Below are 40,554 nucleotides of genomic sequence, written 5' to 3'. Positions count from 1 at the left end.
CGTACGGTTACCTCCCGTCCTTCGGACCCGGACAAACGAGTTGTCCGGGCCACCCATCCATCGTGGTCGATCCCTAATGTGACGACGAGCGAGACGGACTGGAAACGCCTTTCTGTTTCTGACGACCAACATGGTTCCCCCCACGAACAACGGCTTCTTCTGACCCTGCGAACAGGTGCAAAAAGGTGACCCCCATGGTGTGAAGGGAAGGGTAGTAAGAGGAGCGAAGAAGGCGTGGCCCTCTTCGCCGCCGATTCCATTATTCAGAACCTATTGTTTCACTTCCGTGGTTGTCTCTTTCCCTTTGTTCACCGCATTGTGATAGAAAAGCATGGGTTTGTAGGTGAACTCGACGAACATCTTGACCTGATCGTCCAGATGCTTGCTCTTTTCGCCGGAGACGCCGATGAATCCGCTGGTTCCTGGGGCCGTGACGTTTGTTCCCTGGATGGATCCGGGTTCCAGGTGGACGATATGGTTCTCCGTTCCCCGGTCCACTTTTGGAAAGGGCGGCAACTCGCCGGTCGAACTGGTAATGGGCTGACGGAGGAAGTATCCCAGCACGGTAACCGGGTGGAACGCGTCCATGGCCGTTTTCAGGCGATAACCGTCCATCTTTCGCCCCTTTTGCTCCGAGGCCAGGTCGGCAAGGGCTTCCAGCAGACTGTTCTCGAGGATCTCCGTCTTCTTGCCGTTAAAGAAATCGGTCTTGGTGTTCCCCTCGAGCGCCTTGAGAAAGAGGGTATAACCGTGGTAGCGGTCGGAGAGAATCTGAACCGCGCTTTGTCCGAAGACGTTCTTATAGCCTGCGAATTCATCCTCGAAGACGGCGGGGATGACCCTGGTCCACCAGCTGTTGAAAACGGCTGCCCCGGGGTGGTCGCAGAACCCGTCGCCGTCCCCGTCCGTCAGGAGATTGTTCCATTGGGACAGGAGTTCGAGGGCCTCGATCGTTTCAGGCTTTGTCGGGTTGCCGTCTCTCAAGATCTTGACCATCCGGTCTTTGATGTTCAGAGCCTTCTTGTCGTAAAAGGCGATGGTCTTGATCATGGCCTTCAGGTCCTCGCGGCCGACTTCCTTTTTGGCTTCGGCCAGGCGCTGAAGAGTGGTGACGCGATCGTCGCGGCCCCACCCCCCCCACACATCCGAGGTGGCCAGGTCCCCATGGCTCCATCCGGGGGCGGGTTGGTTGTTCCAATTGATCACGAAGCCGTTCGCTGGATTCGAGGCATGGGGGTTTTCGGTTTTGGGCAGGAACCCCTGCCATTCGTATTCCCCGGTGCCGGGGGCGGGCAGTCGAATATCGTAGCCCTCGGGCCGGATCGGATGAAGACCCAGGTGGTAATAGGCGATATCCCCATCCGTGGTAGCGAAGAAGTAATTGATGGACATGTCGCTTTGTTGGGCCGCTTTATTGAACTCCTGAACGGTCTCTGCATTCATCAGGTCGAAAAATGAAGCCAACCCTTGCAGGAATGTCTCCTTACAGCTGAGACGTTTGCTGAAGGCGACATGGTGGGCGGCATCCACAAAAAACACGGGTCCGTGGACCGTATAGAGTTCCTCCTTCGTGACCGGCTGAGGTTTTCCCTTTACGTAAAAGGTATGTGTTCTCACGTCCATGTCGCGCCATGCCCCCTGATACCAATATTGCCCGGGGTTGTCCGGATTGAGCTTTTCGGCGTAGATATCCTCGATGTTATCGATTCCCGCGGTGGACGAGAAGGCCGCACGGCGGTTGTGGCCGAACATGATAAAAGGATAACCCGTCAGGGTTGAGCCCACAACGTCGATTCCGGCCCCGTGAAGCCCCACTTCGTACAGGGCGGAAGGGAGTTGGAAACCAAACTGCGGGCCGCCCATGAGTTGGGAGCGTCCGGTGGACGAACGCGACGGAGCAACCGCCACGGCGTAGCTGGCCGGATGCCCGTATCCGGTCCATTCAGCGAAAAACCGGCCTTCGGCCCGTTCCCGGGCCAGCCCGCTTTCGGCCTGAAAGGCGACCTCGAGGGCGGCTGTCATGATGGGACTTTCCAATCCGGAACGGTCCGCCAACATCCTTCCCCGGGGCAGGGTGAACCTTCGGTCAATGGTCGTGGGGCTCTGGGGATCATATTCCCAGCACCAATCGTCAAAGATGGCCCGGCCCTTTTCGGGCCCATGCTTTCCAACAAGAAACTCGAGCACGGAGGCGTTTGCCAGTTCGGCGGACACATCCATGAAGAAACCCATGACCGACAGGAAGTCGGCGGCCACGTCCTCCGAAGACCAGGGAGTGGGCGTGAAATTGAGCTCTTTGAATTCCTTCGGGAGTTTGTTGGCCGGATCTGAAACGGTCTCGGCAATGAAGGCGTTGATTCCCGCGGCGTAGGAACGCAGGACCGTCCGCAGTTCCGGGCGAAGCTGTTCGACCTGTCCCTTGACCTGCGCCAGGGTCAGATTGTCCCTTCGATTGCCCTGGTCAAAGGCGAGAAGGTTCTCACCTAGGACCTCGGACAGACGACCCCAGAACGTCCGGCGAAATAGTTCGATCTGGAAAAGCCGGTCTTGCGCGGTGGCATAACCGAAGCCGAAAAAAAGGCCTTCGAGACTGTCCGAGTAGACATGAGCCACACCGTACTCGTCCCGGACGATCTCGGCTTTGGGCGCTTGAGCCAAGGCCGGGACGGCTGCAACGGTTAGAAGCACCGTTGCGGCGACAAAAAGACCGATGATGATTCTGCATCTTTTGAGCATTTTTCCCCTCCTACCGTCGTTGTTAAATTTCAATAGCTAGAGTGATAGAAAATATGGGGCCAAATTGCAATAGCATTGAACGGTCCTTTGAAGAAAAAACGAACATCCTACGATTTCGGTCAATGGTGTTAGGCGGCAAGCCTGAGATATCCTAAAGAAACATACAACAATCATGTAGTTTCAATCCGTCGGGGTCCCAGTTACGTGCGAAGCGAACTCGTTCGGTATGGTCCATGGAGCATCAACCGCATAACCTTGACTTTTGGGAGAACACCGCGGTTTCGTATCTCCGGGTTGATAAACCCGTAAAAAGTCGAAAGCGGCCGTTCCCCGTCATTCCGGCGAAAGAGGCTGGGTCACGATTCGTCATCCCGGCCAAGCCCCGCGAAACGGGGCGCGAGCCGGGATCCGGGATGGATTGGATTTATTGGGTTTTTCCGGATGACGGGTCTCACCGCGCTCGTCCGAAAGGACGCTTCTGAGATTATAGCACAGTCTCGAAAGCCTGAATCCATTCATGTGAGATACTTTTGGATGCCGGATCCAGTCCGGCATGACGACCCGGGGTTCTTACGAAAGCATCCAGGTTGAAGGAGAAAGGTTATCATCCGGTATCTTCCGGTTTCGCTGGGGCGGTTCCGCCATCCTTCCCGAGGCCCGGTTTCCTGCATGGGGGCCGGGGGTCGTATTCAGCGACGAACCGTAATATGGCCCACCCCGTCGTCGATTTCGATCCTTGCACCGAGCGGGGCCGACAGCTCGGCGAGACGCGCGAGCATCCACGAGGCTTCCCGCTCCGTTGGAATCGCCGGTTTTCCCTTTACATCGAGCATTAAGGGCAACAGGCGGACTTCGAGACGATCCGGCAGGATCGTGACTTTCGCCATCAGAGCGTCATGGGCCTGAGGGGGCATGGTATGAGGCGGCCGAAACAGGAAATTGCCCAGGCTGAGAAAAGCCACACCGCCTTTTCCGACCAGGATTCCCTGGGGCACGTGAGGACCGTGGCCGATGACGATATGGGCCCCGGCGTCCAGGGCGCGTTGCGCCAGAGCGATATGCTCGGATGGCGACCGTTCGGTCCAGCCTTGCCCCATGTGGAGATGCAACGCCACGATGACCAGGTCCGCTTCGGCCGCCATCCGGGTTATGGCGCTTTCGGCCGGACAGGTCTCCCAGGAAGCCGCGCCGGCTCGATCGGAACCGGCCGAGAATCGATCCGGATTCATGGAGAGGTAGGATAGGATGGCCAGCCGGATTCCGTTGGCTTGGAAGGTGAGGGGCCGGCAGGCCGAGTCGGCGTTTTCGCCCGCTCCCACGGTCAGGATGCCTCTGCCGACCAGTTCATGGAGCGTTTCCCGAATCCCGAGGGCCCCGCAATCCAGGATGTGGTTGTTTCCCATGGTGGCAACGGTCCTGCGCGTGGGATGCAGGAAATCGGCGACGGACGATGGACTCCATAACCGGGATTGGTTCGGAAACGTGCGGCAGGCTCCCGCCGGGGGATCTTTGGACAGGAGCACCCCTTCCATGTTGAAGATGAACACATCCTCCTCGTCCAGCAGGCTCCTGATTTCCTCGAGCGGATCTTGGCCGCTAAACCACTCGCCGTGGGCGTACGTATCTCCCACGGCGGCAATGGTGAGGGGGGGAGCCTCGTCGCGATGGGGTAGGGTGCGGCAGGCCTGAACAGCAGCGATGCAGACCGCGACCAATCCGACGGCGACGAGGACGCCTTGCCCGACCCTCCATTTCCAGCCGCTACGTTTGTTTTTCGGATCGATCCGCATGAGTCGCACTCTTTCGGCCGACAGGGAGTCATTTGAAGGTGGAAAGCTTGCCGCGTACTTTAGCACGTGGCCCAGATAAACCGTCAAGAAAAGACCCCGTTGTGCTTGTGATAACAAGCAGATAGAGTAGTTTTGGACAAAGAACCTATCATCAACGGGGTGCAAGTAGCATGACACAGGGTGTGTTACCATTCAAGTACGAAGAAGAGAAGAGAGGACTGGGAATAACAGCGCTGGGCGGGTTACCGGTCTACCTGGAGTGGATGCATGATTTGACAAAAATACCCATGGAAAAAGCTTCGTCGCTGTTTTCCATGGGTAGAGCGGGGCGTCGGGATCCATCTCAATGTAGGGTCCCAGGTCGGCGTGCTTCCGAGCCCACCGCTCAGCTGGGGTACGGAACCGGCCGCCACCATCCGGTCATGCCGAAACGCTTTTCCATCAGTACACCAACAGGTAGAAACCTCCTTTGGTGTAGCCGTCTTCCGGATCCCAGATGTACACGGATACAACGTTGGAGGAGGGGACATGCCAAGGCACGCCGGCGACGCAGTTCGCATTGCGGGTCACTACGGTGTTGGTTTCCACGGTACACGAGACGTATCGATCCGCTACATTGAACCCCATGTTGACTGAGTAATCCCCATTGCTGCCGGACAGGATAGGAGCGACTCCGTTGACGTTGTTGAACCACCGGTGGATGCTGACCACGCCGTCGCTCAACTTTACGAGGACTCCGGCCAGCAGACCCTGGCCCGGATCTCCTTTATCTCCTTTGGCGCCGGCGGCGCCTGCAGCGCCGGCAGGTCCGGCGGGTCCAGCGGGCCCGGCAGGTCCTTGCGCGCCCGTGTCGCCTTTATCGCCCTTGTCGCCTTTCTCCCCGGCCGGACCCTGGGGCCCCGGATCGCCCGGATCGCCCGGATCGCCTTTGGGTCCGGCAGGACCCTGGTTGCTTATAAACTGCCGCACCAGAACAAAATCTTCTTCGGCCGCTCCCGCCAGTTTCAGGGTGGCCGTGGCATTGTCATTGTCCACGAAGGTCATTTTAAGGTGGTGTCCCTGGTTTCCCAGGTCATCGGCGTCTACTCCGGCGGCAAGGTCGGCTGTCAGGAATGCCGCGAAGTTGACCCCTTCAGGCGAATAGATCACCACCGCCGACTTCGGGTTCACGTCGTACGCTTGAACATAGAAACTCACCGTGGGCGCTATAAGGTCGTCTTTCCAGACGCCGTCCTGGGCAAAGGAAGGCGCAGCCCACACCAGAACGATCACCAGCAGAACCGAAAACAGAATCCCCTTCTTCATTGCTTTCGCTCCTTTCCGCTAAACAGTTCTTTAACAGGGGTCTTGAAAAAACGTTCCCTCTTCATCGCCGCGTCCACTACAAAATACCTTATTATAGTATATAATGTATAAATATTCAAAATAATTCCAAGTTCCGGGGCGGCAACCGGCCGAGCAAGCCGTCCGCGGCAGGATGCAAACCGGATTATTCAGGGCTGCTCCAAGCCCCTCTTCGATGCAGCCATGGGGCACGGCCGGCCGGCTCCGGACCGGGGACCGAACGGCATGGGCTCCATGCGAAAGCCTTTTCCTGTTCTTTGAAGCGTCGAGGCCAGGATATCTCGTGTTCTTACTCGATGCGGGTGATCCAGCGGAGCAAAAAGTGTTTGTATGAGCGGGGGCAACGCGTGTATATCGGCCGCATACGACTGGAAGCGCTTGAGAATATACCGCGGGCGCCGGCCACACATCCCGAACCCGAAAGATGAAATTATGCAACATCGCCGTCAAACCTATCGACGTATCGTGTCTCTGACGCCGTCCATCACGGAAACGTTGTTCGCCCTGGGACTCGGAGATCGGGTGATCGGCGTGACCGATACGTGTGACTATCCCGTGGAAGCTTCCGCGAAGCCTCACGTGACTTCCTGGTTCGATCCGGATCCGGAGCGAATCCGCGCTCTGGGGCCCGACCTGATCCTGGGCCTTGAATCCGTTCACCAACGGCTGAAACCGGTGTTGGAGCAGACCGTTCCCGGTGTGGAAGTAATACTGACGATGCCTACTTCCGTGAATGAAGCGCTCGAAGCCATACGAACGTTCGGGAAACTATTCCATGCGACGGACGAGGCCGAACGGCTGTTGGCCGGCCTGAGGCAACGCCTCGAACGGGTGGATGCGGCGGTCGGCCGCTTGCCATGGACGGAACGCCTCACTGTTTCGCGCGTTCTGGAGTGGAAGGGGGAGGAGCTGCTCGTGGCGGGCCCGCACTCCTTTCAGTACGACGTGATCCTCCGGGCGGGCGGGCGCACTGTCACCAGCGGGATTTCGGAGGCTTACCCCCGGGTTTCCATGTCTCGGTTCCTCGAATGGGATCCGGATGTGGTATTCTTCTGCGGCTACGACCGCCGATTCATACCCAGGCTGAAGGAACACCCTCGATGGAAGCAATTCAAAGCCGTCGCCACGAATCGGGTATTCATGTTCGACTGCAACCTGACCTGCAGGACCGGTCCCCGTATCGTGGATATGGTCGAGTTGCTCTACCACACGTTATACGCCGACGGCTCCTGAGGCGCCGGGTTCCGAGGCCCCCCGTTCGAGGACGATCCCCGCGCGACTTTTTCGACGTCGCTAACGATAGGCGGCCGCTCGAAGGACGCAGGCCATGTTGCTGGGAGATTGGAATTCCCCCGACCCGGACGCTCAGTTTCGGCCTTGATTTAAAGCTCGAGGACAGGCTCACCTTGAGAGCGCTACGTATGAGAGCACTACTTAATTGATTTCATGTTATGCTATTTTTAAATGATTTGATTCGTTCAAGGTAAGATCACGACGAGAACCTATCAATTGGAGATTGGATCAACTGATGAATGGACCGTTGAAGAAGGTGAAAGAAAAGAAGCAGTACATCAAACCGGTGCTGATCAAGCATGGGAGTCTGAATAAGCTCACGGTAGGACTCCCAGCTCCGACCTAGGTCGTTTGATTCAGGAGGACCTTTGCATCGCGAATGATTCCGGAGGCGGCGCATTCAATTGACAAGCCACGGAACCCTGGATAAGCGGTCTAACCTGGGCCCGTATCTTTGGTGGCCGAAGGGACTTCTGATCGCGCGCCCTCGCGTCAAACGCCTCAATTGAGTCCTGCGCCGCGGCGCCGATGGTCAGGCCGGGGAACCTTTGCCCCTGCATTGGCGCCAGAACAGCAGGCCGTGCAGCAGGGTCTCGGGAAAGCCCACGCCCAAAGCTTTGCTTATTTCCGCATTGATCTCCAGCAGCTTGAAGTTGATCACGTCGACCGGTTCGATCACTTCGATTTTTCGCTCCGGGCCGTCATAGTCGGGATGACCCGGATCGCAGAGAAACGAAGGCGAAAGGCTGAAAACCGCTCTGCAGATCAACGGCCGTATGTCATAAATCCTGCAAAAACCGCCGTCGCGGTCGAGAAAAACGCACGGACGGCGCAGAGCGGCGTAGCGCCTCAAAACCCCGGCTTCCATGTGTCCGAAGCGCCGGACGATTTCATTGAAGCTTCGAACGGCGTCGACGGCGCCGGAAAAGATGCTCGGAAAATCGGGCCATTCACGAATCCTGTCGTATATCTCCATGATCTCGAGGGGTTCCACTCCTGTGGGCATTTCAATGCAGCACGTCGAGCATCCCTTTTTGCAGTATACGTTCAGCCCTTCGCGAGCGATGACGGTCTCCACAAAACGATCGTACGTCTCCCGAAACGCCTGCATCAGTTCGAAAACCGTGGTGGGGATCCGCCGGGATTCGACAAACCGATCCACTTGATACTCGACCTCTTCCCCCATTTCGGACGCCAGTTCCAACATGCGCTTGTTGAACGCCTTTACGTCCGGATCCAGGAAACAGGTAAAAAAGCCGGGTTCGCGGTGGGAAACCTCTCTTGATTGATCTGAATCCATGCCGGTTATGCTCACCGTAAGGCGGGATGCTGTCGGAACGTGGGGCCTTCCGCGGGTGGTGCTTCTTCCTGAGCTTTCCGCAGTTCTTGCAGATCCGTCACGGGCGCGGGCGTCATCAGAAATGCGCGTTTTTTGCCCTTGAACGTGCCAAGTCCCACAATCTGGCCGTGATCGTTGATGTCTACAGCCCTCTCGATGGACCAGCGGAGGCCTTCCGCCATCGCCAGGCCGAGAGAGTACGTGACGCCGTTGATGTACACAAATGCCGTTTCTCCCCGCTGGGTTTTGTGGCTCAGGTAACCCACGATTTCATTTCGATTATTGATGGCCATTGGGTAGCTGGACACGTCTTTTCGTATGTTGACGATGGGTTTCATTCCCTTCGATCGATTCCAGAGAAAGCCTTGTCTGAGTAGTTCGTCGCCTTGGAGGGTGGAACTTCCGACCACGTTTCCCAGATCGTTCAGATTGGCGGCCGCACTGTAATTTCCTCCGAGGGTTCCCAGGGGTTGCATTCCGTGGGCCGCGTCCCAGACGAACGCCTCGCTGAACTTTCCCACCAGTTTTGTTCCGATGACCATTCCGGAATTGCCTATTTTCACGTTGTCAATGGGCTCGCTTTGCAGTGGGAGAATCTCTTCGAGGACCGGCGGAGCAGTGCGAGCGTCGCAGAGAAAGATGCCGTACAGGAGGCTATTCCCTGCGGATTTCACGATCCCAACCACCTGTCCCAGGTCATTGATCCCTTGACAACTGGTTCTCGAGTCCGAGGTCTCGGCAAGCAGGTTTGTCCTTTCGTTCGGAGTCCGGATGAATCCACGCCCGCTCACGCTTCCCACGATCTGACCCTGGTTGTTGATGTCCTCCGGGTAGCCGTAGCCGGAAAGTTCCTTGCTGAAAGTGTAGAGCCCCGTATCCGGCTCCCAGAGGAAGGAACCGAATCCCGCGGTTGAACTCTTGGAATGTCCGATCACTTCGCCCGAGTTGTTTATGGCCGTGGCCGAACTGAACGTAGCGTCCGCGATTCCCAGAGCGTTGACATGGTAGTTCAAGACCTTGCCATTGAGAGACACGTCGATCCGGGGGCTAAAAGGCGCATTCGTATGGATGCCGAGTATGGCGGCGCTGAGGCCCGAGGTTTCAGGCTCGAAACTTACGGAAATCTCGATGGATTCATAGGCTCCAAGGTTTAACGGCATGGAGGGCGGTTGCGTCAGGCGGAAGCCGTTTTCCGGAAGGCCCGAAAGTCCGGTGACTTGATAGGCCTGAGGGGAAAGGTTGCTCAGCGTGAAACTCCACTCGGCCTTGGAACCCGGTCGTATCTGACCAAAATCGTGGGAAGTAGCGGACGGCCATATATCGGGAAAAACCTCCAGCACGGCGCCAAAGACGATGTTGAGAAATTCGGTTACCTGGACAAGCTTCTGCTTGATTTCGGTTTGGGTGCCTCCGGGACACGTGACCGTGTGACGGACCGTGTACGATCCCGTGCGCGTATAGGTATGCTCGGGGTTTGGCGCCGTGCCGCGCTTGCCATCGCCGAAGTCCCACTCGTGCAAGCAGTTGTCCTCGCTCGCCGAACCGGTGAAGCGGACGGTAAGAGGGCCCGGGCCCCCGACGGGATCGGCTGTGAAATCCGCCGTCTGCGGGGGGCCGAAAGCGGAAGCGGCCGATGTACATGCGAGTAGGAGAATGAGGATTAGGAAATACGGACCTAGTCCGGAGTCGTTACGCCACACGTGGTCTACCTCCCGATGTGATGCATGAGTCATGGGAAAACGTTCGCTGTCCGGGACAGCGTGAAACCTCGCCAAGCAACGCCGCTTGAGAACGGGCTCCATCCAATGCATTCGCCAGCCGGCCAGAGGCCTGAACGGCTGCCCGAACATGTCCCGCCATTATGCGACACTATTTTTCAATTGGCGAGCAGTTTCTGTCCGCCGCCTACAGCATGGGCAGGCCCCTCCGTCCGTGCAGGCGCCGCTCTTGATTTCCGGGTCCATGTGCTTTAGGATAGCGCAATGGTTCGAAAGGACGGTAAAAGTCGGGAGGTTTGAATGATGAAGCTCATCTTGACCGCACTGGTCCTCTGGTTGCTTCTTGCGGGCGGCGCCTGCATGGTCGTTCCGCTGCACGGTCAGGTTTTGGTCCACCCTTACGAGCAGCCGGCGGGATACCTTTCTTATGGCTATCCCGCCCACCCGATCGCATATAGCGGCTATTACGGTCACCCCATCTCGTACGGATATTATGCCCGTCCGGTTGTCATCCACCGTTCGTACATCAGTTACGGGGTTAGCCCGATCACCTGGAGCTACGGCTACCCACGCGGATATACGTATTGGCCTTGATTCGTGCAACCGTCGAGGCGCTACTTCCTCGGATCGGTCTTTCACGCTCGATCCGGGGCGAAATCAATGGAGAGCGAAATGGAAACGAAGATGAAAACGGCCCTGGTTACGGGAGCTAGCAGCGGCATCGGACGGGAGACCGCTCTGATGCTGGCGGACAAGGGTTTCCACGTCATCGCCGCCGCACGGCGGTTGGATCGCCTGACAGAGCTTTCAGAGCGCTTTGAACGGATTCACCCCATGCAAGTCGATCTGTCCGATCCCAAAGACACCCAGCGGTTTAGCGGGGAGATTTCCGCGTTCAGCGATCCGGTCTCGGTTCTCGTGAACGCGGCAGGATACAGCGTTCGGGGAGCCCTCGAAGACGTTTCCCAGGAAGCGGTCCGGCGGATCTTCGAGGTCAACCTGTTTTCTCTGATGCAGGTGACCCGAGCCTGCCTGCCCGGCATGCGAAAGCAGCGAGAGGGAACCATTGTCAATCTCAGCTCCATTTCCGGGAAATTCGCGTTCCCTTTGAGCAGCGTTTATTCTGCGACCAAATACGCGCTGGAAGCCGTCAGCGACGCGCTGCGGATGGAACTGCGGCCGTTCGGCATCCGTGTTATCGTCGTCCGACCGGGGGTGATAGCCACCGAATTCCATGGGGTGGCCAATGAGATGAGCGGAGATCCCGCGGGCCGGACGGACGAGGACTACAAGAAGGTCTACCAGGCCGTGGGCGCCGGCGTGGGGAAGATGTTTATTGACCTGAGGATTCCGGGACCGGCATTGATAGCGAAAACGATTGTGGATGCGGTGTTATCGAAGGCCCCGAAGGCCGCTTATGCGGCGGGACCTTTTACGGAGGACATTCTGGAAGAGCGATTTGCCTTGGACGACGACGCCTTCGACCGCTTTTGGACGGACAAGCTCGGACTCAAGGATATTAGTGTCTGACTCAGACGATTTCTACCGGAATCTCAACTTGTTTCGCAACGCCAGAAGCCCCAGCAGTCCCGAACCCAGAAGGGAAACAGCCCAGGGGAGGGGCGTGTGCTGTACCAGGACGTCGTCCACAAAAAGAGACGTGAGAAGGCCGCTCCCGTCACCGGGAACGAAGCTGATGTCGATGAACGCCTTTGATCCAACGGGCACGCCGGACAACTCGACAATGCCCTCCAATCGTATCCAGTTCGAGAGCCAAAAACCGTCGTCGTCCTGCTCGAAAACGAAACCGAGACCGTCCACCGGCCCCCCCATCAGGACATTATTGTCGCCGGGGAGCTTCAGCGTAACCTGGGCCACACCGGTGTTGCCCACATAACTGTTCGTATACAGTCTGATCCAGGCGCTGAGGTAGAGGGACGCCGCGTCGGGAACGGAGAAGTCCTGTTCGATACTGCCGCCGAAGAAGATAATGGTCACTCCGCCGGAACCGGTGTGGACGGACATCGCATCGCCGGTTCCCACGAACCCGGCGGATGTCCAATTGGTCAAACCGGCTTCAAATCCTGGGTTCAGCAGCAGGTTCGCATAGGACAACGCAGGCATACACATCAGCGTTCCGAGCACCATGCCGCATATCCATAGTCTTGCCTTGATCATGTCAAATCCCTATTATTATACTACCCGCCACGAAGTCCGCGATCATGAATGATCTCATCCTCTCGCTAGGATCATGAACTTCTTGCCGCTTTGAGTGTGCACTTTTTCTAAAAAAACGGTCTTCAAGAAATACTCCAGGGTAACTATGGCATATCAATGACACTTAGTCAACTAAAATGTCTTGTAACGCCGTTCACACAGATCGCCCGCTAGACCCTGGTACATATCCTTACCTCACATTCCGGCGCTTCCATTGCTCGAGTCGATGGTACGTTTTAGACTTCCGATCGGCATCCGGATGAACATCGTAGGCTCCCGCTCTTCACGAAACTCACACCATTGTTCGTAGGCGCTCCTGACACAATCCGATACGCTTTCAGCCTACCTTCGGTTCGCCTTTAGTAAATGACGTCAAACTCGGGAATATGATAGAGTTCGCGAATCTCGTAGATTAACGTATCGGGCAGATACCTTCCCCAGAGCTTTATGGGCAGGCGCTCGATTCGGGTTTGCGGACTGAAACCAACGGCAAACAGATACTCCACAAGAAACTCCACGTTGATGGGAATATAGCCTTTGTAGGTATTGTTGTGCCGTTGTCGAATGATGCGTTCCTCATGAATGCTTTTTCCGAATTCGGACTCAACCACATCCGGAAACGCGGCGAGGATCACCTCGATGAAAACAGTGTCCGCCGCGCCTGCTAAAAAGGGCTCCAGCCCCTTTTTCAACTCGCTGTCCGGAATCCCGCGATTCAGGTATCTCGCCCATCCTTCGGATTCCATGTACCGCCGGCAAACATGTTCCCGGTCCCATTGGAATTCGAGGATCAGGCTGACGGCGCGGTAATCTCCTTCAAAGTACTCCTTTTCCACGATTCTGAAGCTCGGGACATCGGCGAGCCGTGATTCCAACCGCTCGAGACATTCCGGTCCTCCTACAATCTTGATGCCTCCAACGTCCCGAATGCTCATGGCCGCCTTCTCCAGCTTCATGGTCCCGTCCCTGAAGGCGTGCGCGACGGTCTTCTCCGCGGAAATGAATTCCTCTTCCATCTGATCATGCGGCGTGATGAGCTGTTCGAGTCGAAGGCCGTGAGATTTCGCTCTCTGGTCGGCCATGCCTGCGGCCAGTTCGAGGACTCTTCCCAAGATCCAGTTGGCGATGTATCGGTTCGCTTTCTCCGCAATCCTCCTTGGACGTTTAATCCGATAAATGCCCAGCAGCCGGTTCTCTGCATCGAAGCAGATGGTTCCGTTGATGGGGGTCTCGCGGTAGAAGAAGTCGGGGTCGCTTTTGTACCATCTTGTGAGTTCTTCAACTCGTGCGTCCGCATTGTTGCTGCAACCGCAGATGACGTCCCGCAGTTCCCCCTTGGTGTAGATCCGCTTTTCAATGAACGATGCGCCGTGCGTCATCCCGATCAGAAGTTCGCCCGCGCTCTTCAAGCTTTCGCCCAGGACAAATCCGTCACAGATGAGGATCTGAGTAAATTTCAAGAAATCGTCCACCTCAAGCCGGTCGCAGAGGCACCTCTCGACGATGTCAAACAACTCATCCCGATGCACAAAAGACGCCAGATACATCGTAATCCTTTCAAAGTACATCAGTATATATCGGAATGGTTCGTTATCAGCATTTGCGGTGAGGTGTCAAACAAATAGCAAAGGCTTCGCTTTCATTGACAATGTTGCAGGAAGGTACAGAGGCGCCCTTTCAGGAATGGGCGAGAAACAATCGTGGATTACTTCAATAAAAGTGGCAAGTCTGTTCCACTGCGGGAAATGTTAGAGCGGTATCTCGTCCGCCGATAATCCTTCGGGATCGACGGCATATTTGTTCAGGAAGGACTCCAGTTGGAAAGCCTTTTCCGGCGGCATTCGGTTGAATTTTACTCCGCAGCACCTCTGTTCGAAAGGGTTGACGAACAGGGTGTTTTCTCTGGCGACATCGAGATCGTAGATGACCGTACAAGAGATGTCTTTTATATAGAATTCACCGTCTTTCATAAACAGTGCGATTTCGGCTTCGTGCTCGCGCCGGTCTTCGCGACCGTGCGAGACATACTCGAATGCCAGGCCGACCTGGCTGATGTTCTTGAGTTTTCCCAATTTCTCGACACTCGGCGCCATGGCGGCGAACGCAAGGACTTTGGGCACAAGTCGCTTCTGGCGACGACGGTCGCTGCTGTTATCGGACGAATCCACTGCCGTTTTCCCTCCAGTGTTTGTGTAGCGGTTCGTTCAGGATGGGCGCCGGTTGTTTCAGCTCGATGACGGGGAACAGGTATCGGTTTCAGTGAATAAGCACCTGGCGCAGGCGCGCACGGAATGATCGCACGTTGAGAAAAGAAAACACCGTGCCTCCCCCCGCGCGGTTTTGCTCGGATGGAGCGGAGATTCTCCTTCATCGTGCTGCGGGAATCATTTTTCCACAAATACCATGCATTCATCATACAGGGGCCGGCATACTACGTCAATGAGGTACAGGAAGAAATCCGGCGATCCATGGACTGGGTGGGCGGGGGGACTTCCGCTGAAGTCCCGCCGGATATCCATGCCCGCGAGGTTTCTTCCTCTTCGGTCCAATCGGATGGTGATTCGCGGGTTCGAAGCGAGCCGGCTCCCGATTCCCGGTGGGGTCAGCCGCGGCCCAGGACAGAGGAGATCAGGCTCTTCCAGTGACGACCCAGCCGCCTCGCTGTCCCTTGCCCCCCCGGCAAACCGCTCACAATCCCATAAACTTGGCGGCAATCCCTTTCATGATTTCGTTTGTTCCGGCAAAGATGGACATGACGCGCATATCCCGCCAGGCCCGAGCAATGGGGTATTCTTCGCAATAACCGTATCCCCCGAACAACTGGAGACATCCGTCCGCCACGCGCATGGCCATCTCCGTTGTCCAGTATTTGGCCATGGAAACCTCAACGATCAGGCTCTTTCCTTCCATGTGATCCGCAATGAGTTTATCTATAAATACCCGGCCTAATTTGGTCTCTGTGGCCATTTCAACCAGCTTGAACTGGGTATTCTGAAATTTGGAGATCGGCTTTCCGAAAGCCGTCCTCTCTTTGGTGTAGCGCATACCCATTTCAAGGACGCTCTCGGCAGCGTTCACGGCCATCAAGGCGCAGATCAGCCGCTCCGGCTGGAGTTTTTCCATGAGCATCGTGAATCCGCCGCCCTTCCGTCCCAGGCGGTTGGCTTTGGGAATCCGGCAGTCGGTGAAAAACAACTCGGCCGTGTCCTGGGATCGCCAGCCGATCTTGTCGATTTTCTTGCCTTTCTCAAACCCGGGCGTTCCCGCCTCGACCAGCACCAGATCGATGGCCTGATAAGGGGTTTCAACGGCGGGGTCCTTGACCGCCAGAACGACTAGGTCACAGTTGATGCCATTGCTGATAAAGGTCTTCTGACCGTTGATAATCAAATCATCCCCGTCTTCCACCGCCGTTGTGCGTATGGCGGCCAGATCGCTGCCCGTGTTGGGCTCGGTCATGGCTACCGCAGTGATCATATCGCCGGAAATACAAAGAGGAAGGTACTTGTGCTTTACTTCTTCCGAGGCGTAGGCGCTGATGTAGGGCACCACGATATCGGAATGAAGGTTGGCGGCGAGACCGGTAAAATTGGTCTTGACCAGTTCTTCGCAGACAATGACGGAATACAGGAAATCGGCCCCAAGGCCTCCATACTCCTCCGGAATGTCCATGCACAGAAAACCTTGCTCTCCCATCAATTTCCAGACGGACTTCGGTACGATGCCGGCCGTTTCCCACTCGTCCGCGTGTGGAGTGATTTCGCGCTCCACGAATTTTCTAAAGGTGCTCCTGAATATCCTGTGTTCTTCCGTGTGGTTCAGAATCTCCATCCATTTCCCCCTTATTTCTCCGATCCGGCAACGTCGATCAAACCAAGGCGGGCGGCGGACTATCCCCCCCGCTTGTGAGATGGAAGCCGGTCGTGCGTATCGTATTCGGCTGATCGAATTCTTAAACCTTATTCTATATTTTGGATATATTACACTTTAGATAATGTCGATTTTTATCGATTCAGTTCAACTCCAGACCGCACCGGCGCGCGAAGTCGAACAGCCCTGGATGATCATGCATGCAGGCCGAGGACGGCGATACTGCAGACACTCATGAACGGAAAACCGCCCAGATTGTGTGTCAATCCAAAGCGTGGATTCTCTACCTGCCTGTCACCCGCCCGGCCCAATAACTGCAAATACATCTCATAGATCATGCGCAGCCCCGAGGCTCCTATGGGATGTCCGAAGCATTTCAGTCCTCCGTCCACTTGGCTGGGAATCCGGCCGTCTCGGTTGTAGAATCCATCCAGGACGTCCCTCCAGCCGCGGCCCCGCTCGGAAATGTGCAAATCCTCGTAGGTCACCAGTTCGGTGATGGAGAAGCAGTCATGGAGCTCCATCATACTGATCTCTTCTCGCGGATGTTGGATGCCCGCTTCTTCATAGGCCTTGCCGCTGCAGCGATCCGTGGTGGGGAAGTAGGAGCCGTCCCAATCGTTGTACCCCATCTCCTCTCCATTGCTGAGGGCCAACTCGAGCGCTTTTACGGTGACCGGGTTTTGGATGCCCATGTCTCTAGCCTTTTCCGGAGTGGTCACCAAGGCGCACGCGGCGCCGTCGCTCACTCCGCAACAGTCGAAGAGCCCGAGGGGATGGGCGATAATGGGGGCGGCCATGACCTGGTCGATGGTCACTTTCTTCCGGAGATGGGCCTTGGGGTTCCTCGCTCCGTTTTCATGGCTTTTTACGGACACCTGGCCCATGGCCCGTTTGAGATCCGATTCGGAAATCGCATACTTGGCTCCGTAGGCCGTGGCCAGCTGGGCGAAAGCGCCGGGCGCGGTGACATTCGGCCACCACAGCCAGCTCAGAGAGCCGAAACCCGATCCCGGGTTGGGAAGTCCTCCATAACCCGTGTCCTTGAGCTTTTCCACACCCATGGCCAGGCAGATATCATAGGCTCCGGAGGCCACTGCATAGACCGCTCCCCGAAACGATTCCGTCCCGCTGGCGCAATAGTTTTCCACCCGGGTGACCGGAATATAAGGTAAACGTAACGCGCGCGCCATGGGAAGCGCGCTTTTTCCTATGTTGATTTCCTCTATGCACGTCGCCAGCCAGGCGGCCTGGATGTCTCCCGGATCGACGCCCGCGTCCTCGATACATTCGGTATAGGCCTCGACCATGAGTTCTTCACCGCCAACGTCCCAGCGCTCGCCAAAACGGGTGCAGCCCATACCGATGATCGCAACTTTATCTCTAATGCCCGTAGCCATGTTTTCTCCTCCTCAACCCAGGGGCTCTTCCTTTTGTTCAGGGGTCCCGGTCGTTCGAAGTTAGAACTTGAAGAGTTTTTCGATGAGCTGGGATTTCATAATATCGCCTTCGATCTTGAGCTTTCCTGAAGTGAACGCGCTCATGGCGTTCAGACGCCCGGAGATCAACAGCAGAAAATCCTTATCCGCCATCTTTATCGTAGTGGTGGGACGTTCGTGCAGTCCCTCCGTAACAACGCAATGACCGTCTTTCACTCCGACGCGCCAGTTTCCTCCCTCCGGTCCTCCGATACGGTATTGAAACACCACGTCCACGCCGCCGGCCATTTCGGCACGGAAAGCGGCGGGCATTCGTTGAAAAACATCCTTCACGGTAATTTCCTGTTGGGCCGGCGATGGTTCCTTCTTGTCCTGCGGACCCGATAACGCTTCCAGCATGGGAGCAAATGCGGCCGTGAGATTCGGATACTCGGCGGCTCCGGAAAGATCGTTGATTTGGTCCCAGTGCTGATGGATCTCCTCGATCGTGGGAACACGGACGCCGTCGCCCAGCGCCACACCGCGGCCGGTAACGAATGCCGCACGATTGGCGTAACCCATTCCCGCATTGAAGATCATCCCGGTATCTTTACAGCGATCGGAGCACAGATACAGCACAAGAGGGGCCAAAAACTCGGGTTTGGCTTTTCGGAAGATATCCGGCGGAAACACGTCTTCCGACAGCCGGGTGGCGGCGACCGGAGCCACGGTATTCACTTTGACGTTGTATTTATCGCCTTCGAGTTTGAGCGTGTTCATGAAGCCGATCAGACCCATCTTGGCGGCGGAGTAGTTGCTTTGACCGAAATTCCCGTACAAACCCGCAGCCGACGAGGTAAAGATGATGCGTCCATACCCGTTTTCCCTCATGTTGATGAAGGCGGGTCGCGTCACGTTGTAAGCGCCCTGCAGGTGCACATCCACAACCGCTTTCCAGTTTTCGGGCTCGGTGTTGACGAGGGTTTTGTCCCTCAGGATGCCGGCATTGTTGATGACTACATCGACTCGCCCAAAGGTTTTCAGGGCCGCGTCCACAATGGCTTGCCCGCCCTCGGGCGTGGCCACGGAGTCGTAAATGGCTACGGCTTCTCCTCCCAGGGCCTCGATTTCCTCGACGACCTTGTCCGCAGCCGCCGAACCTGCGCCGGTGCCGTCCCGGGCCCCTCCGAGATCGTTGACCACCACTTTCGCGCCCCGCCCGGCCATTTCCAGGGCATACACCCGGCCGAGGCCCGAGCCCGCGCCGGTGACGACGGCTACGCGTCCATCAAAGCGAATGCCTTTCCTTTCTCCGGGCGCCGGCTTCTCCCCGGGAACGGGAACGGCTTTCCAGAAATAGCCCGTAAAGCCGCGTTCCCGATCGGAATAGCGTTTTCTGAAGGACATGGAAACCTTTTGTCCCACGTGTATGTCCGAGTGTTCGCAGTCCGTGAAATCGGCCATAAACCGACCGCCTCCCTCGAACTCGATCATTCCGTAAATGGCCGGAGGATTGATGGAAACGGCCAGAAGATCGCCGGTGAAACTCTTGACGCGAGCGATTACGTCGGCGAACCCGTAGGGTTCTTGAGTGTGAGGCCTCCGGCAATGAGGATTGACGCAGAGATCCATTTTCGGGAACTGGGGAGTGCCACACTCTTTGCACTTGCCTCCCACGAGGCCCAGGAGCATGTCGCGATTTCGCCAGGTGACGGTCATGGCGGTCTGAGTGGGGGCTTCAGCCCGGATTCCCATCTCGGTCTGAATCAGTCCCCGGAATTTGAGAAAACGCGTGTAGTTGTCCGTGGTTTGCTTGCGGGCTAGAGATCCCTTGATGCCGGAGCGTTTGGGAAGAGCCTCGATGGCGCCGGTTGTTTCGAACAGCAGCGCGTCGCAACCTTGCCCGAACCCTGCCACCAAAATGCGTTCACCCGGCCGGGCCTCTTCCAGGGCCCGGATCAGCATGATCAGAGGGTGGGCCGCGCCGGTGTCTCCGCAGACTTCGTGGAGGTTGTCCACGACCTTTTCAGGCGGAACGCCCAGCGAGCGGGCGATCTTTGCGTGCTCGGCCTTGAAAAAACAAGGGAATACGAGTCGGTCCACGTCGCTCATGGACAGGGACAATTTCTTGCACAACCCCTCGACGGTTCTGGGAATGATCTTGGAATAGCCTTCATCCCGAACCCAGCGCTCCTCCCACACGTAATCGAACGCATGGGTTGCGCCCCGGTAATGGTCCACAAAATCGACTGTCTCCGTGTGACCGCCGACAAATTCCGCGATGACATCATCCCCTTCGCCCACTAGAAGAGATGCAGCTCCGTCCCCGAACCACATTTCATAAAAATAGGCTGTTTTGGTCTGGCGCATGTCCGAAGCGCTCACCAGAACGTGGCTTTTATCTCCGCTCCGGACGGCCGACATGGCCTCCAGCAGCGCCGTTGTGCCGGCCCTGAGTGTGGAGGTGAAATCAGCGGCTGAAACCTCGTCCTTAAGGTTCAAGGCCGTTTTCAGGATGCCTGCGTTGAGACGATCCGCGAAGGGCAGGGTGGTCGAAGCCAGAAAAACACCGTCTACCGAGGTCCTGTCTTTTCCGGAGAGGCAATCCCTCGAGGCGGCGACCGCCATGCTCAGACCGTCTTCATCCCAATTACAGAAGGATCGTTCGCCCTGCGCCACCATAATGATGGCGGGAGCAAACCACCCCATGTTTTGTACGATACTCATTCGGTCGAGCCTGAATCGTGGAATATACCCGCCGTAGGATGTGATGCCGATCATGGTTTCTCCTCCCGTTGCGGATCAGAATTTAAAGATCTTTTCGATCAGTTGAGATTTCATGAGGTCACCGCTGATTTTGAGCTTTCCCGTGGTGTACGCATTCATTGCGTTCAGCTGACCCGCAATCAGTTTGACAAAGTCCGCATCCGCCATCTTTAAGGTGGTCGTGGGGCTCTGGTGCACGCCCTCGATGACCTTGCAGGCCTGATCTTTGACAACGGCGTGCCATTCTCCACCCTCGGGACCCGAAATGGAAAACTGAAATACCACGTCCACTCCCGCGGCCCGATCCGGGCGAAAAGCGCCCGCCATGCTTTCGAACACCTTCTTCACGGTGAGCTTCCCTGCGGATTCCGCCGTGTCTGTTTTCCCTTTTTCGCTAAAAGCAGTAATCATGGGCTCGAATGCGGCCATGGCATTAGGAAACTCGCGGGCGTCCTTGAGCGAAACGATGCGATCCCACTCGCCTTCAACCATCTCCGGAGTCGGGACTTTTTCACCGTCTCCCATGGCGGCTCCCGGACCGGTAGACAACGCCACACGGTTAAAATATCCCAAACCGGCATTGTAAATGGCCCCGGAAACCGTGCATCGATTCGAACACAGGTACAGGACCAGAGGAGCCACATATTCCGGTTTGGCCTTTTCAAAAAGGTCCGGGGGCATCACGTCTTGTGTGAGCCTGGTGGCCGCTACGGGGGCCACGGAATTCACTTTGACGTTGTATTTATCCCCTTCGAGCCTGAGGGTGTACATGAAGCCGACCAGCGCCATCTTTGCCGCGGAGTAGTTGGTCTGCCCGAAGTTCCCGTACAGGCCCGCCGCCGAGGTGGTAAAAACGATGCGCCCGTATCCGTTTTCCCGCATGCGGACGAAGGCCGGACGGGTCACGTTGTAAGCCCCATTGAGATGCACGTCCATCACCGCGCCCCAGTTTTCCGGCTCCATCTTGACCAGTGTCTTGTCGCGCAGGATACCCGCGTTATTGATCAGCACATCGATCCGTCCAAACGCGTTTACAGCCGTTTCAACCACGGCCCGGCCGCCCTCGGGAGTAGCGACCGAGTGGTGGCTGGCCACCGCCTCGCCGCCCATGGCCCGGATTTCCTCCACTACTTTGTCCGCGGGGGCGGCATCCGAACCGGATCCGTCTCTGGCCCCTCCGATATCGTTGACCACGACCTTAGCGCCGCGTTTGGCCAATTCCAACGCGTATATTCTTCCCAGGCCTGCGCCGGCCCCGGTGACAACGGCCACCTGACCTTCGAAGTTGATGCCTCCCAGCTTCTTCCGCCGCTCGATCTCCGCCGCTTCGGCCCACTCCACAATGCCCCGATCGATGACGGTTTCACCGTTCTCTGCATTCACGACTCTGAACAGCGCCTTTTGGTCGCTGATTTTCCAGATCCGGGTTCTTATGGGTACGTCCGGGTACAACGTGCGACTGAAACGGACACGGAAACGGGTCATCCGTTCGGGTTGTCCGGAAAAAAGGTGTTTGATCACAGCCCTGCAGGCAAAACCGTGGGTACACAATCCGTGCATGATGGGTTTCTCGAATCCGCTGGCTCGGGCGAAGTCGGGGTCTACATGGAGCTGGAAAATATCACCGGACAGGCGGTAGAGGAGCGGTTGGTTCGGGGAGGGCTCCGCCGGCTCCTCGAAATCGGGCGGGCGGTCCGGAAAGTCCGTGGGTTCCTCTGAACCCGGTTCACCCCCGAATCCGCCGTCTTTTCTGCAGAAGAGGGTGAAGATGTTGGTGAACAGTTTCCGACCGTCCGAGTGGAACGTGTCCGCTTCCGCTACCACCAGGGCGCCTTTCTCCTTCCCTTTGTCATACATGTGCGTTATGGCGCCTTCGGTGGTCAGGGTTCCTTCCACCGGAATGGGGTTGTGAAAGAGGATATCCTGTTCGCCATGCAGAATTCCGGTGAGGTCGGCGCCGGATTTCATACCCACTTCAGCTAGAAAGTCATAAATACCGGCAATCGAAAAACTTGGAATGACTTTCAGGCGATCCTCGTAAACGTATTCCAACTCATCAAAACCGGCCCCCACTCCAAGAGCATACAGGACGACGTCCTTCCAGTTGTATTGTTTGCTCATCGGGCCGATCTTTTCACCGATGGCGTCCAGATTCAGGGCCATCCCGGTTCCTCCCTTACGGTTAGAAGTGTTGGTTGAACTACGCTCAACTATTAGGGCGGACAGGAACCGTGCCATGTTCATGTCCGCTCACGGGGTGCTCTTGAAAACCCGCTCGAGGCGGGTTAACCTCCCATGACGTTCGAGCTGAACCCGTCCCGCTTGGTACGCTCCCCGGCGGCCGGTCACGGAGCCGAACCAGGTTTCCGGGGAACGTCGACGTATGTGGGGTTACGCTCGCTAACCCAATCTAATTTAAGCCTTTAACACACTTCTTCACTCTTCGTTGACGTTTGGGCGCCCGACTCGGGTGGAGTGTCGTCAGCGTGACCCGTCCTTGCCTCTGCCCGGTTCATTGCCCCGCGAACGCGGGAATCAGAACGAACTTTAGCGTCTCCTTCACCAGGGGGATGTATTCCTCCCGATTCAGATCGAGCATGGATCGGAAGAAGTCTTCACCGGATACGAAATTACAGTTGGCCATGGCCATGGCCAGCACCCGCATTTTGGTTGAAACGGAAACAACCCCGTGGGCGTCTGCAAGGCCCATGGATCGTGCAATGTCTACGAATAGTTCGGGGACGCGAGCGTCCAACTCCATTTCCAAACGGGTCTGACTGAAGTATCGGAAGAGAATTAGATTGGGGATCTCGGGGTGCTCGAAAAGGTAGTCCGTCATCAGTTCGATGGCTTTGGCCATGCGTTGGCGGAGAGGCCGGCCGTGAATGGCTTTTTCGACGGTCCTGAGCTGTTGGCGCAGGTCCTCGGTGACATCGGCGATCACTGCTTCGTAGAGGTCGCTTTTTTCACCCCAGTGGTAATAGAGAGTGGACACGTCTATGCCGACTGCCCGGGCGATGATCCGAGTGGTGGCGCCATGATAGCCGTAGCGGCCAAAGACGCGCCGCGCCTCCGAGAGTATCTTGGCCTTCATGGACTCGGGGTCCTTTCGGGCTTTTTCCATGGGTGTGGCCGTGACGGTGTCTCCCGATTTTGGTGTCCATCAATTGTTGGAAACTATATATCAGATGGTGCGCTGGATCTGTCAACCAAAAATGTCGCCTGCGTCATTCCGATCATTCGGGGTTGCTTCCCGGAGGATTCTTGGGACTATCGCTCGCGTTTCCCGGCGATAAACGCCTCCGTCCTTCGATAGGCTTCGTCGTCAGGAACCTGTTTGGGGGGATGCTTCATGAAGTAAGCTGAAGGAGAGATCAGCGCTCCGCCCGTGCCTCGGTCCAGGGCCAGTTTGCAGCAGCGAACGGCGTCAATGGCGACACCGGCGGAATTGGGAGAATCTTCAACCGAAAGCCTGAGTTCCAAGTTCATCGGTACGTCGCCGAACAGCTTTCCCTCCATCCGTAGAAAGCACACTTTGTTGTCCTTCTGCCAGGCAACCCAATCACTCGGACCGATGTGTATGTTTTCGAGATCCAGGGGTTGATTGAGGACGGACTGTACGGCTTCAGTTTTCGATGTCTTCTTGGATACGAGACGAACATGGTTGAGCATGTTCAGGAAATCCGTGTTTCCGCCGGTGTTGAGCTGATAGGTGCGTTCGAGCTTTACGCCCCTCTTCTCGAACAGGTTCGCCAGAGCACGATGGGTAATCGTGGCTCCGAGCTGGGCTTTGATATCGTCCCCGATGATGGGAATATTCTTTTCCCTGAAGCGTCGGGCCCAGCCCGGATCGCTGGCAATGAACACGGGCATGTTGTTCACCATGGCTACGCTGGAGTTCAGGGCGCAGCCGGCGTAAAACCTCGTCGCTTCCTCTGAACCGACGGGGAGATAATTCGCCAGAATCTCGGCTCCCGAATCTTTTAAAATCCGGACGACTTCCGTTTCCGTTGGCTCCCGTTCGTCCGCCAGGACAAAGGTATATTTGGGATCGTACTCTTTCATGTGCTCTGAAAAGCCGTCTAGAATCCGACCCATGTGTACGATGGCGCCGGTTTTCGGCACATCGGAACAAAACACCGTAGTACAGTTGGGCGGCTCAAAAATAGCTTCGGAAACATCTTTGCCGACCTTACGGCGGTCCACATCGAACGCCGCGACCACTTCAATGTCCGATGGCCTGTAGCCGCCGATCTCCCAGTGCATGAGGCCTACGGCATCTTCGCCCCGCTTTTTTGAGTAATAAGCGATACCTTGAATCAATGAGCTAGCGCAGTTTCCGACACCGACAATTGCGATCCTGATTTTGGACACGAGCACCTCCGCCGCTTCAAATCGAAATCTGCTTTCAAACTGTCGCAGCCGTCTACCCAATTCATGGAGGAATCTCAGTACAGTCCCGTCCAGCGACGTTCTATTCGAGTTAAAAGTGTTAAATCGATGTTTCAAAATAGCGTCCAACCCCGTCAATGTCAACGCTCGGAAGCGGAACGGAGCACGAGATCGGGGATGGTTTCAAGAAGGATGCCGAACCTATTTCCTGCCGGCAGGGCGGAGATACGCTGCCCGAGAAGACCCCCCGGATCTCGACACTCATGGAGAGAGCGCTCCTCAAACACCAGTTAGGAAATGAGGATGTGAGGCATTTTTCTGACCGCGTATTCACCAGGAAATGAAATAGCTGCAAGATAGGGGGGGCGCATGGGTTGAACGGCGGGGCATGCGTGGATATTATAATAACGTAAAGCGGATCTACCTGAGTTGTTGAAGCATTCGCAGGGGCTTATGCCGTTATTATAGAGGGTTGATATTCTGAGAATGCCGGGTCCGGCGATGAGCACGAAGTGTCGGACGGACCAACCGTAGCGCTGGAAGCGAGGGCGGAATCATGCAAGATAAAGCAAAGGCTATGGTGATAGCTTCGTTCGCAGGCGACTCGCTGGCCCTGGGTGCGCATTGGATTTATGACACCCAGATGATTGAAGCCGAATTCGGTCGTATCGAAGGATTGCTTGATGCGGTTCCGAATTCCTACCATGCCACGAAACGGCGGGGCGCCTTTACTCATTACGGCGATCAAACGATGGTGCTTCTCGAGTCCTTGGCTGCACGGAAGCGATTTGATCTTTCCGATTTTTCCGAACGTTGGCGTGCGCTTTTCAGAGAGTACAATGGGTATTTGGACAAGGCTACAAAAGCAACCATGATGAATTTCGATTCCGGGGCAGGCCCCGCGACGTCGGGCTCTTCTTCCACCGATCTTGCAGGAGCGGGACGCATAGCTCCACTGGTATATGCTTTGAGAAGCGATCCGGAGGGACTCGTCGAGTCCGCCCGAGCTCAGACCAGAATGACGCACAATAATCCCCTTGTAATCGACAGCGCGGAGTTCTTTGCCAGGGTGGTCCGGAAGGTGCTCGATGGCGGTTCCCCGGTGTCGGTCATTCGGGAGGTCGCCGGCGAGCCTTTCAAGGATGCCCCGATCGCGGAATGGGTTTCAGATGGACTTGGCTCCGTCAACCGGGAAAGCGCGCCGGCAATCGGCCGTTTCGGACAGAGCTGCCACACGGCTCAAGCTTTCCCGAGCGTTATCCACCTGATCGCTAAGTATGAAAGTAATCTCAAGGATGCTCTGATCGAAAACGTGATGGCTGGAGGCGATTCCGCCGCCCGCGGCATGATCGAGGGTATGGTATTGGGCGCCTGGCTCGGAGCGGAAGGCATACCCGAAGAATGGATCAGCGGTCTTGTAGAGGGTGCGAAAATCGAATCCCTCCTGGATGAGGTTTAGGAATTGTGGAAAGCCCGGTTCGTTTGAGGTGCTTATGAATATTTCGCTCGCTTTCCCTCCCTTTTATCTCGAGTCCTTGTACAATCTACCGCCGCTGGGGCTGATAAACCTCGCTACCTCGGTGAACGAGACTCGACACAAGGTGCATGTGACGGACTTTGTCCTACAGCTACGCGTGGGCGAACTTCGTATGGGAAAAGAGATCTATGACCGATGCGCATCCATGATCCTGAATGACGATCCCGACGTCGTAGGATTCTCGGCGCAAAGCACCACCTATCCTGCCGTGATTCAAATTGCCCGGCGTATCAAGTCGAGGAATAAGCGGATTCATATTGTCGTGGGCGGACATACGGCCTCCTTCATCGATGTTCAGACGCTCGAACGTTACCCTTGGATCGATTCGGTCATACGCGGGGAGGGAGAAGTCACCTTTCCGGAATGGATATCCGCCATCGAGGAGCAAAAAGGAAGAAAGGACGTGGCCGGGGTTACGTTCCGGGACGGCAGCGAGATTCTACGCACCGAAGATCGGCCGTTAATCGCCGATCTGAACGAGCTGCCTCTTCCTCGATATGATCGTCTCCCGTCCTTTTCCGTATACAGAGATGCCTGCGAACTCCCGAGGAGTATTGCCATCCTCGAGGTCGGGCGGGGATGCCCCCACCGTTGTGTCTATTGCTCCGAGTCCGTCATGTGGCGCAGGCAGACGCGACGCTTTTCCGTGGAACGCCTCATTCAGGAGATGGGATACCTCCATAGGGAATTCGGCGCCGAGTGTTTCTTGCTGGCGTATGACCAGTTTACCGCTTCAAGGGCGTTCGTAACGGACTTTTGCCGGGCGATGATTCGGGAAAAGTTGAATAATCTGCCCTGGTACTGCATCTCCAGGCTCGACAGTGTGGACGCGGAATTGCTCGAGTTGATGCGTGAAGCGGGATGCGAATCCATGTGTTACGGCATCGATTCCGGATCCAAACGCACCCTCGCCTTTATTCGAAAGAACATTGATGAGGGCATCTTGTATCAACGCGTCCTCGAGACCACGGACCGGGGAATCGTTCCCACCCTCAGCTATGTGATCGGATTTCCCGAAGAGCGCGAGGAAGATGTCGACGACACCTTGAATCTGGCTCTGAGGACCGGCATCCTGGGAAATGTGAACACGCTTCTTCAGATGCCTACCGTACTTCCGGGAACGGATCTTCACCGTACATACCTCGACCGTTTGGTGCGGGAAGTGGACACCTATTTTGCTCTAGGCCTGGAATTTGACGATGGCCGACGACTGGAATCCGATGACGATCTGATCAATTCCGACCGGGAGATCTACAGCGCATTCTACAATGTTCCGAACATGGGGCGAAGTCTGAGCGAATTGGCTTTGATTACGGAGTACTTCCCATTAATGGTGAATCTGTATCCGAAGACTTTTTTTCTACTGACCCTTGACATCGGCAAATCCCCGTCTGATGTTTTCCTCGAATGGTTGGCCTGGCTCGGAGCGAAATCGCCGCAGGGAAAACTCACGTGCAGTGCTCGAGACTGTTACGAGCGGTTTTCCTCGTTTGTCGGACATCTTCGGATATCGGGCCCACATGCTTTTCGGAACCATCTCTCGGACGTACTCAGGTACGAAACCTGCGGGCTGGAAGTGGGGAAACTCAAATCCGTAGAAACGAACTTTCACATAGACCAGCACCGGATACGGGAATTTAAACCGTTGCGCTCAAAGGCATTCCTGCTGGAAACCTTTGACTACCCGGTTCCTGAAATCGTCCGGGACATGAGGTCCTCAAAGTTTTTTGAACAATACCCTTTGGAACGCACGCTTCTGGTCTTTCAGCAGAAAGACGAGCGGCTCGAAGTGACGGAAATCAACGATTTCGGCAGAGACTTTCTGAATCTGTGCAGTGGAGAAGAAAGTCTTACTCACATCGCGGAGCAGTTGTATCCGCGCTATGGGAATGCGATGAGTCCGAAGGAGTTCTTCGGTGAATGCGTTGATGCTGTTCAGGCCTTGGGGAGCATGAGTTTGCTCCGGCCTGAACCGTCGGAATACTAGCTGCGAAAGGAGGTGAACCTATGCTGAAGATGAAGAAAGTGGAAAGCAAGGCTTCCTATGCGGCCGGCTGCCACGCTCCGTCGTGTCACGCCCCGTCGTGTCATGCTCCGGCGTGCCACGCTCCGGCTTGTCATGCTCCCGCGTGTCATGCTCCTGCCTGCCACGGCCCGGCCTGATTGGGAGCGTTTTGAGTAACAGAAACAGCCGGGTGATCTTTCTAGATCTCCCGGTATTTTCTTATGCCGGAGGACACGTATACCCCGTTCCGTACAAGGTGCTCGCACGAGTGTTTCCGATTTCTTGAGGGACCGCAGCCTTCAAATGCATTCGGCTTTGGTATTCAACTGTGCGTTTTCATTGCGCGGTACATTCGTGCGACTAAAGCCAAGTCCATCTTACCGGGAATGTCTCCGTTCTAACGGGAGACTGTCCTGGAAAGGAGCCTCCACTTGCCGAAGCGACTGACGTCGCTGCTGCCGGCGGCTGTTCTCGGCATCCTTCTTTCGAGCGGCAGCCTCTATGGGGAACCGCCTTCCGGGGCCTATTCCTCCGGCCGGATCGACAATCCCTCTACTCCATCCGTCACCCGTTCCGATGAGAAGGGTACGATACCTCTGTACGGATATCGAATCGTGAACAGGTATCCTCATGATCCCGAAGCGTTCACCCAAGGGCTTATGATTGCGGACGGTTACCTCTATGAGAGTACGGGTCTGTGGGGCGCCTCGACCGTGCGCAAAGTGCGGCTGCAAACGGGCGAGGTGGTTGCTTCGGTCCGGCTCGACCCTACGTTGTTCGGGGAAGGGCTCACGGAGTGGAGCAACGTTCTGATCCAACTCACCTGGAGGGCAGGGAGGGCCCTGATGTATGACAGAAATGATCTGAACGTGCTGGGTGAGTTCAAATATGAAGGTGAAGGATGGGGCATCACTAAGTGGGGATCGTTCCTTATCATGAGCAATGGGTCTTCAGAGCTTCGATTTCTCGATCCATCCACGTTCACCGTCGTGCGTCGAGTGCGGGTGCGGGACGGTAATGCGCCGGTCGATCTCCTGAACGAATTGGAAACCGTTGAGAGCGAGTTGTTCGCCAACGTTTGGGGAAGCGATTGGATTGCAATAATCTCACCCGAAGGTGGGCTTGTTGTCGGCTGGGTGGACCTGTCCGGTCTCAGACGGGAGATTCGCGGCGAACGCCGCGCGGACGTTCTCAACGGTATTGCCTATGACCCTGACGGAGGCAGAATCTACGTCACGGGAAAGCTCTGGCCGGAGCTATTCGAGATCGAACTGGTCCCCCGCGCCGCCCATTCCGGCCCATCTCCAACATCCGTCAAGAGCGTCAACAGTAAAAAACAATGAGAACAGCTCCGTACGCCCGCGGTAAATCTAAAAGAGGCGAGCAACCATTCGGTGTCCCACATCCTTTCAACCCTGGTTTGGAATCGAAAAACCTGGACAAATCGTTCGGGGGCATCGCTTCGATGAGGGAATCCCTATCCGCTCTCTTTTGAGGGACAAAAAAGCGTTTTTCGGGGCGAGATCTTTGGGAAAGAATGCATCCGTAAAAGATCAGTCTTCGAGGTAACCCCGGATAGCGATTTGGGCTGTTTCATCCAGCTCGATAAAACGGACGCCGAATTCGTGCAGCGACGTATGCAGCGTCTCGATCCAGACGACTTTGCCGACAAACTGGAGTAGCTCATCGTTGGGTGCGAGTCTGAACTCGACATTGAGGCCTTCCCCCAATTTCGGAGGAGCATCTTTGGTTCTCACACGGATACCGCCGGAGGAGATGTTCAGCAGTTCGCCCTGAAAGGGGCGAGTTCCCTGACGAGAAGAAACCGCTGCGAATCGGACACCGGGGAAAGATCTCTTCCGTTCGCAAAACCTTCGGTCTATAGAAAACGAAAACCTTGCCCCGCATTCCTCGCATTTGACTGCAATGGTGCCGCTTTTCGCGTGACGTTCGCGGATGACGACCTCGGACCCGCACGTAGGGCATTTCGAACGGTATTCTGGGTAAGGAATCGTATCGTCCATGTCTTCGAAGGAACTCCTGTGGCTGAAGTTCGTCCCTTTGTACTCTTCTCCCGTGGATGGCGTAAAACCAGCGATAGAAGAACTCTAACGATGCTCTCGCCCGACCAGGCATCGATTTTTCAGGAAAACGGCTTCCCTTCCGAATCGTTGCGCCCGAATCTCAGACTGCTGTCAGGGCAAGACACCCATCTTTATATATTAGAGGAACAGGAGCGAAAGCAAGCCCTAAATCTTCAAAAGGGCATATGCGAATCTATTCAAACCCACCTAAATCCCATCCCGAACAACCCGACAGCGATCGGCTGTTCCTCGGACTTTGTACTCAATCGAAAAGGCGGGAGTAGAAACGAACCCAGTTGACGCCCATGATGTCCCGCACCGCGTCCGGAGAGTAGCCTAATCCGAAGAGCCGCTCTGCAACAACCGGAATCTTCGATATGTCCTCGAGACCCAGGTTGATTACGTCAAAGCCTCCGAAATCCGTTCCGATTCCCAGATGACTCGCGCCGTGGCGCTGGACGAACCAGTCCACTTGGCGGATAACGTCCTCGATTCCGGCCCGGGCGTCCCTGGATAGCATTTCCGGATTTATGCTCATGCCGATCATTCCATCGCGTTCGAGGAGGATCTTTGTCTGTTGCGCCGTCAGGTTCCGGGGCGAGTCACAGAAAAAACGGAACCCCGTGTGGGAGGATAACAGCGGTCCTTCGAAAAGGTCCACGGCCTCGAGGAAGCACGGCTCGGACAAATGAGCCACATCCAGGGCAAACCCTTTGCGTCCCAGTTCCTCCAGCAATCTCTTACCCGCGGGCTTCAGACCCCGGGGTGCGGCAACCGCGTTGCCGTCTCCGAGCCGGTTTGATCCCGCATGTGTCAGACCCACCGCCTTGACGCCGTTCCCCGCCAATGTCTCGATGCTGAAATCCACCAGAGCGTCGGCGTTTTCCAAAAGAAAGAACGTCCCCGGTGGACCGTCGCCCGAGTAGGAGTTCTCTAAATCCTTCCGGGTGCGGATCCGTTGCACTCCATTGAGATAGGTACGCGCATAATGGAACAGATCCTCGAGATACGCCTTCGCGATCCCGGGCCCGTTGTGGATGTCCGGACAGTAAAGGGCGGTCACAAACGCGACCACCCGAGCCGCCTGCAACTTGTCCAGGGTGACGTGTCCGTCCCCGCAATCCGGGAACGGAGTCCTCGGGTATCGTCGCATAAGATCATACACGAGGTCAACGTGGCCGTCTACGCACGGTATGGATCGGTTCAATTCGTTCAATTCAGCGGGTTGCCTTGAGAAAGCAACTTCGAATCAGTTCAAAGTGGTTTCGGTGATTACGGATTTTCCACCAAACGGTCCCTCGTCCTTCGACATTCCAAGCAGGCAACAGCATCTTCCGCCCACCTTCCACCAGGTTGGAGATGTTGTCTATGCCGAATCCGGCGAAGGGGCCCTCGGTGAGTCCTCCGAGCCACTCTTTCGTTTCAGCGATATCCTGCGACCAGGAAAAGGGGTCTGAAAACAGAAACTGAGATTGCGTAATTCCTGCAACGCGATTGATTTCTTTCAGATGGGCCAGGGGCCTCGAGAGTTTGTCCACCAGATTCAGGGAGGTAACGATGGAAAAGCGATTTGATTTGAAGGGAAGGGCTTGAGCGTCGGCTACCAAGAACTCGACTTTGTTGGAATCCCATGTTTCCGGGAGAAGGAATCCGCGTTGACGTCGGATGAGCCCCTCTTCGATCAGATCGAACTCGCCCGCCCTGTTCTTCATCAGGGCTCTTGCCGAGCGGACAAAGGTCGTCGAGTAGTCCACTCCCACCGCGAACTCGCATTTTCGGCTGAGTTCGAAGGTGAATCGGCCGGTTGCGCAACCCGTATCAAGGGCTGTCCCCGAATCGGGCGCAACGAGAGATGACCAATCCCCGTAAGCGGTGTGCGCATCGGCGTCACCCAGGAGGTCCGAAAAGTGACTCCACAGGTAAGAGGAGAGCACCTCCGGATTCTCGTATTTCGAGGAATTCGATCTTACCGTGGGCGACTTCGAGGACACCAGATGGGCTACCCCTTGGATGATGGGATATGACGCGCCACAGGCCGGGCACGTCAATGCGCCCGTTTCTATGTCTCCATCGGTTTCATCCACCGCACCGCAATCGAGACGAATCTCGTTTGGGAGGCAGGCCGGGCAAACGATGAAATCAATGACCTTACGCTTCATACGATCTTTTCGTTCCTTTTGGGTGCGGCGCGTGCCCGCCGGCTCGAATTTTCCGCCACTCTCTACGACCATACCTCCGATTGTCGGCGCATTCAACAGGGAAAGCGTTCAGGTTGAAGCTCCGGGAAAACATACGGCGTTCAGGACTTGACGGAGCGTGGATTCACGCGTATAGAATAGTGCAGATTCGATCCATGAATCGGAACACGGTGCAACTCCGTGGCGGTCCCGCCGCTGTAACCGGTGACGATTCCCACAGAGCCACTGCCCTGTATGCAAGCGGGGTGGGAAGGGTGGGAGGAGGCTGAACCGGAAGCCAGAAGACGCATGGATCGACGACATGGGGTCACTTGAGGCAAGAGTATCCCCTATTCCTCGCACTGGGAATAGGGGATTTTTGTTTGTTTGTCGGGAGTGCGTTCCCGCGGAATGCGATTCCCGTTCTCCAACCAACTTTCAGGGGGATCTGATGCGTGCCGCAGTGCTTGAAAAACCGGGGCGAATTCAGATGAAGGAACTTCCCGATCCGGAGTGCCCGCCTGGAGGTCTATTGGTTCGGGTCACGCACGCCGGCTTCTGCGCCTCTGATTTGAAAATGTGGCGGGTGGGACATAAGGATCTTCGTCCGCCAAGAGTGTTGGGGCACGAATTGTCAGGATTTGTGGTCGAATCCGGGACGGACCTTTGGCCCAAGGAGCCGGCTGAGCGAGTGGCCCTTTGGCCCGGCATCCCTTGCTGCAGCTGTCCGGCCTGCTTGCGTCGGCAGCCGCATTTATGCTCGAACATTCAGGTCATGGGCTTTCACAGAGACGGCGGATTTGGAGAGTTGGTGGCCGTGCCGGAAAACACGCTTTCCGTTGGCGGCGTGCGGCGGCTGCCCGAAAGGCTAACAAGCGCGGTCGCCACGTTGGGCGAGCCGCTGGCTTGTTGCCTGAACGCCCAGTCCAAAATTGGCGTGGGACCGGGAGACCGGGTGCTCGTTTTTGGCGCAGGCGTTTTGGGAAGATTACATGAAAGGCTGGCCAGGGCAAAAGGGGCCACCAGGGTCGTCCTTGTCGATACGGATCCGAAGCGGGCCGATGACCCGAAGAGCGCCATCGTCGCCGACCCGAATTCCGAGGGTTGGATGGACGAGGTACGAAACAGATTAGGCGGCGGAGCCGATGCGGTGATTCCGGCATGCTCGGATCCTGTGGCGTTAGAATGGGGTTTTTCTCTACTCGATCGGGGAGGACGCATTGCGTTCTTTTCCGGCTTAGGATCCAGGGGCTCTTTCCACCTTCCCGAGCATGATCGGATCCACTACCAAGAGTGGCTTGTGGCCGGAGTCTACGGCTGCTCGCCGATGCACTTCCACGAAGCACTGACCCTGCTCGCCGAAGGAAGCATAGACGTAAGCGATCTGCTTACCCACAGCGTATCGCTGAAAGAGATGGAACTCGGTTTCCAACTCATGGAAGAGAAAAGATCCTTGAAGGTGATCCTGACACACGGGGGATCGCATGACACGGATCTAGGTGACTGAATCATTCCCGGGCTATCCCGGAGGATTGGAGGGTTCATATGAACGAGCAATCATTGAGAGAATTCGGCAAAATCATTGGGGACCTAGTTCAAGGAAAACACCTGTCGCGATCGTTGAGCCGTGAATGCTACCGGCAGATCTTGCTCAATCTGCAGCCTGAACTTCAGCAGGGAGCTTTCCTGGCGGCCCACATGGCCAAGGGCGCGACGGTGGAAGAAATCGCCGGCGCGTGGGAAGCGGTGAATCTGTACGACACGCAAGTCATTCAACCGAATATTCCGGAACCGGCCTGTGACATTGTGGGCACCGGTTCGGATGCGCTCAAAACGGTTAACGTATCCAGCCCGGTGGCCCCGGTTGTCTCGGCCTGCGGCATATACGTCGCCAAAAAAGGCGCTCAGCGAGTCACCGGTGTCTCGGGTGCTTCGGACATTTACCAGGAGTTGGGAGTAGACCTCGGTAGTCCCCTCGAGTTGGCCCGGTCCTCCCTCGAGAAGAACCGCGTATGCTATCTGCCGGGCGAGGCTTTCCTCAAATCCGGCTGGGCTCGGCTGATCCAGAGCATGCGGTTCACTTCCCCCTTCAATGTGATCGGTCCTCTGACCATGCCGTGCAAGGCCACGGACACGCTATTATTGGGCGTATATTCCAAAGCGCTGGCCTCCGAGATGATCGCTATATGCAAAGAAATCGGAATGGAACGGGCCCTGGCCTATTACGGCCAAAGTGATGAACATCCCGAAGAGCTCGGTATCGATGAAATTTCCGTGTGCGGAAAAACGCACTGTGTCGAACTCAAGGGGGGAACTGTGAACGAATACACGCTGCGCCCGGAAGATTTCGGTGTGAAACCAAGCCGGTACGAGACTATAGCGACTCGGGAAAGCGCACGGGATAATGCGGTGGCGGCGCTTGGCGTGCTGAGCGGAAAAGCGGACACTCCTTTGGCGGATTTTTACGCCGTCAACGCGGCTGTTGCGCTCTGGCTTATGGATCGGTCCCCGGATTTGAAATCAGCCACCGACCGCGCCCGCGAGGCCATGGCGGACGGCAGCGCCCTGGAAGCCCTGAGAGGACTTGTTTCGACTCAGAACCGCTTCCCCGAAAAAGGGCTGGAGCGCTTGGAAATGATGGTACGGGAGGCGAATTAGGGTCCAAACTCGGCGTCATCGCAGGGTGACAATGGGACCATTTTCCGCTGTGCGGGGTCTGAGTGCGCTTCCTATCTCGATTTCGGTGTCAGGGCGCATTGCAGAGTCTGGAACCGCCCTGCCGTCAGGTATGCAAATCCAGGTTAAAGCGGACCCATTTGAACTTCCGTTGAACTTCCGGGGAAACGCGCGCTCCAATACGGGCCATGAAGAGGTTTTCAGGTCGGAGGCATACATTGGGTTCGTTGGTGGGATAAGGTTTGAACTGAAACCGGGCGAACAGGTTCATGAGTATGTTGCGGTATTCCATGGCGGTTTTGCCAACGCCATCCAGATCCCAGGTCCAGGAATAACCCACCATGTAAACAATGCGATCTTCGATGTTGGGATGATCCATCAGGAGAGAAAGAAGTTTCCTTGCAACGCCGCCGGATCGCCATTCCCGACTCACCTCGATGACCGACACTTCCAGCATCACATCGTCTCCGACGCGATGCCAGCGTTCCCCGGACGGAGGGGGCTCCATGACGCCCACGCCAACGATATCGTTTCCGGGCTCGTGCACGATGACCACGTTGGCGCCGGGTTTGGCGGCGGCTCCGACGAGCCTTTTCAGGCTCGAGATGATGGGTTGGTAGCTTGCGAATTTCTTGAAACTATCGGGAAAGCGCAGGGCCGCTATTTCTTCGGATCCGCAAAAGGACCGAACGATCAGCTGTCCCTGCGGAACGTTCCAAACGGCGCTCTTCGAGGGGAACTCCGGCATAAGAAAAGGTTCTAAAAGTCACTCCATTCGGTGTGGAGATGCTTCACCATGATCTGGTAGTCGTGATAACGGCCGTCCTGATCCTGAACAAAATTTCTCAAGACGCACTCCTTCGTGAAATCCAGTTTGTAGGCCGCGTCAATGGCAGAGTCCTCCAAGCCCACGACAAAATCGGATCGAAGCCGTTCGATGCCTGCATCCATGGCCCTTCGGATCAAATCCAACAACATCCAGGTGCCGAGCCGTTTTCTCCGCACTTCGGGAGCCACCATAATTCGTAAATGGCCAACGTGCTTCAGACCTCCGAAGACGTGGCGCACCAAAGTCGCGTGGGCTACGACCCGGCTGTTCACCCAGGCCAGAATGGAGAATACCCGTTCGATATCCAGGTCCATGACCCATTTCCGAATCACAACGGGATCCGCACCGTCTTCTTTCATGAACCACCGGTCCTCGAGTGGAATCTGTGAGTAGAAGCGGAGCAATGCATCCCCGTCCCCTGCCTCGAGGGGTTTCAGGATCGCGTCCGTACCATCCTTCAGCACAAGCTCTTTTGGATATCGAAGTTGCATAAGGCGTTGTTCCTCCAAATGGTTGAATGCTATCCCAGGCGGGATAGGATGTCAACGGTATGAAGGTCGAACCGGAATGAAACGGCCAATGGGGAAACTTTCCCCATTGGCCGTTGCGCGCACGGACGCCGATCAAGGGATTGCCGAAAATCGGACATGAGATATCCCCGTGTCCGAATCGGCGGACGAAAAGAGGTGTTTCGCCTTCTCCGATGCGGCGGATAAACGCCGGGAGCCGTGGAGGGAAACAAGACATCGGATACGAGTTCTCGGGTTGATCGAAAAGAACGGGATGGAGTTCAGGAATAGAAATGACGTCCCCTACCGGATCGATGAAGTGACCGGAATAGGTATCCACTACGGTTCCGTCATCAGGGGCTGAAGCCTGAAACCGGCGGCCTCAAGCCGAAATCCGCCGGCGCAGACGGTTCTGTCCGGTGGAGGTCCGGCGTCTATCAACTGGAACTGATATTCCTGTCCGGGGTGCGTTCGCTGTTTTCCCAGTACGCTCTGAAAAGATCCTCACCGTCTGTGAGCCGTTCCATATCGTGGCCACAGGAAGTACATTTGACGGTGTGGTCGTCCAGACCGGCTATTCTGCTTTCACTGAGACTGCAATTCATACATGCGTATTCGTAGATCGGCATCGAAACTCCTTTCCTCAACAGAGTTCAGTTAGGCGTTGGCAAAGTTATAAGCAACTGGCGTGCCATAGACTGGGTTTGCATGCGAAATCGTTGATGGAATCGCGGCGCCTTTTGTTTCGACGCCTCTGTCCTCGGCTTAACTACCTGATGAAATGTATAAAAAGAGAAACTTCAACAGATCTTTCCAAGAAAATGCTCGACAACAAAACCGAAATGAAGTCCCGGCCTTCGAATCCATTACGGCATGCATTCACACATCTGCGGAGGGGCTTTCTTAGCTACATGACCTATAGGTAGGTCCTGAGGCGACGGTACGTTCTTCTGCGCGGCGAAGCAGCAGGGGGAAAAGATTCGGAGGTAAAGGTAAAATAGTAATAACAGCAGTATGTTAACTTAGTCACATATCCTCTTGTTGCTCCTTGGCCAAATCCGTCCGCCCGGCGTGGAGTCGCCGGTTCCAGCATCAGTTCATTTTCGGGACCGCACGAGGAGAGGGTGATCTCGGGGTGCGGTCTTTGGACCATGGGTTCAATATTCCTCGATCATGGGGAATAATTTCACATTGTTCCCACGTGAATTTTCCACCGCTTCAATTCCTCCAGAACCGGATAGTTCGTGAGATCATATTGTATGGGCGTGATCGAGATTTTCCCCTGGTCCAACGCCTCACGGTCCGATCCACCGTTCTCGTCAAGGACAGGCGAGCCGCCTGCTTGCCAGTAGTACACATTACCGCGAGGATCCACTCTCCGGTCGAACCGCTCGCTGCACCTGGAACTCCCGTGCCGGGTTGCGGTGACGCCTCCAATCCGGGAAAGCGGGATAGCCGGGACGTTGATGTTGAGAGCCGTCGAGGGAGGGAATGGTCTTTCGGATATCTGGTGAACAAACCCTTTGATAAAGGCAACCGCCGGCTCAAAGTCGGGATCTGAAAACGTATCCAATGAAACGGCCATGGAAGGAACGCCCAGGATGGCGCCTTCGGTGGCTGCGGAAACCGTGCCTGAGTATAAAGCGTCGATGCCCACGTTCGCGCCTAGGTTTATTCCGCTGATGATCAGGTCGGGTGGTGCGGACAGCACTTCCGCCACGCCTATTTTGACGCAGTCCGCCGGTGTTCCCGTTACCGCCAGCCCTCGGATCCCGCTGCAGAGCGATATTGATTTGACCCGGATGGGCTGAAGCAGTGTGATGGCGTGGCCAACGGCGCTCTGTTCCTGCTCCGGAGCAATGACCGAGAGCTCGTGCTCTCCCCTCAGACCCTCCACCAGAGCCAATAGGCCGGGCGCATGGATCCCGTCATCGTTGGTAAGAAGAATGTGCATGGTGGCCTCTCGTTGGAAATGCCGAACTTTCGGCGCGTGGTCTGTCCGCCTCGTCGGTGCGATCAGCTGCGATCCTTGAACAGCGTCGCGCCCAGGTTAAGCTAAGAAAGGGGGGAGGATTTGTCAAATGCTTCAGGTGTGATCCGGCGGAGTCTGCCTATGTTCCTCCGAAAGACCGGAGGCGTTGAGGCAGGGACAATATCATTGACAAACGAATCCCGATTCTCCTACAAACAGATCATTTCTTATGAGAGGGTACTATCATGCGAGAGATTTTTTGTGACGAGATCATTTCCACTGTAAAGCGCCTGTTCATGGAAGCCAACACCCGACTCGGCGACGACATGATGGCCGTGTTCCAGCGTTCCACGGAAACGGAAGAGTCCCCTGTTGGGAAGGAGATCCTCGGACAGCTTATCGAAAATGCCAATCTTTCCAGGGAAACCGGTGTTCCCATCTGCCAGGATACCGGACTGGCTGTTGTTTTTCTCGAGATGGGACAGGACGTTCGGATCGTCGGGGGCAACCTGATCGAAGCGGTGAACGAAGGAGTCCGGCAAGGGTACAAGGAAGGGTATCTCAGGAAATCCGTGTGCCATCCTTTTACGCGAGCCAACACCGGAGACAATACGCCCGCGGTGGTGTACGTGGATCCGGTTCCGGGGGACCGGCTCAAGATCATCGCGGTACCTAAAGGCGGCGGAAGCGAGAATATGAGTCGGTTATTCATGCTGCCTCCTTCTTCGGGAAAAGCGGGGGTATTGGACAAGATACTCGAAACCGTGAGAGATGCGGGACCCAATCCATGTCCACCGACGATTATCGGCGTGGGAATAGGGGGAACGTTCGAGCAGTCGGCGCTCCAGGCGAAAAAAGCGCTTCTGCGGCCTGTTGGTTCCACCAACCCGGACCCGGAATTGGACACGCTCGAAAGGGAATGGCTTGTTGAAATCAACAAGCTGGGCATCGGTCCGCAGGGACTGGGAGGACGAACGACGAGTCTGGCGTTACATATCCGAATGCTGCCCTGTCATATCGCGAGCCTACCTGTGGCGATCAATGTGCAATGCCACGCCGCCAGGCACAAGGAGTCCATCCTGTAGGAAGACTCGGGCAGCCGCGATCCACAATCACACGGAAGACAACATCCTTTTAGGAGAAGGATACGATCATGACGCAGATGATTCGAATGACTCCCCCTTTGGCCAAGGAAGACGTGATTCGCCTGAACATCGGCGACAAAGTACTGCTGAGCGGGGTTATCTATACGGCGCGGGACGCCGCGCACAAACGCCTGTATGACTTGATCCAAAAAGGAGAGGAGTTGCCGATCATGCTGGAAGGCCAGGTGATCTACTATGTGGGTCCTTCTCCGGCGCTTCCCGGAAGGGCCATTGGCGCAGCGGGTCCGACCACCAGCTATCGAATGGACCCTTACGCTCCCACGCTCATAGCCAACGGGCTCAGGGCCATGATCGGCAAGGGAAAGCGTTCTAAGGAAGTGATCGAGGCCATGAAGAAACACAGCGCCGTTTACCTTGCAGCGGTTGGGGGGGCGGGAGCCCTCATGTCTCAGAGTATTCTCGAGGCGAAAATCGTGGCCTACCCGGAGCTGGGACCCGAAGCCGTGTGGAGATTTGTGGTCAAGGATTTCCCGGCCATTGTGGTTAACGATGTGAAGGGAAACGATCTCTATATGGAAGGTGTGAAACAATATCAAAGGACATAAAGGGAGGCCCTCTTGGTACTCGATAAGAGATTGGGAAGGTCGAATCGCGCCGATGTATATGTGGATTTGCTGGCGTCGGCGAGCGGCCTTTTTTTGGCGTCGTTTGTGTGGATACACATGTTGTTCGTATCCACGATATTGCTGGGCGGCACGATATTCAATTATGTGCCG

Annotated in this window: 33 protein-coding genes and 1 riboswitch; of the genes, 12 read left to right on the top strand and 21 right to left on the bottom strand. The window is 56.1% G+C overall.

Annotated features, from left to right (window positions below; genetic code table 11):
- Positions 1 to 270: 270 nt before the first annotated feature.
- From HY788_16920 to HY788_16910, 3 genes are all read right to left on the bottom strand, one after another.
- Entirely contained in the window at positions 271 to 2,736 is a 2,466-nt protein-coding gene (locus HY788_16920) for a penicillin acylase family protein (protein MBI4775827.1), read from the bottom strand.
- 689 nt (positions 2,737 to 3,425) lie between these two features.
- Positions 3,426 to 4,526, bottom strand: a complete 1,101-nt coding sequence (locus HY788_16915; GenBank protein MBI4775826.1) for a CapA family protein — start codon at positions 4,524 to 4,526, stop codon at positions 3,426 to 3,428.
- 441 nt (positions 4,527 to 4,967) lie between these two features.
- On the bottom strand, positions 4,968 to 5,831 hold the full coding sequence (locus tag HY788_16910; protein ID MBI4775825.1) for a hypothetical protein: 864 nt from the start codon (positions 5,829 to 5,831) through the stop codon (positions 4,968 to 4,970).
- A 471-nt stretch (positions 5,832 to 6,302) separates the two neighbouring features.
- On the opposite strand from HY788_16910, the gene HY788_16905 reads away from it, so the two are divergent.
- The gene (locus tag HY788_16905; GenBank protein ID MBI4775824.1) at positions 6,303 to 7,103 is read left to right on the top strand and encodes an ABC transporter substrate-binding protein; all 801 of its coding nucleotides are present in this window, start codon (positions 6,303 to 6,305) and stop codon (positions 7,101 to 7,103) included.
- Between the two features lie 592 nt (positions 7,104 to 7,695).
- Here the strand turns inward: HY788_16905 and HY788_16900 are convergent.
- Complete coding sequence (locus tag HY788_16900) at positions 7,696 to 8,463, bottom strand: YkgJ family cysteine cluster protein (protein MBI4775823.1); 768 nt, start codon at positions 8,461 to 8,463, stop codon at positions 7,696 to 7,698.
- 11 nt (positions 8,464 to 8,474) lie between these two features.
- Positions 8,475 to 10,202 (bottom strand): PKD domain-containing protein, encoded by a 1,728-nt coding sequence (locus tag HY788_16895; protein ID MBI4775822.1) that lies wholly within the window; start codon positions 10,200 to 10,202, stop codon positions 8,475 to 8,477.
- Positions 10,203 to 10,520: 318 nt separating this feature from the next.
- On the opposite strand from HY788_16895, the gene HY788_16890 reads away from it, so the two are divergent.
- Together HY788_16890 and HY788_16885 are read left to right on the top strand one after the other, a co-directional pair.
- A complete protein-coding gene (locus tag HY788_16890) occupies positions 10,521 to 10,814 on the top strand; it encodes a hypothetical protein (protein MBI4775821.1) in 294 nt (97 codons plus the stop codon).
- Positions 10,815 to 10,892: 78 nt separating this feature from the next.
- Positions 10,893 to 11,750 (top strand): SDR family NAD(P)-dependent oxidoreductase, encoded by an 858-nt coding sequence (locus HY788_16885; GenBank protein ID MBI4775820.1) that lies wholly within the window; start codon positions 10,893 to 10,895, stop codon positions 11,748 to 11,750.
- A gap of 12 nt (positions 11,751 to 11,762) precedes the next feature.
- Here HY788_16885 and HY788_16880 read toward each other — a convergent pair whose 3' ends face one another.
- From HY788_16880 to HY788_16840, 9 genes are all read right to left on the bottom strand, one after another.
- Positions 11,763 to 12,398 (bottom strand): hypothetical protein, encoded by a 636-nt coding sequence (locus HY788_16880; GenBank protein ID MBI4775819.1) that lies wholly within the window; start codon positions 12,396 to 12,398, stop codon positions 11,763 to 11,765.
- A 398-nt stretch (positions 12,399 to 12,796) separates the two neighbouring features.
- Positions 12,797 to 14,005, bottom strand: a complete 1,209-nt coding sequence (locus tag HY788_16875; GenBank protein ID MBI4775818.1) for a hypothetical protein — start codon at positions 14,003 to 14,005, stop codon at positions 12,797 to 12,799.
- Between the two features lie 180 nt (positions 14,006 to 14,185).
- On the bottom strand, positions 14,186 to 14,605 hold the full coding sequence (locus HY788_16870) for a hypothetical protein (protein ID MBI4775817.1): 420 nt from the start codon (positions 14,603 to 14,605) through the stop codon (positions 14,186 to 14,188).
- Between the two features lie 520 nt (positions 14,606 to 15,125).
- Entirely contained in the window at positions 15,126 to 16,268 is a 1,143-nt protein-coding gene (locus tag HY788_16865) for an acyl-CoA dehydrogenase family protein (GenBank protein MBI4775816.1), read from the bottom strand.
- 233 nt (positions 16,269 to 16,501) lie between these two features.
- Positions 16,502 to 17,707, bottom strand: coding sequence for an acetyl-CoA acetyltransferase (locus tag HY788_16860; protein ID MBI4775815.1), 1,206 nt, complete (start codon positions 17,705 to 17,707; stop codon positions 16,502 to 16,504).
- Positions 17,708 to 17,767: 60 nt separating this feature from the next.
- Positions 17,768 to 20,506, bottom strand: a complete 2,739-nt coding sequence (locus HY788_16855; GenBank protein MBI4775814.1) for an SDR family NAD(P)-dependent oxidoreductase — start codon at positions 20,504 to 20,506, stop codon at positions 17,768 to 17,770.
- A gap of 21 nt (positions 20,507 to 20,527) precedes the next feature.
- On the bottom strand, positions 20,528 to 22,654 hold the full coding sequence (locus HY788_16850; protein ID MBI4775813.1) for an SDR family NAD(P)-dependent oxidoreductase: 2,127 nt from the start codon (positions 22,652 to 22,654) through the stop codon (positions 20,528 to 20,530).
- A gap of 349 nt (positions 22,655 to 23,003) precedes the next feature.
- On the bottom strand, positions 23,004 to 23,585 hold the full coding sequence (locus HY788_16845; GenBank protein ID MBI4775812.1) for a TetR/AcrR family transcriptional regulator: 582 nt from the start codon (positions 23,583 to 23,585) through the stop codon (positions 23,004 to 23,006).
- Between the two features lie 176 nt (positions 23,586 to 23,761).
- On the bottom strand, positions 23,762 to 24,865 hold the full coding sequence (locus tag HY788_16840; protein MBI4775811.1) for an inositol-3-phosphate synthase: 1,104 nt from the start codon (positions 24,863 to 24,865) through the stop codon (positions 23,762 to 23,764).
- 574 nt (positions 24,866 to 25,439) lie between these two features.
- Here HY788_16840 and HY788_16835 point away from each other — a divergent pair.
- The 4 genes from HY788_16835 (at position 25,440) to HY788_16820 (ending at position 29,768) form a co-directional block, all read left to right on the top strand.
- Entirely contained in the window at positions 25,440 to 26,342 is a 903-nt protein-coding gene (locus HY788_16835) for an ADP-ribosylglycohydrolase family protein (GenBank protein MBI4775810.1), read from the top strand.
- A gap of 34 nt (positions 26,343 to 26,376) precedes the next feature.
- The gene (locus tag HY788_16830) at positions 26,377 to 28,407 is read left to right on the top strand and encodes a B12-binding domain-containing radical SAM protein (protein ID MBI4775809.1); all 2,031 of its coding nucleotides are present in this window, start codon (positions 26,377 to 26,379) and stop codon (positions 28,405 to 28,407) included.
- A gap of 20 nt (positions 28,408 to 28,427) precedes the next feature.
- Entirely contained in the window at positions 28,428 to 28,583 is a 156-nt protein-coding gene (locus HY788_16825) for a hypothetical protein (GenBank protein ID MBI4775808.1), read from the top strand.
- Between the two features lie 381 nt (positions 28,584 to 28,964).
- A complete protein-coding gene (locus tag HY788_16820) occupies positions 28,965 to 29,768 on the top strand; it encodes a glutaminyl-peptide cyclotransferase (GenBank protein MBI4775807.1) in 804 nt (267 codons plus the stop codon).
- Positions 29,769 to 29,978: 210 nt separating this feature from the next.
- On the opposite strand, the gene HY788_16815 is transcribed toward HY788_16820, so the two are convergent.
- The 3 genes from HY788_16815 to HY788_16805 form a co-directional block, all read right to left on the bottom strand.
- Positions 29,979 to 30,449, bottom strand: a complete 471-nt coding sequence (locus tag HY788_16815; GenBank protein ID MBI4775806.1) for a PilZ domain-containing protein — start codon at positions 30,447 to 30,449, stop codon at positions 29,979 to 29,981.
- Positions 30,450 to 30,771: 322 nt separating this feature from the next.
- Positions 30,772 to 31,725, bottom strand: a complete 954-nt coding sequence (locus HY788_16810) for a membrane dipeptidase (GenBank protein MBI4775805.1) — start codon at positions 31,723 to 31,725, stop codon at positions 30,772 to 30,774.
- A gap of 1 nt (position 31,726) precedes the next feature.
- Positions 31,727 to 32,668, bottom strand: coding sequence for a methyltransferase domain-containing protein (locus tag HY788_16805; protein MBI4775804.1), 942 nt, complete (start codon positions 32,666 to 32,668; stop codon positions 31,727 to 31,729).
- Positions 32,669 to 32,830: 162 nt separating this feature from the next.
- Positions 32,831 to 33,014: riboswitch (cobalamin riboswitch) on the top strand.
- A gap of 123 nt (positions 33,015 to 33,137) precedes the next feature.
- On the opposite strand from HY788_16805, the gene HY788_16800 reads away from it, so the two are divergent.
- A complete protein-coding gene (locus HY788_16800) occupies positions 33,138 to 34,193 on the top strand; it encodes an alcohol dehydrogenase catalytic domain-containing protein (protein ID MBI4775803.1) in 1,056 nt (351 codons plus the stop codon).
- A gap of 38 nt (positions 34,194 to 34,231) precedes the next feature.
- The gene (gene trpD / locus HY788_16795) at positions 34,232 to 35,344 is read left to right on the top strand and encodes an anthranilate phosphoribosyltransferase (protein ID MBI4775802.1); all 1,113 of its coding nucleotides are present in this window, start codon (positions 34,232 to 34,234) and stop codon (positions 35,342 to 35,344) included.
- Positions 35,345 to 35,468: 124 nt separating this feature from the next.
- On the opposite strand, the gene HY788_16790 is transcribed toward trpD, so the two are convergent.
- Together HY788_16790 and HY788_16785 are read right to left on the bottom strand one after the other, a co-directional pair.
- The gene (locus tag HY788_16790) at positions 35,469 to 36,110 is read right to left on the bottom strand and encodes an N-acetyltransferase (GenBank protein ID MBI4775801.1); all 642 of its coding nucleotides are present in this window, start codon (positions 36,108 to 36,110) and stop codon (positions 35,469 to 35,471) included.
- An 11-nt stretch (positions 36,111 to 36,121) separates the two neighbouring features.
- Positions 36,122 to 36,682, bottom strand: coding sequence for a GNAT family N-acetyltransferase (locus HY788_16785; protein ID MBI4775800.1), 561 nt, complete (start codon positions 36,680 to 36,682; stop codon positions 36,122 to 36,124).
- Between the two features lie 169 nt (positions 36,683 to 36,851).
- On the opposite strand from HY788_16785, the gene HY788_16780 reads away from it, so the two are divergent.
- The gene (locus HY788_16780; GenBank protein MBI4775799.1) at positions 36,852 to 37,064 is read left to right on the top strand and encodes a hypothetical protein; all 213 of its coding nucleotides are present in this window, start codon (positions 36,852 to 36,854) and stop codon (positions 37,062 to 37,064) included.
- Positions 37,065 to 37,137: 73 nt separating this feature from the next.
- Here the strand turns inward: HY788_16780 and HY788_16775 are convergent, their stop codons facing one another.
- Positions 37,138 to 37,329 carry a zinc ribbon domain-containing protein gene (locus HY788_16775; protein ID MBI4775798.1) on the bottom strand — a complete coding sequence of 64 codons (192 nt, stop codon included), beginning with the start codon at positions 37,327 to 37,329 and terminating at the stop codon, positions 37,138 to 37,140.
- A 557-nt stretch (positions 37,330 to 37,886) separates the two neighbouring features.
- Positions 37,887 to 38,654, bottom strand: a complete 768-nt coding sequence (gene surE, locus HY788_16770) for a 5'/3'-nucleotidase SurE (GenBank protein ID MBI4775797.1) — start codon at positions 38,652 to 38,654, stop codon at positions 37,887 to 37,889.
- A gap of 263 nt (positions 38,655 to 38,917) precedes the next feature.
- On the opposite strand from surE, the gene HY788_16765 reads away from it, so the two are divergent.
- Positions 38,918 to 39,757 carry a fumarate hydratase gene (locus HY788_16765; GenBank protein MBI4775796.1) on the top strand — a complete coding sequence of 280 codons (840 nt, stop codon included), beginning with the start codon at positions 38,918 to 38,920 and terminating at the stop codon, positions 39,755 to 39,757.
- Positions 39,758 to 39,825: 68 nt separating this feature from the next.
- Entirely contained in the window at positions 39,826 to 40,383 is a 558-nt protein-coding gene (locus HY788_16760; protein ID MBI4775795.1) for a Fe-S-containing hydro-lyase, read from the top strand.
- Positions 40,384 to 40,554 lie beyond the last annotated feature (171 nt).

Source organism: Deltaproteobacteria bacterium (genome assembly GCA_016208165.1).
In the GTDB taxonomy this organism is placed as follows: Bacteria; Desulfobacterota; Desulfarculia; order JACQYL01; family JACQYL01; genus JACQYL01.
Note: the sequence above shows the minus strand (reverse complement) of the source record. Positions and strands in the feature narration are given on the sequence as shown.

Excerpts from the sequence above, each read along its gene's own strand:
- HY788_16765 (MBI4775796.1), top strand. The coding sequence starts at position 38,918 with ATGCGAGAGATTTTTTGTGACGAGATCATTTCCACTGTAAAGCGCCTG.
- HY788_16885 (MBI4775820.1), top strand. The coding sequence starts at position 10,893 with ATGGAAACGAAGATGAAAACGGCCCTGGTTACGGGAGCTAGCAGCGGC.
- HY788_16855 (MBI4775814.1), bottom strand. The coding sequence starts at position 20,506 with ATGATCGGCATCACATCCTACGGCGGGTATATTCCACGATTCAGGCTC.
- HY788_16875 (MBI4775818.1), bottom strand. The coding sequence starts at position 14,005 with ATGTACTTTGAAAGGATTACGATGTATCTGGCGTCTTTTGTGCATCGG.
- HY788_16865 (MBI4775816.1), bottom strand. The coding sequence starts at position 16,268 with ATGGAGATTCTGAACCACACGGAAGAACACAGGATATTCAGGAGCACC.
- HY788_16800 (MBI4775803.1), top strand. The coding sequence starts at position 33,138 with ATGCGTGCCGCAGTGCTTGAAAAACCGGGGCGAATTCAGATGAAGGAA.
- HY788_16880 (MBI4775819.1), bottom strand. The coding sequence starts at position 12,398 with ATGATCAAGGCAAGACTATGGATATGCGGCATGGTGCTCGGAACGCTG.
- HY788_16860 (MBI4775815.1), bottom strand. The coding sequence starts at position 17,707 with ATGGCTACGGGCATTAGAGATAAAGTTGCGATCATCGGTATGGGCTGC.
- HY788_16805 (MBI4775804.1), bottom strand. The coding sequence starts at position 32,668 with ATGAAGCGTAAGGTCATTGATTTCATCGTTTGCCCGGCCTGCCTCCCA.
- HY788_16825 (MBI4775808.1), top strand. The coding sequence starts at position 28,428 with ATGCTGAAGATGAAGAAAGTGGAAAGCAAGGCTTCCTATGCGGCCGGC.
- HY788_16775 (MBI4775798.1), bottom strand. The coding sequence starts at position 37,329 with ATGCCGATCTACGAATACGCATGTATGAATTGCAGTCTCAGTGAAAGC.
- HY788_16850 (MBI4775813.1), bottom strand. The coding sequence starts at position 22,654 with ATGGCCCTGAATCTGGACGCCATCGGTGAAAAGATCGGCCCGATGAGC.
- HY788_16920 (MBI4775827.1), bottom strand. The coding sequence starts at position 2,736 with ATGCTCAAAAGATGCAGAATCATCATCGGTCTTTTTGTCGCCGCAACG.
- HY788_16815 (MBI4775806.1), bottom strand. The coding sequence starts at position 30,449 with ATGGACGATACGATTCCTTACCCAGAATACCGTTCGAAATGCCCTACG.
- HY788_16790 (MBI4775801.1), bottom strand. The coding sequence starts at position 36,110 with ATGCCGGAGTTCCCCTCGAAGAGCGCCGTTTGGAACGTTCCGCAGGGA.
- HY788_16910 (MBI4775825.1), bottom strand. The coding sequence starts at position 5,831 with ATGAAGAAGGGGATTCTGTTTTCGGTTCTGCTGGTGATCGTTCTGGTG.
- HY788_16835 (MBI4775810.1), top strand. The coding sequence starts at position 25,440 with ATGCAAGATAAAGCAAAGGCTATGGTGATAGCTTCGTTCGCAGGCGAC.
- HY788_16830 (MBI4775809.1), top strand. The coding sequence starts at position 26,377 with ATGAATATTTCGCTCGCTTTCCCTCCCTTTTATCTCGAGTCCTTGTAC.
- HY788_16890 (MBI4775821.1), top strand. The coding sequence starts at position 10,521 with ATGATGAAGCTCATCTTGACCGCACTGGTCCTCTGGTTGCTTCTTGCG.
- HY788_16845 (MBI4775812.1), bottom strand. The coding sequence starts at position 23,585 with ATGAAGGCCAAGATACTCTCGGAGGCGCGGCGCGTCTTTGGCCGCTAC.
- HY788_16785 (MBI4775800.1), bottom strand. The coding sequence starts at position 36,682 with ATGCAACTTCGATATCCAAAAGAGCTTGTGCTGAAGGATGGTACGGAC.
- trpD (MBI4775802.1), top strand. The coding sequence starts at position 34,232 with ATGAACGAGCAATCATTGAGAGAATTCGGCAAAATCATTGGGGACCTA.
- HY788_16900 (MBI4775823.1), bottom strand. The coding sequence starts at position 8,463 with ATGGATTCAGATCAATCAAGAGAGGTTTCCCACCGCGAACCCGGCTTT.
- surE (MBI4775797.1), bottom strand. The coding sequence starts at position 38,654 with ATGCACATTCTTCTTACCAACGATGACGGGATCCATGCGCCCGGCCTA.
- HY788_16760 (MBI4775795.1), top strand. The coding sequence starts at position 39,826 with ATGACGCAGATGATTCGAATGACTCCCCCTTTGGCCAAGGAAGACGTG.
- HY788_16915 (MBI4775826.1), bottom strand. The coding sequence starts at position 4,526 with ATGCGGATCGATCCGAAAAACAAACGTAGCGGCTGGAAATGGAGGGTC.
- HY788_16905 (MBI4775824.1), top strand. The coding sequence starts at position 6,303 with ATGCAACATCGCCGTCAAACCTATCGACGTATCGTGTCTCTGACGCCG.